At 74.2% G+C, this 55,740-nt stretch carries 54 protein-coding genes (2 of these 54 only partly in view); 29 read left to right on the top strand and 25 right to left on the bottom strand.

What is annotated here, in order from left to right; genetic code table 11:
- The 3 genes in view from ACFPCY_RS22810 to ACFPCY_RS22800 are tightly spaced (at most 8 nt apart) and all read right to left on the bottom strand, a layout consistent with a single transcriptional unit that may run on beyond the window.
- Positions 1-607: the beginning of a class I SAM-dependent methyltransferase gene (locus tag ACFPCY_RS22810; RefSeq protein ID WP_378258243.1), read on the bottom strand. The gene continues 632 nt to the left of window position 1, outside the view; 607 of the gene's 1,239 nt are visible here — the first part of the coding sequence; it begins with the start codon at positions 605-607; the stop codon falls past the left edge of the window.
- 8 nt (positions 608-615) lie between these two features.
- Positions 616-1,389, bottom strand: a complete 774-nt coding sequence (locus tag ACFPCY_RS22805; RefSeq protein WP_378258242.1) for an ABC transporter permease — start codon at positions 1,387-1,389, stop codon at positions 616-618.
- A complete protein-coding gene (locus ACFPCY_RS22800; protein WP_378258240.1) occupies positions 1,386-2,414 on the bottom strand; it encodes an ATP-binding cassette domain-containing protein in 1,029 nt (342 codons plus the stop codon). Before ACFPCY_RS22800 ends, ACFPCY_RS22805 begins: the two co-directional genes overlap by 4 nt.
- 209 nt (positions 2,415-2,623) lie before the next feature.
- Between ACFPCY_RS22800 and ACFPCY_RS22795 the strand changes: the two genes are divergently transcribed.
- Complete coding sequence (locus ACFPCY_RS22795; protein ID WP_378258239.1) at positions 2,624-3,811, top strand: nucleotide disphospho-sugar-binding domain-containing protein; 1,188 nt, start codon at positions 2,624-2,626, stop codon at positions 3,809-3,811.
- A gap of 64 nt (positions 3,812-3,875) precedes the next feature.
- On the opposite strand, the gene ACFPCY_RS22790 is transcribed toward ACFPCY_RS22795, so the two are convergent.
- The 4 genes from ACFPCY_RS22790 to ACFPCY_RS22775 are packed head-to-tail and all read right to left on the bottom strand — an operon-like array spanning position 3,876 to position 6,821.
- Positions 3,876-4,355, bottom strand: a complete 480-nt coding sequence (locus ACFPCY_RS22790; RefSeq protein WP_378258237.1) for a MarR family winged helix-turn-helix transcriptional regulator — start codon at positions 4,353-4,355, stop codon at positions 3,876-3,878.
- Positions 4,356-4,393: 38 nt separating this feature from the next.
- Entirely contained in the window at positions 4,394-4,807 is a 414-nt protein-coding gene (locus tag ACFPCY_RS22785; protein WP_378258235.1) for an ester cyclase, read from the bottom strand.
- 28 nt (positions 4,808-4,835) lie between these two features.
- A complete protein-coding gene (locus tag ACFPCY_RS22780; RefSeq protein ID WP_378258233.1) occupies positions 4,836-5,939 on the bottom strand; it encodes a cobalamin-independent methionine synthase II family protein in 1,104 nt (367 codons plus the stop codon).
- 21 nt (positions 5,940-5,960) lie between these two features.
- The gene (locus ACFPCY_RS22775; RefSeq protein WP_378258231.1) at positions 5,961-6,821 is read right to left on the bottom strand and encodes a class I SAM-dependent methyltransferase; all 861 of its coding nucleotides are present in this window, start codon (positions 6,819-6,821) and stop codon (positions 5,961-5,963) included.
- A 183-nt stretch (positions 6,822-7,004) separates the two neighbouring features.
- On the opposite strand from ACFPCY_RS22775, the gene ACFPCY_RS22770 reads away from it, so the two are divergent.
- The 3 genes from ACFPCY_RS22770 to ACFPCY_RS22760 are packed head-to-tail and all read left to right on the top strand — an operon-like array spanning position 7,005 to position 9,804.
- Positions 7,005-8,276, top strand: coding sequence for a beta-ketoacyl-[acyl-carrier-protein] synthase family protein (locus ACFPCY_RS22770; RefSeq protein ID WP_378258229.1), 1,272 nt, complete (start codon positions 7,005-7,007; stop codon positions 8,274-8,276).
- Positions 8,273-9,517, top strand: a complete 1,245-nt coding sequence (locus tag ACFPCY_RS22765; RefSeq protein WP_378258227.1) for a ketosynthase chain-length factor — start codon at positions 8,273-8,275, stop codon at positions 9,515-9,517. Before ACFPCY_RS22770 ends, ACFPCY_RS22765 begins: the two co-directional genes overlap by 4 nt.
- A complete protein-coding gene (locus ACFPCY_RS22760) occupies positions 9,514-9,804 on the top strand; it encodes an antibiotic biosynthesis monooxygenase family protein (RefSeq protein ID WP_378258225.1) in 291 nt (96 codons plus the stop codon). The genes ACFPCY_RS22765 and ACFPCY_RS22760 overlap by 4 nt, the downstream gene beginning before the upstream one ends.
- Positions 9,805-9,865: 61 nt before the next feature.
- Here the strand turns inward: ACFPCY_RS22760 and ACFPCY_RS22755 are convergent, their stop codons facing one another.
- Positions 9,866-10,801, bottom strand: a complete 936-nt coding sequence (locus ACFPCY_RS22755) for an aromatase/cyclase (protein ID WP_378258223.1) — start codon at positions 10,799-10,801, stop codon at positions 9,866-9,868.
- Positions 10,802-10,936: 135 nt separating this feature from the next.
- On the opposite strand from ACFPCY_RS22755, the gene ACFPCY_RS22750 reads away from it, so the two are divergent.
- Positions 10,937-11,350: a nuclear transport factor 2 family protein gene (locus ACFPCY_RS22750; protein WP_378258222.1), complete on the top strand. Its 414-nt coding sequence runs from the start codon at positions 10,937-10,939 to the stop codon at positions 11,348-11,350.
- A 1-nt stretch (position 11,351) separates the two neighbouring features.
- Positions 11,352-12,131 (top strand): SDR family NAD(P)-dependent oxidoreductase, encoded by a 780-nt coding sequence (locus tag ACFPCY_RS22745; RefSeq protein WP_378258220.1) that lies wholly within the window; start codon positions 11,352-11,354, stop codon positions 12,129-12,131.
- 7 nt (positions 12,132-12,138) lie between these two features.
- Here ACFPCY_RS22745 and ACFPCY_RS22740 read toward each other — a convergent pair whose 3' ends face one another.
- The 5 genes from ACFPCY_RS22740 to ACFPCY_RS22720 form a co-directional block, all read right to left on the bottom strand.
- Entirely contained in the window at positions 12,139-12,291 is a 153-nt protein-coding gene (locus tag ACFPCY_RS22740; RefSeq protein WP_378258450.1) for a hypothetical protein, read from the bottom strand.
- A gap of 50 nt (positions 12,292-12,341) precedes the next feature.
- Complete coding sequence (locus ACFPCY_RS22735) at positions 12,342-13,886, bottom strand: acyl-CoA carboxylase subunit beta (protein WP_378258448.1); 1,545 nt, start codon at positions 13,884-13,886, stop codon at positions 12,342-12,344.
- A 165-nt stretch (positions 13,887-14,051) separates the two neighbouring features.
- A complete protein-coding gene (locus ACFPCY_RS22730; protein WP_378258218.1) occupies positions 14,052-14,312 on the bottom strand; it encodes an acyl carrier protein in 261 nt (86 codons plus the stop codon).
- A gap of 56 nt (positions 14,313-14,368) precedes the next feature.
- Positions 14,369-20,227, bottom strand: a complete 5,859-nt coding sequence (locus ACFPCY_RS22725) for a type I polyketide synthase (protein WP_378258216.1) — start codon at positions 20,225-20,227, stop codon at positions 14,369-14,371.
- Positions 20,224-21,192, bottom strand: a complete 969-nt coding sequence (locus tag ACFPCY_RS22720) for an acyltransferase domain-containing protein (protein WP_378258214.1) — start codon at positions 21,190-21,192, stop codon at positions 20,224-20,226. Before ACFPCY_RS22720 ends, ACFPCY_RS22725 begins: the two co-directional genes overlap by 4 nt.
- A 194-nt stretch (positions 21,193-21,386) precedes the next feature.
- On the opposite strand from ACFPCY_RS22720, the gene ACFPCY_RS22715 reads away from it, so the two are divergent.
- The 9 genes from ACFPCY_RS22715 (at position 21,387) to ACFPCY_RS22680 (ending at position 29,625) form a co-directional block, all read left to right on the top strand.
- A complete protein-coding gene (locus ACFPCY_RS22715) occupies positions 21,387-22,433 on the top strand; it encodes a ketoacyl-ACP synthase III family protein (protein ID WP_378258213.1) in 1,047 nt (348 codons plus the stop codon).
- Between the two features lie 24 nt (positions 22,434-22,457).
- Positions 22,458-22,655: a hypothetical protein gene (locus ACFPCY_RS22710; protein WP_378258211.1), complete on the top strand. Its 198-nt coding sequence runs from the start codon at positions 22,458-22,460 to the stop codon at positions 22,653-22,655.
- 300 nt (positions 22,656-22,955) lie between these two features.
- Positions 22,956-24,341, top strand: coding sequence for an amino acid permease (locus tag ACFPCY_RS22705; RefSeq protein WP_378258209.1), 1,386 nt, complete (start codon positions 22,956-22,958; stop codon positions 24,339-24,341).
- Positions 24,342-24,356: 15 nt separating this feature from the next.
- Positions 24,357-25,001 carry an arginine deiminase family protein gene (locus ACFPCY_RS43135; protein WP_465251231.1) on the top strand — a complete coding sequence of 215 codons (645 nt, stop codon included), beginning with the start codon at positions 24,357-24,359 and terminating at the stop codon, positions 24,999-25,001.
- Positions 24,910-25,581: an arginine deiminase family protein gene (locus ACFPCY_RS43130; RefSeq protein ID WP_465251234.1), complete on the top strand. Its 672-nt coding sequence runs from the start codon at positions 24,910-24,912 to the stop codon at positions 25,579-25,581. Before ACFPCY_RS43135 ends, ACFPCY_RS43130 begins: the two co-directional genes overlap by 92 nt.
- A complete protein-coding gene (gene argF, locus ACFPCY_RS22695; RefSeq protein ID WP_378258207.1) occupies positions 25,578-26,513 on the top strand; it encodes an ornithine carbamoyltransferase in 936 nt (311 codons plus the stop codon). The genes ACFPCY_RS43130 and argF overlap by 4 nt, the downstream gene beginning before the upstream one ends.
- Positions 26,510-27,409, top strand: coding sequence for a carbamate kinase (locus ACFPCY_RS22690; protein ID WP_378258205.1), 900 nt, complete (start codon positions 26,510-26,512; stop codon positions 27,407-27,409). Before argF ends, ACFPCY_RS22690 begins: the two co-directional genes overlap by 4 nt.
- 167 nt (positions 27,410-27,576) lie before the next feature.
- On the top strand, positions 27,577-28,089 hold the full coding sequence (locus tag ACFPCY_RS22685) for a universal stress protein (protein ID WP_378258203.1): 513 nt from the start codon (positions 27,577-27,579) through the stop codon (positions 28,087-28,089).
- An 81-nt stretch (positions 28,090-28,170) separates the two neighbouring features.
- Positions 28,171-29,625 carry a bifunctional aminoglycoside phosphotransferase/ATP-binding protein gene (locus tag ACFPCY_RS22680; RefSeq protein WP_378258201.1) on the top strand — a complete coding sequence of 485 codons (1,455 nt, stop codon included), beginning with the start codon at positions 28,171-28,173 and terminating at the stop codon, positions 29,623-29,625.
- Between the two features lie 149 nt (positions 29,626-29,774).
- On the opposite strand, the gene ACFPCY_RS22675 is transcribed toward ACFPCY_RS22680, so the two are convergent.
- Positions 29,775-30,011: a hypothetical protein gene (locus ACFPCY_RS22675; RefSeq protein ID WP_378258200.1), complete on the bottom strand. Its 237-nt coding sequence runs from the start codon at positions 30,009-30,011 to the stop codon at positions 29,775-29,777.
- Positions 30,012-30,537: 526 nt separating this feature from the next.
- On the bottom strand, positions 30,538-30,918 hold the full coding sequence (locus ACFPCY_RS22670) for a hypothetical protein (protein ID WP_378258199.1): 381 nt from the start codon (positions 30,916-30,918) through the stop codon (positions 30,538-30,540).
- Between the two features lie 454 nt (positions 30,919-31,372).
- On the opposite strand from ACFPCY_RS22670, the gene ACFPCY_RS22665 reads away from it, so the two are divergent.
- Both ACFPCY_RS22665 and ACFPCY_RS22660 read left to right on the top strand, forming a co-directional pair.
- Complete coding sequence (locus ACFPCY_RS22665) at positions 31,373-31,879, top strand: DinB family protein (protein ID WP_378258197.1); 507 nt, start codon at positions 31,373-31,375, stop codon at positions 31,877-31,879.
- 371 nt (positions 31,880-32,250) lie between these two features.
- Positions 32,251-32,649, top strand: a complete 399-nt coding sequence (locus ACFPCY_RS22660; RefSeq protein WP_378258195.1) for a hypothetical protein — start codon at positions 32,251-32,253, stop codon at positions 32,647-32,649.
- Positions 32,650-32,677: 28 nt separating this feature from the next.
- Here the strand turns inward: ACFPCY_RS22660 and ACFPCY_RS22655 are convergent, their stop codons facing one another.
- Together ACFPCY_RS22655 and ACFPCY_RS22650 are read right to left on the bottom strand one after the other, a co-directional pair.
- Entirely contained in the window at positions 32,678-32,818 is a 141-nt protein-coding gene (locus ACFPCY_RS22655; protein ID WP_378258193.1) for a hypothetical protein, read from the bottom strand.
- A 203-nt stretch (positions 32,819-33,021) separates the two neighbouring features.
- Positions 33,022-33,894, bottom strand: coding sequence for a dienelactone hydrolase family protein (locus ACFPCY_RS22650; protein WP_378258190.1), 873 nt, complete (start codon positions 33,892-33,894; stop codon positions 33,022-33,024).
- 305 nt (positions 33,895-34,199) lie between these two features.
- Between ACFPCY_RS22650 and ACFPCY_RS22645 the strand changes: the two genes are divergently transcribed.
- Positions 34,200-34,946, top strand: a complete 747-nt coding sequence (locus ACFPCY_RS22645) for a hypothetical protein (RefSeq protein WP_378258188.1) — start codon at positions 34,200-34,202, stop codon at positions 34,944-34,946.
- 75 nt (positions 34,947-35,021) lie between these two features.
- Here the strand turns inward: ACFPCY_RS22645 and ACFPCY_RS22640 are convergent, their stop codons facing one another.
- Together ACFPCY_RS22640 and ACFPCY_RS22635 are read right to left on the bottom strand one after the other, a co-directional pair.
- On the bottom strand, positions 35,022-35,561 hold the full coding sequence (locus ACFPCY_RS22640) for a hypothetical protein (protein WP_378258186.1): 540 nt from the start codon (positions 35,559-35,561) through the stop codon (positions 35,022-35,024).
- A 219-nt stretch (positions 35,562-35,780) separates the two neighbouring features.
- Positions 35,781-36,434, bottom strand: coding sequence for a maleylpyruvate isomerase family mycothiol-dependent enzyme (locus ACFPCY_RS22635; RefSeq protein WP_378258184.1), 654 nt, complete (start codon positions 36,432-36,434; stop codon positions 35,781-35,783).
- Positions 36,435-36,512: 78 nt separating this feature from the next.
- Here ACFPCY_RS22635 and ACFPCY_RS22630 point away from each other — a divergent pair, with 78 nt between their 5' ends.
- Positions 36,513-36,953 (top strand): MarR family winged helix-turn-helix transcriptional regulator, encoded by a 441-nt coding sequence (locus ACFPCY_RS22630; RefSeq protein WP_378258182.1) that lies wholly within the window; start codon positions 36,513-36,515, stop codon positions 36,951-36,953.
- Positions 36,954-37,046: 93 nt separating this feature from the next.
- On the opposite strand, the gene ACFPCY_RS22625 is transcribed toward ACFPCY_RS22630, so the two are convergent.
- The 5 genes from ACFPCY_RS22625 to ACFPCY_RS22605 form a co-directional block, all read right to left on the bottom strand.
- The gene (locus ACFPCY_RS22625) at positions 37,047-37,265 is read right to left on the bottom strand and encodes a hypothetical protein (RefSeq protein ID WP_378258180.1); all 219 of its coding nucleotides are present in this window, start codon (positions 37,263-37,265) and stop codon (positions 37,047-37,049) included.
- A 237-nt stretch (positions 37,266-37,502) separates the two neighbouring features.
- On the bottom strand, positions 37,503-38,504 hold the full coding sequence (locus tag ACFPCY_RS22620) for a CU044_5270 family protein (protein WP_378258178.1): 1,002 nt from the start codon (positions 38,502-38,504) through the stop codon (positions 37,503-37,505).
- Positions 38,501-39,121: an RNA polymerase sigma factor gene (locus ACFPCY_RS22615; RefSeq protein ID WP_378258176.1), complete on the bottom strand. Its 621-nt coding sequence runs from the start codon at positions 39,119-39,121 to the stop codon at positions 38,501-38,503. The genes ACFPCY_RS22620 and ACFPCY_RS22615 overlap by 4 nt, the downstream gene beginning before the upstream one ends.
- 110 nt (positions 39,122-39,231) lie before the next feature.
- Entirely contained in the window at positions 39,232-39,963 is a 732-nt protein-coding gene (locus ACFPCY_RS22610) for a peptidylprolyl isomerase (protein ID WP_378258174.1), read from the bottom strand.
- Positions 39,964-40,081: 118 nt separating this feature from the next.
- The gene (locus ACFPCY_RS22605) at positions 40,082-42,016 is read right to left on the bottom strand and encodes a protein-arginine deiminase family protein (protein WP_378258173.1); all 1,935 of its coding nucleotides are present in this window, start codon (positions 42,014-42,016) and stop codon (positions 40,082-40,084) included.
- Positions 42,017-42,151: 135 nt separating this feature from the next.
- Here ACFPCY_RS22605 and ACFPCY_RS22600 point away from each other — a divergent pair, with 135 nt between their 5' ends.
- From ACFPCY_RS22600 to ACFPCY_RS22580, 5 genes are all read left to right on the top strand, one after another.
- Positions 42,152-43,318: a sensor histidine kinase gene (locus tag ACFPCY_RS22600; protein ID WP_378258171.1), complete on the top strand. Its 1,167-nt coding sequence runs from the start codon at positions 42,152-42,154 to the stop codon at positions 43,316-43,318.
- The gene (locus tag ACFPCY_RS22595; RefSeq protein WP_378258169.1) at positions 43,315-43,971 is read left to right on the top strand and encodes a response regulator; all 657 of its coding nucleotides are present in this window, start codon (positions 43,315-43,317) and stop codon (positions 43,969-43,971) included. Before ACFPCY_RS22600 ends, ACFPCY_RS22595 begins: the two co-directional genes overlap by 4 nt.
- Positions 43,972-43,995: 24 nt before the next feature.
- The gene (locus ACFPCY_RS22590; protein WP_378258167.1) at positions 43,996-44,604 is read left to right on the top strand and encodes a TetR/AcrR family transcriptional regulator; all 609 of its coding nucleotides are present in this window, start codon (positions 43,996-43,998) and stop codon (positions 44,602-44,604) included.
- 43 nt (positions 44,605-44,647) lie between these two features.
- The gene (locus tag ACFPCY_RS22585; protein ID WP_378258166.1) at positions 44,648-45,490 is read left to right on the top strand and encodes an MBL fold metallo-hydrolase; all 843 of its coding nucleotides are present in this window, start codon (positions 44,648-44,650) and stop codon (positions 45,488-45,490) included.
- Positions 45,491-45,893: 403 nt separating this feature from the next.
- Complete coding sequence (locus ACFPCY_RS22580; protein WP_378258165.1) at positions 45,894-46,649, top strand: dioxygenase family protein; 756 nt, start codon at positions 45,894-45,896, stop codon at positions 46,647-46,649.
- Between the two features lie 343 nt (positions 46,650-46,992).
- Here ACFPCY_RS22580 and ACFPCY_RS22575 read toward each other — a convergent pair whose 3' ends face one another.
- Complete coding sequence (locus tag ACFPCY_RS22575) at positions 46,993-49,404, bottom strand: ATP-binding protein (protein ID WP_378258164.1); 2,412 nt, start codon at positions 49,402-49,404, stop codon at positions 46,993-46,995.
- A 192-nt stretch (positions 49,405-49,596) separates the two neighbouring features.
- Between ACFPCY_RS22575 and ACFPCY_RS22570 the strand changes: the two genes are divergently transcribed.
- From ACFPCY_RS22570 to ACFPCY_RS22550, 5 genes are all read left to right on the top strand, one after another.
- Positions 49,597-52,476, top strand: a complete 2,880-nt coding sequence (locus ACFPCY_RS22570) for an AAA family ATPase (protein ID WP_378258163.1) — start codon at positions 49,597-49,599, stop codon at positions 52,474-52,476.
- A gap of 79 nt (positions 52,477-52,555) precedes the next feature.
- On the top strand, positions 52,556-53,509 hold the full coding sequence (locus ACFPCY_RS22565; RefSeq protein WP_378258162.1) for an alpha/beta hydrolase: 954 nt from the start codon (positions 52,556-52,558) through the stop codon (positions 53,507-53,509).
- 99 nt (positions 53,510-53,608) lie between these two features.
- Positions 53,609-54,565, top strand: a complete 957-nt coding sequence (locus tag ACFPCY_RS22560; protein ID WP_378258161.1) for an alpha/beta hydrolase — start codon at positions 53,609-53,611, stop codon at positions 54,563-54,565.
- 111 nt (positions 54,566-54,676) lie between these two features.
- Positions 54,677-55,387, top strand: a complete 711-nt coding sequence (locus ACFPCY_RS22555; protein ID WP_378258160.1) for an alpha/beta fold hydrolase — start codon at positions 54,677-54,679, stop codon at positions 55,385-55,387.
- Positions 55,388-55,520: 133 nt separating this feature from the next.
- Positions 55,521-55,740, top strand: partial view of a DUF6968 family protein gene (locus ACFPCY_RS22550; protein ID WP_378258158.1) — the 5' portion only. The gene runs 65 nt beyond the window's last position; only the first 220 of its 285 coding nucleotides appear in the window; the start codon lies at positions 55,521-55,523; its stop codon lies beyond the right edge, outside the window.

Genomic DNA, 55,740 nt, shown 5'->3' with positions numbered 1-55,740 from the left:
GCAGGTAACTCTGCTCCAGCATCCAGACGCCCTCGGGGGCGAGGACATCGCGCACGTCCCGCATGAACGCCATCGGGTCGGGCAGGTCGTAGAACATCGCGATGGAGGTCACCGCCGCCGCCCGCCGCGTCCCGAACCGGGCCGTGAACGCCTCGGCCGTGAAGAAGTCGGGGATCAGCTCGGCGCCGCGCGGGTAGCCGTCGGCGAAGCGTTCGCCGACCGGGTCGGCGCCGACCAGCAGGGGTCCCTCGGGGTAGGCGCGGAGCAGCGTGCCATCGTTGCTCCCGATGTCGAGCACCAGGTCGCCGGGGCCCGGCGCGACGTGCCGGAGCAGCGCCCGGACCTTTCCCGCCAGGTGGTCCACCATGAACGGCCGGATCCCGGAGCGGTAGCCGTAGCCGTCGTGGTACATCCACGCAAGGTCGGCGGTGTGCAGGAGCTGGACCAGGCCGCATCCGGAGGGCGAGCACATCACCAGTTCCAGCGGCACCTCCGGGACGGGCGTCGCCGGGGTCCTCGGGAAGACCCCGGTGAGCGCCTGCGTCCCCAGGTCCAGCAGCGGCAGCAGTTCGCGGTTGCCGCAGACGCGGCAGGCCTCTGTCTTCATCGGTCCTCCTAGACCGAGCGGCGATAGGCGCCGAAGGCGGCGTTGCCGAGTAGCGTCGCCAGTACGGCGAAGGCGACGGTGAGTCCGAGGTGAAGGAACACCCTCCCCCAGTCGGGGGCGCCCATCAACGCCTCCCGGCCCGCCGTGACCGCCCAGTTCACCGGGTTCACGTGAGCGATGTCCCGGATCCAGGGCGGCACGAGGCTGAGCTTCATGAAGGCCGCGGACAGGTAGGTCAGCGGCATCAGCAGCAGCTGCACGACCCCGATGACCGACTCCCGGCGGCGGGTGGTGAGGGCGACGGCGTTGGACAGCCCGGCGATGGCGATCCCGAGCGCGACCGCCGCGACGAGCAGGACCAGCGCCCCGAGCGGTCCGCCCTCGTACCGGGCGCCCAGTGCGAGGCCGAGCAGCAGGACGATCGTGCACTGCACGAACACCACCGCCGCCTGCTCCACCAGCAGCCCGCCGAGGATCGCGCCGCGCCGGATGGGCGAGACCAGCATCCGGTCGACGACGCCGGATTCCAGGTCGGCCAGCACCGTCATGCCGCACAGGCCCGCCGAGAACATGGCGGTCATCACCACGATCGCGGGGGTGAGGAAGCCGATGTAGGAGCCGCCGAAGCCGGGGATGTCGACGATCCGGCGGAACAGCGCGCCGAAGAGCACCAGCCAGATGACGGGCTGCAGCAGCGCGCTGAGCACCCAGACCGGCTGGCGGACGACGGACTGCCCGTAGCGCTGCGTGACATACCAGGTATGGGCGAGCGCGGTCGTCATCGCGCCTCCCCTTCGTCGAGGCCCGACCGGTCATAGACGTGGCCGACGTACTGGAGGTAGACGTCGTCCAGCGAGGGCCGGGAGACCGTCGCCGAGACGACCGGCACCCGGTACCCCTCCAGCACCGAGAGGATCGCGGGCAGCGCCGTCGCGCCGTGTTCGACCTGCGCCCTGAACCGGTCGCCGGCGGCGGTGAACGTCCGCACGGCGTCGAGCTGCTCCAGCTCGGCCGGGAGCAGCTCGGGCAGGGACTCGGTGCCGAGCTCGATCTGGACGGTGTCGCCCTGCAGCCCGGCCTTCAGTTCCTCCGGGGCGCCCTCCACCACCAGCCGGCCGCGGTCGATGAGCGCGAGCCGGTCGGCGAGCCGGTCGGCCTCCTCCAGGTAGTGGGTGGTCAGCAGCACCGTCAGCGCGTCCTGTTCGGACAGGGCCTGGATCTCCCGCCACAGGTCGGCCCGGGCCTCGGGGTCGAGCCCGGTCGTCGGCTCGTCCAGGAACAGCACCCGGGGCCGGTGGACGAGGCCGATCGCGATGTCCAGCTTGCGGCGCATCCCGCCGGAGTAGGTGCGCGCGGGCCGGTTCGCGGCGTCGGTCAGGCGGAACCGCTCCAGCAGCTCGGCGGTGCGGACACTGGTCCGTTTCGCGCCGAGGCCGTGCACGCGGCCCTGCAGCCGCAGGTTCTCGACGGCCGTCGCGGCGCCGTCCACGCCGGAGCGCTGCCCCACGACGCCGATCATCCGCCGGACCTCGCCGGGCTCGCGGAGCACGTCGAAACCGGCGATGAAGGCGTCGCCGGCGGTCGGCCGGCTCAGCGTGGTGAGGATCTTCACCGTGGTCGACTTGCCCGCGCCGTTCGGGCCGAGCAGCGCGAAGATCGAGCCGGCCGCGACGGTGAAGCCGAAGCCGTCCAGCGCCCTGACCCCGCCCTTATAGATCTTCACCAGCCCGTCCGCGGCGATGGCCGCGCCGCCGGCCCTCTGCCGGGCCGCGGCGCCCTGGCCGAGGAGCGTCCGCCCGCCGGTCACGGCCGTTCTCCGTCCGGGCGCCGAGGGGTGGCCGTTCTCATGTGGGAGCTCATGGCTGAGCGCTCCTCGCGATGGGGGATGGAATGACAGACAGGCTGTCATCTTATCGGCTCTCTGGCAACTTGACAGACGCTCTGCTAAAGGCGCCTTCGAGTGCCCCTTGAGACTCCCTGCGGAGACTCCGAGCGTCACCGAACCGAGGGAGAACCGTGAACGCAACCGGTCTGGACCTGCCCGCGGGCGGCCGCGCCCTGCGCATCCTGGTCACCACGGCGCCCGGCGCCGGACACCTGTTCCCGATGGTGCCGCTGGCCTGGGCGCTGCGGGCGGCGGGCCACGAGGTGCTGGTCGCGACGCCCGACTCCTTCGTCGGCGAGGTGCTCGCCACCGGGCTGCCCGCGATCGCCAGCAGCGGGCCCGTCCGCATGGGCGAGATGATGTCGCCGGACCGGACCCGGCCCCCGGTCCGGCACCGGGGGCCGGGTCCGGAGCACGTCGGGCGCGGCTTCGCCCGGCTGGCGGCGGTCACCCTGCCGGGCACCGAGGAGCTCGTGGACGGCTGGCGGCCCGACCTGGTGATCAGCGAGACCAGTGAGTACGCCGGGCCGCTGGCGGCGGCGGCGCGCGGGATCCCGGTCGTCCGGCACGGCTGGGGGCTCGCGATCACCCCCGAGGCGGACGGCTTCGCCGCCGACCAGCTCGCCGGCGAACTGGCGCGTCTCGGGCTCTCCGGCCTCCCCCGGCCCGTCGGGGAGATCGACGTCTGGCCGGCGAGCCTGCAACTGCCGGCCTGCACCGCCACGGACCGCGTGCGCTACGTGCCCTACAACGGTGCGCGGACGACGTCGGCACGGCTGCTACGCCGCGGGACGCGGCGCCGGATCTGCCTGACGCTCGGCACGACGGTGCCCCGGGTGCACGGCCCGGACCTGCTGCTCGACCTGCAGCGCGCGCTCGCGGGCCGGGACGTGGAGCTGGTCATCGCGATCTCCGACGACCTGGCGGCCCGGCTGGACCCGCCGGGCGGCAACACGCTCGCGGTGTCCTGGCAGCCGCTCGCCCTCGTGCTGCCGCACTGCGACCTGCTCGTCCACCAGGGCGGCGCCGGAACGACGCTGACCGCGCTGGCCGGGGGCCTGGCCCAGGTGATCCTGCCGCACATGGGAGACCAGTTCGACAACGCCGACCGGGTCGCGGGCTCCGGCGCGGCGATCCGCGTCCCGCGCGCCGAGGTCTCGGCCGAAACGGTCATGGCGGCGATGGACGCCGTTCTCGACGATCCGGGCTTCACCGCCCGCGCCCGCGCCCTGCGGGACGAGATGCGGCGGGAGGCGTCCCCGATGGCGCTGGTCCCCCGGATCGAGCGGCTGGCGCGGCGCGCCCTCGCCGACCGGTAGCCACCGGACGCCGGCCGGGCGTCGTCATCCCCGGCCGGGCGTCGTCATCCCCGGCCGGGCGTCGTCATCCGGTGAGGTCGGGCTCACCGGCGGCGCGCCGGACGGCCTCGAACCGCTCGGCGCGGAACCGGATGCGCCGCAGGCTCACCAGCAGCTCGGCGCGGGCGGCGGGCGGCAGCTCGTCCATCAGCTCACCCTCGACCCGCGCCGAGAGCCGCCAGGCCTCGGCGATCAACTCCTGGCCGTGCCCGGTCAGGAACAGCTGCATGACCCGGCCGTGCACGGGGTGCGGCGACCGGTAGACCATGCCGAGCTGTTCGAGCCGGGCCACGGCGTGCGCGGAGCTCTGCGGCTTGACCCGGGCCCGCCGGGCGAGGTCGGCGGCCGACAGGCCCGGCTCCATCGCGATGAACGTCAACGCCCCGAACAGGGTCATCGACAGCCCGAGCGAGGAGAGCTGCGTGTCGAGCGCCCGTTCGACCGCGTGCTGCGTCTCCCAGAGCGCCCGGGAAATGAGCGACTCCGGCGGCTCGGTCTCCTCCACAAGCAGAGGCTAGCAAGCCGACCGGGGCGAACGCGCGATCATGCCGCCTTCGGGAAGCCCAGCTGGCGCAGGACGCCCAGATCGTCGCGCCAGTCCCGGTGGTACTCCACCTTGCCGTCCACGATCCTGCACAGGTGGAGCTGCTCGGCGTAGAAGGCGCGACCGGTCGGGGGGAAGCCGACCAGGTCGCCGGTGTGCCGGCCGCTCATCACCACCCGGACGAACAGCACCGGGCCGTTGTCGATCACCTCCAGCTCCTCGAAGTGCAGCTCGGAGAAGGCGTTGTGCAGCCAGGCGACGCAGTCGGCGAAGTGGTCGGGCCCGCGGGTGTCGGTCCGCTCCAGCGCGTCGGGGTTGAAGTAGCCGGGGTGGATGTAGTCGGCGGCGTCGTCGATCTTGCCGGTCTTGTAGCCCTCGAACATGCGGCGCACGGAGGTCAGGCCATCGGTCATCGGACGGTTCCCTTCGGGTCGGTGCGGCTCAGCCGCGGGTCCAGTAGTGGGCGCTCGCGAGCCTCGCCCCCTCGGCGACGACCGCGAGCTTGGCCCAGGCGATCCGGGCGTCGATCAGCTCCACGGCGGCGAAGGTCGCGAAGCCGCAGTCGGTCCCGGCGATGACCCGCTCGGGGCCGACCGCGTCGGCGTACCGCCGGATGCGCTGCGAGACGAGCTCGGGATGCTCGATGTAGTTGGTGGTGGTGTCCACGACACCGGGGATGAGGATCTTGTCGTCGGGCAGCGCGACGCGGGTGAAGATCTCCCACTCGTGCTCGTGCCGGGGGTTGGCCGCCTCGACGCACAGCGCGGTCGGCCGGGCCATCAGCACCAGGTCGACGATGTCGGCGAACGGGATGTCGTGGTGGTGCGGCCCCTCGAAGTTGCCCCAGCACACGTGCATCCGCAGCCGGTCGGCCGGGACGTCGCGGGTGGCGTGGTCGATCAGCTCGATCCGGCGGGCGACCCGGTCCCGGAACTCCTGCAGCGTCGTGCCGGGCGGGCTCTGCTCCCAGCCCGCGGCCAGGTCGGGGCAGTCGAGCTGGAGGATGAAGCCCGCCGCCGAGATCGCGTCGTACTCCTCCTTCATCGCGTCGGCCACCGCCTCCAGGTACTCGTCCTCGGACGGGTAGTACCGGTTCGGCATGAACATCCCGATCACGCCGGGCGAGGCGGCCGTCACGAAGACCCCGGCCGGGTCGCGGCCGGCCGTCGCCTCCTTCAGCGCGGCCAGGTCGCGGTCGAGCACGGCCCGTCCCGCGTAGGCCACCGGGCCGTCGCAGGACGGCTGGGCGAGCGTGCGGGCCAGCTCCGGGTCGCTGAACCGGCGGCGGGCGTACTCGGGGAACTCCTCGACGGCGCGCCGGGTCCGGCGCAGCGGCGGACCGCCGAACCCGGTCAGCCGGCCGGTCACGTAGCCCACGTAGCTGGGCTTGGCCACCTCCCCGTCGTTGACCACGTCCAGGCCCGCGTCGAGCTGCGCCTGGACCATCTCGGCCATCGCCTTCGCGGGGTCCTCGTCCCCGGCCGGGACGGGGCGGGGCAGGCTGCCCACGTGGGTGGCCAGGAACCTGCCTCGGCTCGTCAACATCTCGACTCCTCCGCCGCTCGTTCAGTCCGACGTACGCTCGGCGAGCACGTACCGGACGGGCATGTCGACGCGGATGCGGCCGTCCGCGTCCCGGGCGGCCTCGACCGCCGCGACCATCCGGCCGGTCAGCTCGCGCGCCCGCCCGGGCGGCAGCCACTGCCAGAAGAGCCGCATCCCCTGCGTGTGCGACCAGGCCACGTAGTCGCGGCCGGACGCGATCTCCATCGGCGCGGCCTCGTCCACCACGCGGACCCGGCCGAACCCGGCCGCGCGGAGCGTCCGGGCGATGTCGGCCTCCTCGTACAGCCAGCCGCACATCCGGCGGGCGGCCTGCCTCGGCCGCCACTCCTCGGGGACGGCGGCCACGATGTCGTCGGTGAGGACGTCCTCGAGCGCCGGCGGCATGAACGGGACGACGTCCTCGGTGAACAGGGGGCTGCTGAACGCCAGCCGCCCGCCGGGGACCAGCAGCCGGGCGTAGCGCGGCAGGACCTCGGCCGCCGCCAGGAAGATGATGCTGAAGCTGCCGACGACCAGGTCGAACGCCCGCTCGTCGAACTCCGGATGCTCGGCGTCCATCAGCGCGGCCTCGACCTGCGCCAGCCCGCGCTCGGCGGCCTCCCTCCGGACGGCGTCGACCATCGCCGGGGCGATGTCGATGCCGACCGCCCGGCCGGACCCGCCGACGGCCTCGGCGGCCGGGAACAGGCACGCGCCCCGGCCGCAGCCGACGTCCAGGACCCGTTCGCCCTCGCGGGGCGCGGCCAGCGCGGCCAGCCGGCGTCCCATCGGGGTGAAGAACTCCACCCCCGCGCGGTCGTAGGTCGGCGCGGCCGAGTGGAAGGCCTCCGCCACCCTGCCCTTGTAGTCACTGGCGTCCACGGCCCCTCCTCGGCTCCTGGCGCCGACGCTAGGAGCCGGGGCTCAAGCCCGCCTGGAGTCCCGCAACAGGTAGCGGTTCTCGAGAGAACCTCGACCCGCCGCTCCGAGACTCGTGAGGTCCGCAGGAAGTCGTCCTCGGCGTGCCGGCGCCCGCCGCCGCCGGGTAAGGGGCTCTGAGAGTCGATGCCTGTCCCGTCCGATCGCCGCGTCGCCCTCACCGGGATGGGCGTGCGCGCGCCCGGCGGCGCGAACACCAAGTCGTTCTGGCGGCTGATGACCTCCGGCACGACCGCCACGCGCACGATCACCCTCTTCGACGCCTCGGCCTTCCGGTCCCGGATCGCCGCCGAGTGCGACTTCGACCCGGTCGCCGAGGGGCTGAGCGCGCAGGAGATCCGCCGGATGGACCGGACCGCGCAGCTCGCCGTCGCCGCGACCCGCGAGGCCCTCGCCGACAGCGGCCTGAGCACGGCCGAACTCGACCCGGCACGCACCGGGGTCGCCCTCGGCAGCGCGATCGGCGCGACGATGACCCTCGACCGGGAGTACGCGGTCGCCAGCGACGGCGGCCGCAGGTGGCTGGTGGACCACGCGTACGCCGTCCCCCACCTGTTCGGCTCGTTCGTGCCGACCGCGCTGGCCGCCGAGGTCGCCTGGGCGGTCGGCGCGGAGGGGCCGACGGCACTGGTCTCCACCGGCTGCACGTCCGGGATCGAGTCGGTCGCGCACGCGGCCCGGCTGATCCGGGAGGGCTCGGCGGATGTGCTGGTGACCGGCGCGACCGACGCGCCCATCTCCCCGATCACGGTGGCCTGCTTCGACGCGATCAAGGCCACCTCTCCGCGCAACGACGACCCCGCGACCGCCAGCCGCCCGTTCGACCTGACCCGCGACGGATTCGTGCTCGGCGAGGGCAGCGCCATGTTCGTGCTGGAGGAGCTCGGCCGGGCGCGGGCGCGCGGCGCGCACGTCTACGCCGAGATCACCGGCTGGGCGGTGCGGTCGAACGCCCACCACATGACCGGGCTGCGCGCGCAGGGCACCGAGATGGCGGAGGCGATCACCGCCGCGCTCGGCATGTCCGGCCTGCCGCCCGAGCGGATCGGCTACGTCAACGCGCACGGCTCGGGCACCAGGCAGAACGACCGGCACGAGACCGACGCGTTCAAGCGGAGCCTGGGCGAGCACGCCCGGCGGGTGCCGATCAGCTCGATCAAGTCGATGGTCGGGCACTCGCTCGGCGCGATCGGCTCCATCGAGATCGCCGCCTGCGCGCTGGCGCTGGAGTACGGCGTGGTGCCGCCGACCGCGAACCTGCACGAGCCGGACCCCACCTGCGACCTGGACTACGTGCCGCTGACCGCGCGCGAGGTGGACGCGGACGCCGTGCTGACGGTGGGCAGCGGCTTCGGCGGCTTCCAGAGCGCGATGGTGCTCGCGAAGGCGGACTCGTGACGGCGGCGCGGGCGGTGGTCACCGGCCTCGGCGTCGCCGCGCCCGGCGGTCTCGGCACCGGCCCCTACTGGAGGGCGACGCTGGACGGCGCGACCGCGATCGGCCGGATCACCCGCTTCGACCCGTCCGGCTACCCGGCGACGCTGGCGGGCGAGGTCCCGCCATTCGACCCCGGCGAGCATCTGCCGAGCCGGCTCGTCCCGCAGACCGACACCGTGACCCGGCTCGCGCTGATGGCCGCCGGGTGGGCGATCGACGACGCGGGCCTCGACCTCGCCGCGCTGCCGGACTCCGGCGTCGGCGTGGTCACGGCCAGCACGTCCGGCGGCTACGAGTTCAGCCAGCGGGAGCTGCAGAAGCTGTGGGGCGGAGAGGGCAAGGTGAGCGCCTACCTGTCGTTCGCCTGGTTCTACGCCGTCAACACCGGCCAGATCTCCATCCGGCACAACCTGCGCGGCCCGAGCGGGGTGCTGGTCAACGGCCAGGCGGGCGGGCTGGACGCGCTGGCGCACGCCCGGCGGTACGTCCGCGACGGGCTGCCGGCCGTGGTGTCGGGCGGCATGGAGAGCGCGCTGTGCCCGTGGGGCTGGGTCGGGCACCTCTCCCACCGGGACATCAGCCGCGGCACGGACCCGGCCCGGTCCTACCTGCCGTTCGACGCCTCGGCGAGCGGGTTCGTGCCCGGCGAGGGCGGCGCCATCCTGATCGTGGAGGACGCCGCGGCGGCGCGCGGGCGCGGGGCCGAGCCGTACGGCGAGATCGCCGGCTACGGCTCGACGTTCGACCCGCCGCCCGCCTCCGGGCGCGGTCCGAACCTGGAGCGGGCGATCCGGCTCGCGCTGGACGACGCCGCGCTGGCGCCGGGCGACATCGACGTGGTGTTCGCGGACGCGGCGGGCGTCGCGGCGCAGGACCGCGCCGAGGCCGCCGCGCTGGCCGCCGTGTTCGGCCCGCACGGGGTGCCGGTCACCGCGCCGAAGACCATGACGGGCCGCCTGTACGCCGGGGGCGCGGCGGTCGACGTCGCCGCGGCGCTGCTGGCGATGCGCGACGGCGTCGTGCCCGCGACGGTCAATGTGACCGATCCGGTGCCCGGGTACCGGCTCGACCTGGTCCTCGGCGAGCCCCGGAGGATGCCGGTGCGCACCGCCCTGGTGGTCGCGCGGGGCTTCGACGGTTTCAACTCGGCACTGATCCTGGCCGCGCCCGGTGCGGCCGGGCGGGAGGGAGCGGGCCAGTGATCGTCTTCGTGAACACCTTCGTGGTCGCGGGCACGGCGGAGGAGTTCGAGCGGGTCTTCACCGAGACCTCGGACTTCCTGTGCGGGCAGCCGGGGTTCCTCTCGCACCGGCTGGTCCGCTCCACCAGCGAACCGTCCCGGTACGTGAACGTGGCCACGTGGAAGGACGAGGCCGCGCTGCGGGCGGCGACGCGGCAGCCCGGTTTCGCCGACCACGCGCGGCGGCTGCGGGCGCTGGCGACCTCGGACCCGCACTTCTACGAGCCCGTCATGGAACGCGGCTTCTGAGCCCCCGCGGTGGAGCGGCGGCCGCCTGCCGGGCGGCCGCCGCTCTGGCGTTTCGGGCGTTCTAGCCGTTGTCGGCGTTCTCGGCGAACTCCTTGGCGAGCGCGAGCGTAGCCCGGCTGTTGCCGCCGATCGCCGCCCGGACGGCCTCCCGCGCCGAGGCGGGCGTGTCGCCCGTGCCGGGGACGGCGCCGATCATGTCCTCGTCCAGCGACACCGTGTGCCTGGACCGCACCAGGACGCCGCCGCCGGACTTCTCCAGCACCCACTCGCCGGTGTGCCCCGCGATCAGCTTCGGGGTGACGAGCTGCTTGTAGACGATCCGCTCGCCCGGGAAGCACACCCGGACCGACTCGGTGAGATGCGTCGAGCCGTCCTTGCCCCTGGTGCGCATCGCGAGCCTCTGGACACCGTCCGGCGTCTCCTCGAAGTCCATCCGGGCGACGTGCGGAAGGCGCTCCTCCCACCTGCCCGCGTCGTGCAGGAAGGCGTAGACGGTGTCCGGCGCGGCGTCGATCCGGATCTCGTCCTCGAAGGAGAACAGCAGGTCGTCGAGGCGGTCCCAGCTCTCGGCGATCCGCTTGAGGTTGCCGAGCTCCTGACGGCTGTTGCCGTCGGTGGCGCTCCTGATCCACGCGACGCCCGCAGGCTCGCCGTCCACGGCCTCGAACTCGTGCTCCAGCACCAGGCGCACGCCGCCGCCGTCGCGGTCGCGGACCGTCCAGAGCCCGCTCATCGACCGGACGGGCGGCGCGGACACCTCCTGGTGGAACTCCACGGTGCGGCGGACGGGATCGACGGTCCGGAGCGAGGTCCAGGTGCGCACCTCGCCGTTGCCCGTGGCCCAGATCCGGATCCGCTCCCGGCCCTCGCCCAGCCCGGTGCGCTCGACGTGCACGGTCGGCGCGAAGAAACGGGGCCAGCGGACCGGATCGGCGATGACACCGAAGACGACGCCGGCCGGGGCGTCGATGTCGATCTCGTTCCGGGTGCGGTGCATGGCTGTCGCCCTTCCTCGCGCGTGCGGCTTCGGCCCTCAGCGTCGTCGGCCGGGCTCGACGCCGGGCCGAGGAACGCTCGAGCGGGCGGGGCGACGCTGGGGTTCCAGCCGAACCGAGGCGATCCGGAGGTCCCGGTGTACCAGCAGATCCAGCACTTCTACGCCCGGCAGCTGCGGCTGCTCGACGAGGGCAGGACCGCCGAGTGGGCGGCCACCTTCGAACCCGGCGGGGTGTTCGACGCCGACGGCCTGCCGGAGCCGGTGCGCGGCCGGGAGGCGATCGAGTCGGCGTCGCGCGCGGCGGCCGAGAAGCTGGCGGCGGACGGCATCAGGCGGCGGCACTGGCTCGGCATGCTCGAGGTCGGCGAGCGGCCCGACGGCACGCTGCTCGCGCGGACCTACGCGCTCATCATCTCCACCCCGCGCGGCGGCCCGGCCGGGCTGCACATGAGCACCACCTGCGACGACGTGCTGGTCCGCGACGGCGCGGACCTGCTCGTCCGGCATCGCCGGGTGCGGCGGGACGACCTGGACGGACGGGAGGACTGACATGGCCGGGAACCGGACCGCGCTGGTCACCGGCGCGACGGCGGGCATCGGGCTGGCGGTCGCGCGGGCCCTCGCCGAGCAGGGCATGCGCGTCTTCGTCTGCGCGCGCGACGCCGGCACGCTCACCGCCACCGTGGAGAAGCTGCGCGCCGAGGGCCTGGAGGTCGACGGGACGCCGTGCGACGTGCGGTCGCTGCCCGACATCCGGCGGTTCGTCGCCGCCGCCGTCGCCCGCTACGGCCCGGTCGACGTGCTGGTCAACAACGCCGGGCGCAGCGGCGGCGGCGTCACCGCCCAGATCGACGACGCGACCTGGGACGACGTCGTGGAGACCAACCTCAACAGCGTCTTCCGGGTCACCCGCGAGGTGCTGACGGCGGGCGGCATGGCCGACCGCCCGGCCGGCCGGATCATCAACATCGCCTCGACCGGCGGCAAGCAGGGCGTGGTGCTCGGCGCGCCGTACTCGGCGTCCAAGCACGGCGTCGTCGGGTTCACCAAGGCGCTGGGGCTGGAGCTGGCCAAGACGGGCGTCACCGTCAACGCCGTCTGCCCCGGCTACGTCGAGACGCCGATGGCCGAGCGGGTCCGCGCGGGCTACGCCGACATCTGGGGCGTCACGCCGGACGAGGTGCTCGACCAGTTCAACGCCAAGATCCCGCTCGGCCGGTACACCAGCCCGGAGGAGGTCGCGGGGCTCGTCTGCTACCTGGTGTCCGACCTGGCCGCGCCGATCACCGCCCAGGCGATCAACGTCTGCGGTGGCCTCGGCAACTACTGACGCCGCGTCACCGGGCGGGCCAGGACCCCGGGGCGAGGTACCCGTCGCCCTCCCAGTCCCCCCGCCCCCGCCGGATCCGCGGACCCGTCCGCGGGTCCGTCCGCGGGTCCGTCCGCGGGTCCGGCGGTTCGGTGGGGCGCACTGCGACCGCGCGCAGCACGACGATGACCGCCGCGAGTTCCTCCGGCGTCGGACGGCCGCGCACGACCCTCACTGCGGCTGGTTCCCGTGCTTGCGCATGGGCAGCGGACGGTGCTTGTGGCGCAGCATCGCCAGCGCCTCGATCAGCGCCGCCCTGGTCTCGGCGGGGTCGATCACGTCGTCCACCAGGCCGCGTTCGGCCGCGTAGTAGGGGTGCATCAGCTCCTCGCGGTACTCGGCGACGCGCAGCTCGCGGACCGCCTCCGGGTCGGCGGACGCCGCGATCTCGCGCCGGTGCACGACGTCCACGGCGGCCTCCGCGCCCATCACCGCGATCTCGTTGGTCGGCCAGGCGAGCGAGATGTCCGCGCCGACCGAGCGGGAGTCCATGACGATGTAGGCGCCACCGTAGGCCTTGCGCAGGATGAGCTGGACGCGCGGGACGGTCGCGTTGCAGTACGCGTACAGCAGCTTGGCCCCGTGCCGGATGATCCCCTGGTGCTCCTGCTCGACGCCCGGCAGGAACCCCGGCACGTCCACCAGCGTCACCAGCGGGACGTTGAAAGCGTCGCACCACTGCACGAACCGGGCGGCCTTCTCGGACGCCTCGATGTCCAGCGCGCCCGCGAGCCGGAGCGGCTGGTTCGCCACGACGCCGGTCACGTGCCCGTCGAGCCGGGCGAGCGCGCACACCACGTTCGGCGCCCAGTGCTCGTGCACCTCCAGGTAGTCGCCGTGGTCGACGACCTCCTCGAGCACCGCGCGGACGTCGTAGGAGCGGCCGGGCTCGGCGGGCACCAGGTCCAGCAGCGCGGGCGTCCGCCGGTCCGCGGGGTCGTCGCCGTCCGCCACCGGGGCCGTCTCCCGGTTGTTGCCCGGCAGCATCGACAGCAGGTAGCGGACCTCCTCCAGGCAGGTCTCCTCGTCGTCGTGGACGAAGGACGCCACCCCGGACGAGCTCGCGTGCACGGCGGCCCCGCCGAGCGCGTCGTGCGTGATGACCTCGCCGGTCACCGCGCGGACCACGTCGGGCCCGGTGACGAACAGCTGCGCGATGTCGCGCACCATGAACACGAAGTCGGTGAGCGCGGGTGAGTAGGCCGCGCCGCCCGCGCACGGCCCGAGCATCACGCTGATCTGCGGGATGACGCCGGACGCCCGGACGTTGCGCTGGAAGATCCCGCCGTATCCGGCGAGCGCGGTCACGCCCTCCTGGATCCGCGCGCCCGCGCCGTCGCAGAGCCCGACGCAGGGCGCGCCCGCGGCCTCCGCCAGATCCATCACCTTGTGGATCTTCTCGGCGTGCGCCTCGCCCAGCGATCCCCCGAAGATCCGGAAGTCGTGCGCGTAGGCGAACACCCGGCGGCCGTGCACCCGCCCCCAGCCGGTGACCACCCCGTCGGTGGACGGCCGCCGCCCCTCGATCCCGAAGCCCCGGGCCCGGTGCCTGCGCAGCGCCTCGATCTCGGTGAAGGTGCCGGGGTCGAAGAGCAGGTCCAGGCGCTCGCGCACGGTCAGCTTGCCGCGCGACCGCTGCGCCTCGGTCGCCCGCGCGGACGGCCCCTCGCGGGCCCCGTGCTTCCGCTCCGCCAGCCCGGCGGCGCGCCCGCGCATGTCCGCCGCCGGCTGGGCGGCGGACCGTTCGTCGACGGTGCTCACTGGCGCACCATCCTCTTGTCGGTGGTCGTGAGGCCGCTGATGCGGCCGAGGTGCCGCCGGGTCACCGCCCCGCTGGCTCGACGCGTTGACGTCCCACATGGGTTCTGCGCGATCCGGCGGTCAGCGCGCCGCAGCGGCCATCCGGACGTTGACGAGGTCGACGAACGCGCGCGGGGTCAGCACGTCGGCCATGTCGTCCTCCGACAGCTCGACGCCGAACTCCCGCTCGACCGCGGCCGCGGTCTCCATCAGCGCCAGCGAGTCGTAGCCGAGCTCTTCGAACTCCAGGTCGAGGATGTCCCCGTCCAGGTCGATCGCGTCGTCCTCGCCCGCCGCCGCGCGCAGCGCGCGGACCAGGTCGGCCACCGTGAACCGTGCCATCTTCCCTGCCCCTCTCTCGTGCCGGACGTCCCCGCGTTCCACGATGCGGGGAGGCTCTAAACGACCGTTGGAGACCCGCTGGAGGCGATGCCGCCGAGCTCGTCGCGCAGCCGTCCGACGAGGTCGGACGGCGTCGGGGCCTCGGCCAGGAGCGCGGCGGGCAGAGCCAGCCCGGTCACCGCGCTCAGCCGGTTCCGCAGGTCCATGCCGCTGAGGGAGTCGAACCCCAGCTCCCGGAACTCCAGGTCCGGCGGCAACTCCTCGGGATCGGACCGGCCGAGGACGAACGCCGCGTTCCTACGCACCAGGTCGAGCAGCACCCCGTCCAGCTCGGCCCTGGGCAGCGCGGCCAGGTCCGGGACCCGCGCGTCCCGCCCGGCCTCCGCCGCCTCGGCGTCCGGCTCGGGCGCCGCTTCGGCGTCCGCCTCGGTGTCCGCCTCGGTGTCCGCCTCGGACACCGCCTCGGGCGCCGAGGGCGCGAGCCAGTACCGCTCGCGGGCGAACGGGTAGGTCGGCAGGTCGATGTGCTCGCCGGTCCCGATCACCGCCCGCCAGTCCACCGGCCGGCCCGCCACGTGCAGCGCGGCGGCCGACGCGAGGAGCTGGTCGAGGCCGCCGCGGCCCCGCCGCAGCGTGCCGGTCGCGACCACCGACCCGTCGGCGGTCGCCTGCACTGAAGACGTCAGCACCGGATGCGGGCCGACCTCCACGAAGACCGCGTGGCCCGCCTCGACCAGGGCCCGCGTCGCGTCCTGGAACCGGACGGTTCCGCGCAGCGTGGCGTACCAGTGCTCCGGGCCCATCCGCCGGGTGTCGAAGGGACCGCCCGTGAGGGTCGAGTACAGCGGCACGTGCCCGGCGCGGGGCTCGATCCCGTCCAGCACCTCGAGCAGTTCGCCGCGCAGCGGCTCCATGCCGGCGGTGTGCGAGGCGTAGTCCACGTCGATCCGCCGCACCTCGATCCCGCTCGCGGCGCACTCGGCCGCCAGCTCGTCCAGCGCCGCCGGCGGCCCCGCCACGGTCGTGGACGCGGGCCCGTTGACGGCCGCGACCTCCAGCCGCCCCCGCCAGGCCGCGAGCATCGGCCCGACCCGCTCGGCGGGCAGCGGCACCGAGGCCATCCCGCCCGTCCCGGCGACCCGGACCAGCGCCCGGCTCCGCCGGACCACGACCCGCATGGCGTCGTCCAGCGACAGCGCCCCCGCGACGTACGCCGCCGCGATCTCGCCCTGCGAATGCCCCACCACGGCGTCCGGCCGCACGCCGAGCGCCCGCCAGGCGGCGGCCAGCGAGGCCATGACGGCGAACAGCGCGGGCTGGACGACGTCCACGCGCCCCGGCGACGCCGCGCCGGGGGCCGCCGTGACCACGTCCGTCAGCGACCAGTCGGCCCACCGCGCCAGCGCCGCGTCGCACGCCGCCAGCTCCTCGCGGAAGGCGGGGCAGCTCCGCACGAGGTCACCGGCCATCCCCGGCCACTGCGCCCCCTGGCCGGGGAACACGAACACCGTCCCACCGCGCACGACCCGCCCCTCGACCACGCCGGGGCCGCCCGTCCCGTCCGCCAGCCTGGCCAGCCCGTCGCGGGGGTCCCCCAGCAGCACCGCCCGGCAGCCGTGCGCGGGCCGTCCCGCCAGCGTGAACGCGACGTCCGCGTCGGGCTCGTCCCGGACGAAGTCGCGCAGCTCGCGCGCCACCCGCCGCAGCCCCGCGCGGTCCGGCGCCGACAGCACCCACGGCACCGGCCCGTCCGCGACCGGTCGGCGCGGGGGCGCCTCAGGCTCGTCCTCCGGCTCGTCCTCCTGGAGGATGAGGTGGGCATTGGTCCCGCTGATGCCGAAGGACGACACGGCGGCGCGCCGGGGGCGGGGGCCGCGCGGCCACGGGACCGGGTCGGTGAGCAGGGCGACGGCGCCGTCCGACCAGTCCACGTGCGGGGACGGTTCGCGGACGTGGAGGGTGCGGGGCAGCCGCTCCGCGCGCAGGGCCTCGACCATCTTGATCACGCCGCCCACGCCCGCCGCGGCCTGCGCATGGCCGATGTTGGACTTGAGGGAGCCGAGGCGGAGCGGGCTTCCGGCCGGGCGCCCGGCGCCGTAGGCCGCGCGGACGGCGTTCGCCTCGATGGGGTCGCCGAGGACCGTGCCGGTGCCGTGCGCCTCGACCGCGTCGATGTCCCGGGCTGCGAGTCCCGCGTCGGCGAGCGCCCGCGCGATGACGGCCTCCTGCGCCCGGCCGCTCGGCGCGGTGAGGCCGTTGCTCGTGCCGTCCTGGTTGGTCGCGCTGCCGGCGACGAGCGCCAGCACGCGGTGCCCCTCGCGGCGGGCGTCCGACAGGCGCTCCAGGACGAGCACCCCGGCGCCCTCGGCCCAGCCGGTGCCGTCGGCGTCCGCCGAGAACGCCTTGCACCGGCCGTCCGGGGCCAGGCCGTGCTGGCGGGAGAACTCCAGGAACATGCCGGGCGTCGCCATCACGGCGACGCCGCCCGCCACCGCCAGCTCGCACTCGCCGGCGCGCAGCGCCCGGACGGCGAGGTGCACCGCCACCAGCGAGGACGAGCACGCGGTGTCCACCGTGAGGGCGGGCCCGGTGAAGCCGAACACGTACGAGACCCGGCCGGAGACCACGCTCGGCGAGCTCCCGGTCAGCAGGTGCCCGCCTTCGGCCGCGCGCGTGTGCATGCGGGGGCCGTAGTCCTGGTGGGTCGCGCCGAGGTAGACGCCGACGTCCCGGCCGCGCAGCGTTGCCGGGTCCAGGCCGTGGCGTTCGAACGCCTCCCAGACGACCTCCAGGACGACCCGCTGCTGCGGGTCCATCGCCAGGGCCTCGCGGGGGCTGATGCCGAAGAAGGCGGGGTCGAACCGGTCCGCGTCGTGCAGGAAGCCGCCGCCGCCCGGCACGGCCCCGCCGTCCCCGAGGTCCCAGCCCCGGTCCGCCGGGAAGGCCGACACCGCGTCGGTCCCGGTGTCCACCAGCCGCCACAGGTCCGCGGGCGACCGCACGCCACCGGGATACCGGCACCCCATGGCCACGATCGCGACCGGATCCCCCGCTTCGGGCGGTGTCGCGGTCCCCCGTCCGGGCACCGGACGCGGGGCGGTCGTCAGCGCCGACTCCAGGTGGGCGGTGAGGGCGTCCGGGGTCGGATGGTCGAACAGCAGCGTCGCGGGCAGGTCCAGGCCGGTCGCCGCGGACAGCCGGTCCCGCAGTTCCAGCGACATGCGCGAGTCCATGCCCTGCTCGTTGAACGGGACGGCCCCGTCCACCGGCGCGTCCTCGCGGTGGCCGAGCACGGCGGCGGTGTGCCGGGCGACCAGCCGGGCGGCGTCCTCCCCCAACGGCTCGGCTTCCTCACCCAACGGCTCGGGTTCCTCGTCCCGGTGCAGGGTGTCCACCCAGTGGCGGCGGCGCTGGAACGGATAGGTCGGGAGATCGACCGCGCGCCCCGTGCCCAGCACGCCCCGCCAGTCGGGTTCGCGGCCGTGCGCGTGCAGCGCGGCCAGCAGGGTGACGAGTTCGCGCTCGTCGTCCGCCCCGGCGAGGAAGGCCGAGCCCCGGCCCGGAACGTTCTGCGCGGCCAGCCGGACCAGCGTGGCGCCCGGCCCGCACTCGGCGAAGATCCGCGCCCCGGCCGCGTGCAACGCCGTCACCGAGTCGGCGAACCTGACGGTGTCGCGGGCGTGCCTCGCCCAGTAGTCGGACGACCCGTCCATGCCGCCGACCAGCGCGACGTCTCCGGCGGGCCGGAAGGCCAGCCGCCCGGCGGCCGCGCGCAGCCGGGGGATCACCGGGTCCATCAGCGGCGAGTGGAAGGCGTGGCTCACCTCCAGCGGCCGGACGCGCCGCCCCCGGGCACGGAACCACGCGCCGATCCGGGCGAGCTCCGCGTCCTCCCCGGACACCACCACCGACGCCGGGCCGTTCACGGCGGCGAGGTCCACCGGGCCGTCCCGCAGCAGCGGGCGGACCTCCGCCTCGGTCGCCTCCAGCGCCAGCATGCCGCCGCCCGGCGGGAGCGCCTGCATCAGCGCGCCGCGCGCCACGACGAACTCCACCGCGTCGGGCAGCGACAGGACACCGGCGGCATGGGCGGCGGCGATCTCTCCCACCGAGTGGCCCGCCACCAGGTCCGGGCGGACGCCGCAGGACTCCAGCAGCCGGTGGGTCGCGACCTCCACGGCGAACAGCGCGGGCTGCGCGTGCCGCGTCTGGTTCACCAGCCCGGCGTCCCCCTCCCACATGACGTCGCGCAACGACCGCCCGAGCACCCGGTCTGCTCGCGCGCACACCTCGTCGAACGCCTCCGCGAACGCGGGGAAGGCCTCGTACAGCGCCCGTCCCATCCCGGGCCGCTGCACGCCCTGCCCGGGGAACAGCAGCGCGAGCCCGCCTGTCCCCGCCCGCCCCCGCACGGCCCCCGGCGCTCCGTCCCGTCCATCGGCGATCGCGCGGAGCGCGGCGGCCAGCTCCCCGGTCCGCTCGCCGATCACGGCGGCGCGGTGGGCGAACGGCTTCCTGGTGGTGAGCAGCGAGTGCGCCACGTCCGCCGGGGCCGGTCTCCCGGTGGTCACCGAGGCGGCCAGGCGGGCCGCCTGATCGCGGAGCGCGGCGGGAGTGGCGGCGGAGATCAGCCAGGGGACGGTGGCGGCGGGCGGCGCCGCCTCGACCGGGCGGGACGGTCCCGCGGTCAGCACCAGGTGGCAGTTCGACCCGCCCATCCCGAACGCGGACACGCCCGCGAGCGGGACGTCCGAGTGCGGCCAGGTCCGCGGTTCGCGCACGACGCGCAGGCCCAGGTCGTCCAGCGGGATGGCGGGGTTCGGGCGCTCGAAGTTCAGGCTCGGCGGGATGCTCCGGTGGGCGAGGCTCAGGCAGGTCTTGAGGAGACCCGCGATGCCCGCCGCGCCGCCGAGGTGGCCCAGGTTCGTCTTCACCGAGCCGACCAGCAGCGGGCGGCCGGGCGGCCGGCCCTCGCCCAGGACCGCGCCCAGCGCCGCGGCCTCCACCGGGTCCCCGGCGCGGGTCGCCGTCCCGTGCAGCTCGACGTAGTCCACGCGGGACGGGTCGAGGCGGGCGTAGGCGCGGCGCAGGACGTCCTGCTGGGCGTCCCGGCTCGGCGCGGTCAGCGTCCCGCCCGAGCCGCGCCCGGCCTCGGCGGCGACGATCACCGCGTACACCCGGTCGCGGTCGGCGAGGGCGCGCGCGAGCGGCTTCAGGACGACCGCGCCGCCGCCCTCCCCGCGCGCGTAGCCGTTGGCGCGCGCGTCGAAGGTGAAGCACCGCCCGTCCGGGGACAGCGCGCCGAACGCCGCCTCGTCCGCCGCCGAGCCGGCCGACAGGTGCAGGTGGACCCCGGCCGCGACGGCGAGCTCGCACTCCCCGTGCAGCAGGCTCCGCACCGCCGTGTGGACGGCGACCAGCGACGAGGACTGCCCGGTGTCGACGGTGAGGCTGGGGCCGCGCAGGTCCAGGAAGCCGGCGAGGCGGTCGGCGATGACGGCGCGGCTGAGGCCGGTGAGCGCGTGCGGACTGCCGCCGCCCGGATCATGCGCGCGGACGATCTCCGCGTAGTCGGTCGCCATCGCCCCCACGAAGACGCCGGTCCGGCTGCCCGCGAGCCGGTCGGCCGCGATCCGCGCGTCCTCGACGGCCTCCCAGCCGAGTTCCAGCATCAGCCGCTGCTGCGGGTCCATCAGTGCGGCCTCACGCGGGGAGATCCCGAAGAACGCGGCGTCGAAGCCCGCGACGTCGGGCAGGAAGCCGCCGGGCGGACCGCCGAGGCCGCGTTCGGCGGGCGGCTCGGCGACGGCGTCCCGGCCGCCGGACAGCAGCCGCCAGAACGCGCCCGGGTCCGGGGCCGCCGGGAAGCGGCAGGACATGCCGATGACGGCGACATCGGTCGCGGGGCCCGTCACCGCGGCGGGCCGATCCGGTCGGCCGCCCGCCGCACCGCCTCGCGGTCCGCCTCCGGTGGACCGGGACGCGGCGGCGACAGCGGCACCACCCGGTTCCGGCCCGACCGCACCGACGGATGCCTGCGCGCGATGGAACTCAGGCCCTGCCCCGGACCGGCCTCCAGCAGCACCAGGCCGTCCTCGTCGAGCATCGAGCGCAGCGCCTGCCAGAACCACACGGTCGCGGCGGGCTGGCGCGCCCAGAACAGCGGGTCGACGGCGTGCTCCGGCGAAAGTTCCGCCCCGAGCTGGGACGAGTAGACGGTGCGTCGCGGCCGGCGCAGGTCCACCGACCGCCAGGCGGCGGCCGAGCTCTCCACCGCGCCGTCCACCACCGGGCTGTGGAAGCCCTGGCGGGCCCGCACGTCCCTGCAGGTGAAGCCCTTGTCCCGCAGCGTCCGCGCGACCTCGTCCAGCTCCGCGCGCGGGCCGGCGACCAGCGTCTGCCTCGGCGCGTTGACCGCGGCGACGGTCACCCGCCCGACCAGGTGCGGCGCGAGGTCCGCGGCGGACGCCGCGACCGCCAGCATCCCGCCCGGCTCCGTCCTCGCGTAGTGCTCCGTCCGGTCGCGCATCAGCCGCATGCCCTCATCCAGGCCGAACACTCCGGCCAGCGTCGCGGCCGCCATCTCGCCGACGCTGTGTCCGAGCAGCGCGACCGGCTCGACGCCCCAGTCCAGCACGACCTCGCCCAGCGCGCAGTCCACCGCGTACAGCAGCGGCTGGGCGCGCGTGACGTCGTCGAACAGCTCGGCGGGCGCGCCGGACAGCCATTCGCCGCGCAGCCCGTCGCCCCCCGGCCCGAGCGCGGCGAAGGCCCGGTCCATGGTCGCTGTGAAGGGCGCGGAGTGCCCGTAGAGCCCGGCCGCCATCCGGGGGTACTGGGCCCCCTGGCCGGGGAAGAGAAGCGCGACCTTCGCCATCATCGTCCCTCGCTCGTCGTTCCGACTCTGCCGGTTCGAGGTCTAGTCGGCGCGACTTGAGGAACGGCTGAACCGGACTCGCCCGCACCGGCTCGCCCGCGCCCGCTCGCCCGCGCCCGCTCGCCCGCACCGGCTCGCCCGCGTCGGCTCGTCCGGGGCTTGAGCAGCCTTCCGACGGACGCGCGGAGACTGCGAGCGTGAAGGATCTCTACATAGCGGGCACCGGAACCTGGTTGCCGGACCCCATGACCGTGGACGAGGCGGAGCGCGCGGGCCTGTGCGAGCGGCGGCGCGTCTGGAACACGGGCGCGGTCTCCGTCTGCGTCGCGACGAAGGAGTCACCCCCGGACATGGCGGTGATGGCGGCCCGTTCCGCCCTCGACCAGGCGGGGTGCCCGCCGTCCGACGTCACGCTGGTCCTGCACGCCTGCACCTACCATCAGGGCCACGACATGTGGGCGCCGGCGTCCTATGTCCAGCGCTTCGCGCTCGGCAACCGGTGCCCGGCGATGGAGATCCGGCAGCTGTCCAACGGGGGGATGGCCGCGCTGCAGACGGCGTCGGCCCACCTGCGGTCCTCCGCCGCTCCGGCGTCCGTCCTCATCACCACGGCCGACCGGTTCTGCCCGCCCGGATACGACCGGTGGCGCACCGACCCGGGCACGGTCTGCGGGGACGGCGGGACGGCCGTCCTGCTCTCGTCGTCGGGCGGCCATGCCCTGCTGCGGTCGCTGTCGACGGTCTCCGACCCCGGCCTGGAGACGGCCGGACGCGGCGAGGACGCGTTCTCCTCCGCTCCGCTGGGCGCGCGGACGCCGATCGACCTGGCCAGGCACGGCGCGGTCCTCGCCCGCGAGCTCGGCCTGGAGGCGCTGGTGCGGCGGATCGAGGAGGGGCAGCGCCTGGCGTTCGAGGCGGCGACGGCCGAGGCCGGGGTCGCGCTCTCCGACATCGACTGGTTCGTCCTGCCGAACATGGGACGCAGCCGGCTGAAGGCGCACTTCTACGACCCGTTCGGCATCGACCCCGACCGCACCACGCGTTCGTTCGGCGGTCGGACCGGGCATCTGGGCGCGGGCGACCAGATCGCCGGGCTGGACCACCTCATCGGCAGCGGACGGCTCGAGCCCGGGCAGACCTGCCTGCTCGCGGGGGTCGGCTCGGGGTTCACCTGGTCCGCGGCGGTGGTCGAGATGACCGGACGGCCCGCCCGCCCCTCCCGAGGAACGGGCTGGACACCTTGATCCCGGGGGGCCGCGGCACCCGGTATGGGTCGACCGGACTACGCCGCCGCCAACGACATCTACTGCGAGTCGGACCCGAACCTGCCGGTCGACGTTCCCTGGCCCTACGGCCCGGGCTTCGACGCGATCGGCCACTTCGCCCACTGCTTCTTCAAGCCCTACGACATCACCCTCGACTTCACCGGCATGAACCTCTCCATCGCCCGCGGCAAAGCAGCCTGATCTGGTGCGTGATGCGGCCCGTCCCGCCCGGGGAGTCCGGGCGGGAGGTGCTCATCGCCTGCGTCCTGTGAACCCGCGGTCCGCGTCCGCTGGGACGGTGATCCCCCGCTGCCGCGGGTTGCCGCAACGGACCTGGCCGCGATCTTCGGGGCCTTGTTCTGCCTGCTCCGGGACGGAGGACGGGCCGCGGGTCTCGGGACCTTGGTCCGTCCGCCCCGGGACGGACGACCGGCGCCCCGCACCGGGCCGCGGTGATCAGCTGAAGGCGCGGCGATCACGCCGCTCGTGAAGGAGGCACTCATGAGGGCGCAACCGGCCCGCCGGAAGCTGGGGTTGTGGATGGCCACGGCCCTGGTGGTGGGCAACATGATCGGGTCGGGGGTGTTCCTGCTGCCCAGCTCGCTCGCCGAGTACGGGCCGATCAGCCTGGTCGCCTGGGGGTTCACCGCGGCGGGCGCGATCCTGCTGGCGCTGGTGTTCGCGCGGATGGCGCGGGCCTACCCGCGTACCGGCGGCCCGTACGCCTATGCGCGGCGGGCGTTCGGCGACTTCGTCGGGTTCCAGACCGCCTGGGGCTACTGGATCGCGGTGTGGGCCGGGAACGCGGCGATCGCCGTGGCGTTCGTCGGGTACCTGGCGCACTTCTGGCCCGCGCTGGGGCACGACAAGGTCCTCGCCGCGGGGGTGGGGCTGGCGGCGATCTGGCTGCTGACCGCGGTCAACGCCTATGGCGTCCGGCAGGGCGGCGCCGTGCAGGTCGTCACCACGGTGGTCAAGCTGGTGCCGCTGCTGATGATCGCGGTGGGCGGGCTGTTCTTCGTCGAGGCCGGGAACTTCGGGAAGTTCAACGCGAGCGGCGGCAGCGCGTTCGGCGCGGTGACCGCGGCGGCGGCGCTGACGCTGTGGTCGTTCATCGGGCTGGAGTCGGCGACCGTCCCGGCCGAGGACGTCCAGGACCCGGAGAGGACGATCCCGCGCGCCACCATCGCCGGGACCGCGGTCACCGCGCTGGTCTACATCCTGGGCACCGTCGCCGTCCTCGGGCTGGTGCCGGCGGCGGCGCTGGCGACCTCGACCGCGCCGTTCGCCGACGCCGCCGACGCGGCGTTCGGCGGGTGGGCGGCCGATCTGGTCGCCGCGGGCGCCGCGATCAGCGCGTTCGGCGCGCTGAACGGCTGGATCCTGCTTCAGGGGCAGATCCCGTTCGCCGCCGCGCGCGACGGGCTGTTCCCCAAGGCGTTCGCCCGCACCGGACGCGGCGGAACCCCGGTGGTCGGGCTGGTGGTGTCCAGCGTGCTGGCGACCGGGCTGATGCTGATGAACTACAACGCCTCGCTGGTCGACCAGTTCACGTTCATCATCCTGCTGGCCACCCTCACCACCGTCATCCCCTACGCCTACGCCGCCGTGGCCGAGCTGGTGCTGCTGGCCACCGACCGTGCCGCGTTCTCCGGCGGGCGCCTCGTCCGGGACGCCGTCATCGCGCTGCTGGCGTTCGGCTACTCGGTCTGGGCGATCGCCGGCGCCGGCTACGAGGTCGTCTACAAGGGCACGCTGCTGATCTTCGCCGGGATGCCCGTCTACGCCTGGCTGAAGTACCGCGCCCAGCGCCCGCCGCTGCGGGCCGCCGACCCCGCGCCGGGCGACGGCACCGGCGACACCCGTCCGCCCGCCCAGGCCGCCTGAAAGGACCACCCCTCCGTGTTCACCGTTTCCTCCGAGGTCGGGCGGCTGCGGCAGGTGCTGCTGCACCGCCCCGACCTGGAACTGCTCCGCCTGACCCCCGCCAACAAGGACGACCTGCTGTTCGACGAGGTGCTGTGGGCCAGGCGCGCCCGCCAGGAGCACGACGTGTTCGCCGACACGCTCCGCGAACGCGGCGTCCAGGTGCACTACCTCGCCGAGCTGCTCGCCGAGACCGTCAAGATCGACGAGGCGCGGGCCGAGGTGCTGGACCGCACCGCGTCCGAGACCGCGCTCGGCCCGACCCTGGCCGGCCCGGTCCGCGCCGCGCTGGACGACCTGGATCCCGAGACCCTGGCCCGGCACCTGATCGGCGGGCTCACCAAGGACGAGCTCGGCCTCGCCGCCCACAGCCTGCTGCTGGCGTCCCTGGACGGCGGCGACTTCGTCCTGCCGCCGCTGCCCAACCACCTGTTCACCCGCGACCCGTCCGCGTGGCTGCACGGCGGGGTGACGCTGCACCCCGATGGCCAGGCCCGCGCGGCGCCGCGAGACCGTCCACCTCGCCGCGATCTACCGGCACCACCCGCTGTTCGCCGACCAGGACTTCCCCGTCTGGTACCCCGGCACCGACGCCGGGCTGCCGACCCTGGAAGGCGGTGACGTGCACGTCCCCGGCGACGGCCTGGTGCTGGTCGGGATGAGCGAGCGCACCACGCCCCAGGCCGTCGAGCTGCTCGCGCGACGGCTGTTCACCGCCGGCGCCGCCCGGAGCGTCATCGCCGTGCAGCTGCCGCGGCGCCGCGCGTTCATGCACCTGGACACGGTCATGACCATGGTCGACCGGGACGTCTTCACCGCCTACCCGGGACTGCCGTCGCTGCGGTCCCACACCCTCACCCCCGGCCGCGACACCGGCCGCGAGGTGCTCGTCGGGGAGAACGAAGCGCTGTTCCCCGCGATCGCCCGCGCCCTCGGCCTGCCCCGCGTGCGCGTGCTGTCCGCCGAGCAGGACGTCCGGGCCGCCGAGCGCGAGCAGTGGGACGACGGCGACAACGTCCTCGCCGTCGAACCCGGTGTCGTCGTCGCCTACGAGCGCAACGTCACCACCAACACCATGCTCCGCCGCCACGGCGTCGAGGTCGTCACCATCCCCGGCGGTGAGCTCGGCCGCGGACGCGGCGGCCCCCGCTGCATGAGCTGCCCCCTCCACCGCGACCCCCTGAAAGAGGTGACCTCGTGAAGGACCTGCTGCGCATCGCCGACCTGTCCGGCGACGACCTGACCCTGCTGCTGCGACTCGCCGCCGGTTTCCAGGACGACCCCGGATCGGCGCCCGACGCGCTCGCCCGCCGGATCGTGCCGATGTACTTCGCCAAGCCGTCCACCCGCACCCGCCTGTCGACCGCGGCGGCGGTGACCGGGCTCGGCGGGACGCCCGTCGCCATCGGCCCCGACGAGCTGCAGCTCCGCCGCGGCGAGACCCTCGCCGACACCGCCCGCGTGATGGGCTCCTACGCCGCCGCCATCGTGATCCGCACCTTCGCCGACGCCGACGTCGCCGAGCTGGCCGCCACCGCCCCCGTCCCGGTGATCAACGCGCTCACCGACGGGCATCACCCGCTGCAGGCCGTCGCCGACCTGCTCACCATCGGCGGGCGCTTCGGCGACCTGCGCGGCCACCGCGTCGCCTACCTCGGGGACGGCGGCAACGTCGCCCGCAGCCTGATGGAGGCCGCCGCCCTCACCGGCATGGACATCGCGCTCGCGACCCCGCCGGGCTACGGCCCGGCGGACGAGGCGCTCGCGTTCGCCACCGCGGAGGCCGAACGGCGCGGCGGCACCGTCCTGCTCACCCGCGACCCCGCCGAGGCGGTCAAGGGCGCCGACGTGGTGTACACCGACGTCTGGCTGTCCATGGGCGACCCCGAGGACGAGCGCGAGCGCCGCACCCGGGCACTCGCCCCCTACCAGGTGAACGAGCAGCTCATGGGGCACGCCGCCGAGGACGCGGTGTTCCTGCACTGCCTGCCCGCCCACCGCGGCCGGGAGGTCACCGCCGAGGTCATCGACGGCCCGCGCTCGCTGGTCTTCCAGCAGGCCGCCAACCGGCTGCCCGCCACCCAGGCCGTCCTGTACGCCCTGCTCACCGGACGCCTGGAAGGACGCCGATGAGGATCGTCGCCGCCCTCGGCGGCAACGCGCTGCTGCGCCGCGGCGAGGCACTGGACGCCGCGGTGCAGATCGCCCACGTCCGCCAGGCCGCCCGCGGCCTCGCCGCGCTGGCCCGCGACCACGAGCTGGTCGTCACGCACGGCAACGGCCCGCAGGTCGGGCTGCTGGCCCTCGAGAGCGCCGCCGATCCGGCGCTCTCGGTCCCCTACCCGCTCGACGTGCTCGGCGCCGAGACGCAGGGCATGATCGGCTACTGGCTCGCCCGCGAGCTGCGCCGCGTCCTGCCCGGCCGGGAGATCGTCGCCGTCCTCACCGAGACCGTGGTCGACTCCCGCGACCCCGCGTTCGCCGCCCCGGCCAAGTTCGTCGGCCGCGCCTACGGCACCGCCGAGGCGGACCGGATGCGCGTCGAGCACGGCTGGGCCATGCGCCGCGACGGCGACGCCTGGCGCCGGGTCGTCCCGTCCCCCGAACCGCGCGACATCGTGGAGCTGCCGACCCTCGCCCGCCTCACCGAGGTCGGCTGCCTGGTCATCGCGGCGGGCGGTGGCGGCGTGCCCACCGACGGCGGCCATCACGGCGTCGAGGCCGTCGTCGACAAGGACCTGACCGCGGCGCTGCTGGCGACCCGGCTCAAGGCCGACGCGCTGCTGCTGCTCACCGACGTCCCCGCCGTCATGCGCGACCACGGGACGCCGCGGGCCCGGCCCGTCCGCCAGGCCACCCCGGACGAGCTGCGCCGCATCCCGCTGCCGGCCGGCTCCATGGGCCCCAAGGCCGAGGCGGCCTGCCGCTTCGCCGACCAGCGCCCCGGCGCCGTCGCCGCGATCGGCTCGCTCACCGACGCGCCCGCGCTCCTGGCCGGAACCGCCGGAACCCGGGTCGAGGCGCCATGACCAGTTCTCCGAAACCTTAGAAACCCGCCGGTGCCGCCGGGCCGGCTCGTGCCGTCCGCCGCGCCGCTCGAGCACCTCGGGCCGAAGGTCCCGGTCCGCCGGGACGCTGGGCACTCCTGCCCCGCCGTCCTGAACGGAAGAGTGAGAAGTGAGCCAAGGAGGCACAGATGCGGGTCATCCCCGAACAGCGTTGCGTCGTCGTCGGCGTGGACGGATCACCGAACTCGATGGCGGCCCTTCACCGTGCCGCCCGCGAGGCCGCCGAGCGCCACGCCCGGCTGGACGTCATCCACGTCCTGGACACCGAGACCGACGCCGTCACCGGTGCAGGCGCAGGCGCAGGCACAGGCGCAGCCGCAGGCACAGGCGCAGGCACAGGCGCCGACCGCGGTCCGCGCCCGCTGCGCACGGCCCGCGAATGGTTGCGGCTTCGCGACCTGGTCGCCGGAGCGGTCCCCCGCGCGCAGCACCTCACCACCCGCCTGCGCATCCTCCACGGAACGCCGGAAGCGGTCCTGCCGGACGCGGCCGAGCACGCCGAGCTGCTGGTCGTCGGCGCCCGGGCGCACTCCGAGCACGGCAACCCGTTCGGCGGCGACACCGTGCCCGCCGTCCGGGAGCGGGCGCGCTGCCCGGTCGTGATCTGCGCCGACCACGGCGCGGTCGCCGAACGCGTCTGAGGCGTCCCCGTCCGCTCGGCTCCCGGCCCGGCCGCGGGCACGACGCCACCGGCCCGCCGACTACCCGAGGGTGTGATCGCCATGACCGGTGCCGCCGTCAGCGAGACCCACTGCGGGATCGTCTTCTTCGCCGGCGATCGCGCCTACAAGCTGAAGAAGCCGGTGGACCTCGGCTTCCTCGACTTCAGCAGCCGGGAGCTGCGCGAGCGGGCGTGCCACCGGGAGGTCGAGCTCAACCGGCGCTTCGCCCCCGACGTGTACCTGGGCGTCGCCGACGTGAGCGGTCCCGACGGCCGGCCCTGCGACCACCTGGTCGTGATGCGGCGCATGCCTTCCGAGCGGCGCCTGTCGGCCCTGGTGAGGGACCACGCGCCGGTGGACGACGCGCTCCGCGGCATCGCCCGGATCCTCGCCGCCTGGCACGCCCGCGCACCGCGCGGGCCGCACATCTCGGCCCAGGGCGCCCGCGACGCGCTGCGCGCCCGCTGGCGGCAGAGCTTCGACCAGGTGCGTCCCTTCCACGGCCGGGCGATCGACGCGGCGCGGGCCACCGAGATCGAGAATCTCGCCCTGGCCTTCCTCGCCGGCCGCGAGCCCCTCTTCGACGCCCGCATCACCGCGGGCCACGTCGCCGACGGGCACGGTGATCTGCTGGCCACCGACATCTTCTGCCTCGACGACGGCCCCCGCATCCTGGACTGCCTGGAGTTCGACGACCGGCTGCGCTTCCTCGACGGCCTCGACGACGCCGCGTTCCTGGCCATGGACCTCGAACGCCTCGGCGCCCCCGACTCGGCCGACCGGTTCCTCGACTGGTACGTCGAGTACGCCGCCGACCCGGCGCCGCGCTCGCTGCGGCACCACTACATCGCCTACCGCGCGTTCGTCCGCGCCAAGATCGCCTGCCTGCGCCACGCCCAGGGCGACCCGGACGCGGCCGCCGAAGCCGACACCCTCGCCCGGGTCGCGCTGCGGCACCTGCGCGCAGGCAAGGTGCGCCTGCTCATGGTCGGCGGGCTCCCCGGCACCGGCAAGACCACCCTGGCCGGGGCCTTGGCCGACCGCCTCGGCTGCGCCCTGCTCTGCAGCGACCGCGTCCGCAAGGAACTCGCGGGGCTCGCCCCGTCCGCTCCCGCGGCCGCCCCCTACGGAACCGGCCTCTACTCCCCCGAGTGGACGCGGCGCACCTACCGCGAGCTGGCCGCCCGCGCCGATCGGCTCCTTCGCCTGGGCGAGACCGTCGTCCTGGACGCCTCCTGCACGTCCGCGCCCGACCGCGCCGTGTTCGTCGGGCTCGCTGACGAAGCGCACGCCGAGCTCCTCGCCTTCCGCTGCGAAACGCCTCCGGACATCGCGGCCGCGCGCATCCGCACCCGCCCTCACGGGCCGTCCGACGCCGACGCCGGAATCGCCACCGCCATGTCCGCCCACGCCGCGCCATGGCCCGAAGCCGCCCCGATCGACACCAGCGGCCCGCTCGGCAAGGCCCTCGAACAGGCCCTCGCCCTCCTCACCCCGGCCCCGCCCCGGCCCTGACCAACCGGCAGATCGGCGAGCGCCTCCTCCTGGCGGAGAAGACCGCCTCGTGTTCCGCGGCTCGCACCTGCGCCGTGACGTGCCAGTGGTGCGGGTGCGGCCGACAGTCGGAGGCTGGATTTCCGGTCGGGCATCCCGGTGACGCGTGGCTAGGCAGGCTCGACCACGTTGGTCTCGGGCGTTTCGGTCTCCGTTTCGGGCTCGGGGGCTTCGGTGGGGACGTCTCGGGGGATCTCGCCCCTGGTGTTGGTGGCCCGCAGGGCGATCACCGCCGCGGCGACGATGAACACGGCCGCGCCGAGCAGGGCGCGCTGGAAGCCCACGGTGAGCGCGACCTGCGGCCGGGCGCCCGAGGCGAGCACGTCGTCGGTGCGGGAGGTGGCCATCGCTGAGAAGATCGCCAGGCCGAGCGCGCCCCCGACCTGGGACGTTCACGATGGACACGTCGATCAGGTCGATGAAGGCGACCAGGCACAGCAGGGCCGGGACGACCTTGCCGCGGCCGGTCCCGAGGAGTCCCGGCCGGCCGGGGCCGGCGGGGTCGTTCGCGAGTTGCGTCGGCGCGCTCCAGCAGGGCCTGCTCGTCGCCGGTGGCGTCCTGCTCGACACCTTGGTCGTCCGCAGCCTCCTCATCCCGCTCTCGCCCTGGACGTGGGCAAACGCGTCTGGTGGCCCACGAGGCCGGCCGACTGACGCCCCCGTGCCCCGGCCGCGATCGGCCGGGGCACGGTCTGTCGGCCGTCTGCGTTCTCGCGATGGGGCGCGGCTCCCGGCGGGAGGAACGACGTACGCCCTCAGCACCGGACGCCGCTACGCCCTGCCGGGCGTCACCTCGGTCCGCCCCGCTGAGGGACGGGCCGACCGGATCGGCCTGACCCTCAAGGTCTGGTACCCCGCCGCAACATCTTCGGTCTAGGCGCGGGTTGCGCGGTGTTCGGTGGTGGCGCTGACCGAGCCCGGGTCGGTCTGGGCGTAGACGAAGTCGTTCCCGGACGGTGCCACGTACAGGTCGAAGTGGAGGGTGGTGCCGATGGTGAGGGTTCCCGTGCAGTTGGAGGCGACCGTGTAGGTGCCGGTGAAGGCCGAATTGCGGGTGATGGTGCCGTTGAAGCTGCTGGTGGAGATGCCGGTGACCGCTCCGGCGCCGTTGAAGCGTTCGGAGCCGGCGAAGGCCAGCGGTGCGGTGGTGCTGCCGGACACCGAGACGCCGTCGCCGGCGAACAGGTAGGTGCCCTGGAGGGTGGCCGCCGAGCAGCCTTGCTGGGCGCGTGCGCGGGCGAAGTACTGGGTCACGCCGAGGACGGTGGCCAGTGCGGCGGCGAGAGCGAGCGCGAGCAGCGGTTTGACGTGCGCAGACCAGTCATGATCCTGCCTTCTTGGGGGAGGGACGGGCCGTTGCCTCCGGCCCGTGATCACTCAGAGGGTGCGCGCGATTCCCCTCGGCAACTGTCACGGTGACATCCGGGTTACGCACCGGCAATACCGGCCGACGGCCGGAAACCGCCAGCCCGGTTCCGTCCTCGATGCGGCCCACGGCCTCTCGGGGAGAGGTCCTTGCAGGTCGTCCGGGCGGTGAGGGGCGCTGAGCGGAGGGGTGGCACGGATTGCCGGATCCGGTCAGTGAGGCACGGCCGCCATCTCGTCGCGTCCGCCCTGTTCGACTCGGAGGTCGGGCCTGTGCCTCTTGCGCTCGGGTCCGCCGGTAATCACCTCGACATCGGTCGTAGTGATCGGGGAAGCTCGGGCGATGAGCAGAATCACCGATATGCCGCCGGCGTGGGACGAACGCACACAGCTCGTCACGTTTCTCGACTACGCGCGGGACACCGCTCGCGCCAAGTGCGAGGGCGTCTCCGCGGAGAACGCCCGCAAGGCGCTCCTGCCCGGCTCACCGCTGATGACCATGAGCGGAGTGATCAACCACCTCCGCTGGGTCGAGTACCACTGGTTCCAGGTGGTCTTCCTCGGCGAGGAGGACCGGGGACCCTGGACCGACGAGGACCCCGACCGCGAGATGCGCATCGCCGTCGACTTCCCGCTCACGCAGCTGCTCGACGAATACGCCGAGCAGAGCGCCCGCTACCGCGAACTGGTCGCCGTGACCGACCTGGACACGCGGGCCAAGGGAACCGTCCGCGACGGTCTCCACGTCGACCTGCGCTGGATCCTCCTCCACCTCACCGAAGAGACGGCCCGCCACAACGGCCACCTGGACATCCTGCGCGAGATGCTCGACGGCACGACCGGCAGCTAGCGCCCATCGCTCCGATCGTGATCGAAGGCCGATGAGGCGCGGCGGCGACGGCGGGTCGCCGCACATCGTCCGCAGCGGCTTGCGCGGGTCGTCGCGAGGTCGTGCAGCGGCCGTCGGACCTCATCGGGGCTGCGGCTCCTCCATCGCGCGGGTGAGCGTGGCCGCGTCCGGACAGCGGGCGCGATGAACTCGGCCTGACCGGCTTCCGTGAATTCCTGGGAAGGGGCGAGCTCCGTCGGGCCCGTCCGTTGTCCTTTTGGAAAGGGGGCGCACTCATGCGTCCTGGAATCCGCGCGCGGCTTCGGCCGCCAGTTTCACGACACAAGGCCGCCATCGCCGCGGCTTCCGCCGGGATCACGGCTGTCGCCGCCGTGCTGGCCCTCGACACCGCCTCCTCGGCCGCCACCGGCTCGGACGCCGCCAGCGCCCAGGGCACGGTCACGCGCGGCGCCACCGTGTGCGCCGGACCGCTCAACGTCCATCTGTCGAGCGGGTCGTTCCTGGCGGCCAACGGCTTCGCGTTCAACAGCGCCAACCCGAACGGGGTCGCCATTGACTGGACCCTGCGCCGCGGCGAGGTCATCACCTCTCAGGGTGGGACCACCTTCTTCACCGCCGCCAAAGTCATCCGCTCCGAGCACACCGCCCGGTTCCAGGTCACTCTGCAGGCGGGCGACGCCAACCTGCCCGGCTCCATCTGGGTCTGCGGCACGTCCTCGCTCAGCCAGTCCGCCCTCGTGGACATGTCTCTGAACCCCACCGGAGCCTGATCGCGCCGACGCCCCGCTTCGCCGAGGTCTACACGGTGAAGCGGACAATGGCGGGCGCGTCCTTGTAGAACTGCCCGAAGGTGAACTCCTCGGCGGCCAGGTGCGCGCACAGCACCGGGCCGCCGAGCCGTGCGGCGAGGTGGCGGGCGGCTTCGCCAGCGATCAGCAAGCTGGGGGCAACGGCGGCGATAAGCGGCGTCCCGGTCAGCGGCCAGGCAACCCTGCCAGGGAACCGCCCGGGGCGGCCGGACTCCAGGGGCGCTTCGACGCTGCTGTCCGGTTCTTCGGACGGCCCATCGCCAGGAAGGCGTCGAGGTCACTGGGGCCCGGCTTCTCGCGCACGGCTGCTGCCCGCCCTCATACGGTCATGCGTTATTTGAGGGGGCAGGTGTCCAGGAACTGGGTGATGGCCGGGTTCCCGGTGGGAGTCGGGCACAGGAACTGGTCATAGCGAGTGTCGTTGTCGACGAACCGCTTCATCCACGAGATGACGTACTTGGCGATGGTGTCGTTCGGTGTGGTGAAGGTGAAGTGATCGGCGTTCTTGAGCTCGAAGAAGGCCTTGTCCCTGGCCTTGCTCATGCCGTCGTAGAACGGTTTGGCCATGAGCCCGGTCGGGGCGAGGACGTCGGTGTCGTCGGCGATGAGCATCGTGGGGGTGGTGACGCTGCCGAGGGGCGGAGAGATGTCCCAGGGAGCCAGGCCGACGGCGGCCTTGAGCGCGGGGCGCTGCGCGGCGGCCTCGATGGTCCCGCCGCCGCCCATCGACCAGCCCATGACCGCCAGACGGCTCGGGTCGATGCGGTCCTTCATCGGGCTCTTGGTGATCAGGTAGTCGAGCGAGGCCAGCAACTGGTCCTTCCGGGCGCCCGGCAGGTCGAACGGGTTGTCGCTGTCCAGAGTGAGGACGACGAAGCCCTGGGAGGCCAGGCGCTGGCCGTACCATTCGATCGCCCCTTCCGGCGACACGAATCCGGGCATCACCGCGATCGCGCCGAAGGTGCCCTGGCTCTGGTCGGTGGGGTAGGTGATGACGCCGTCGTTGAATCCCCGGCCGCCGCCCGCCGGCACCGTGACCGTCGCGGTCGCGAAAGGTCCCTTCGCGTCGGTGACGCTGGCTTCGGTCGGGTCCGGCCCGCGCTGGTACGGGTTGGCGTCCGCCTGGGCCGGAGCCGCGACGACCGTCGATCCGGCCAGCGCGAGGGCGGCGGCGAGCAGTTTTGTTCTACCGAGATGGCTGCGCACGAAACTGTCCTTGCTCGGGGGCGGAGGCGGGCTCAGCGATAGTGTGACGGGTGATCGGCGACTGGCTTTGGCACTGAAGGACCATTCGCAAACGATCATTTGTCATCTGCTGCTCGACCAGCGGAATACGCGATTCCGCGAAGAGGCGCCCATCTGGATTCCGCCGTCGCCGGCGCATGACGCGGTCGCCCTTCAGCGAGGCCTTGCCAAGCTGCCATGCCGGGGCGGGCGGGTGCGCTGACGGATGTAGCTCGTTCTCGACATAGGGGGCAGATCGTGTTCTTCCGGGGGATCCGGTCGCCACGTTGGAGGTCGCGCAGTCCACGGGGCCGGAGTTCGGCTTGGCGCTCGCGGTGTCCCCTCCTGCCGGACTCGCCGCAGGTTTCTGGCTCGGAGCCACGGCGGGCCGGGCCGTTCACCATGCGGTCCCGGGTGCGACCGGTGTGGGACTTGGAGCCGCCGCCGGACTGCTGGGCGGACTGGCCGTCGCAGCCATCGTCGGGGTGCTGGCCGGAGCCGTCTGCGTGCTGGTCTCGTCGTTGTTCTACGGGTTGGTCGAGGCACTCGGTCGGGTGCCCTGGCGGACGGCGGCCGTCCGCGGCGCCGACAGGACGTCGCGCACGCTGGTGTCGGTGGCGGTGCTGCTCGGCGGACGGAAACGGTCCTGGCGGGATGAGGAGTTCCTCGCCGACCTGGCGGCGCCGACCGCGGCGGGGACCCCGCCGAGTGGTCGCCGCCGGGTGGCCCACGCCCTGGGCGTGCTTCGCGCGATGGCGGTGCTGAGGGCCGGGGACGCGTGGGAGGCGCTGATGCGTCCGGTGGACCGTGTGCTGGCGTCCTCCTGGACGGTCGAGCGGGCGTCGCTGTTGGCGTTGCTGGTCAGCGCGGTCGCTCACGTGCGCGCCGTGGGGCTGGCGACGGTGCTGGCACAGCGTGTCGGCGAGGTGGGCGGCGCCGGGGCGCTCGTCTACCTGGTGGGCAGTTGCCTGCGCGCCATCCGCGGCATCCCGCTTTCGCCCCGCCGTCGCCGGCGCAGTCGACGTCGCCGCTAGCTGGACAGAATGAGACAGCTCTTTGTTCGCCGCGGGTGGAGCCGGCTTTCTGCTGCGGCGCTGCCTAGGGGGCTGTCAGAGCTTTGCTTTCACGCTGGCTTTCATCAGGGGGTCCTCTTTGGCCATGCGGAGGCCGGGCAGGGCCAGCACCACGCCGGGGAGGGCCACGAGCGCGCAGGCGATCAGCCCGTGGATCACGGTCTGGCCGGAGGTCTCCTGGCCGCCCTGATCGAGCGCGCGCAGGATGAACCGGCTCAGGACGTAGAGAGCGACCGCGACGTCGGCGTAGCCGAAGATGACCATGAGGCGGCCGAGCCGGTCGCGCCAGCCGCGACGGCGGGCGCCCCGCCAGAGGTAGCGGCCCGCCGTCATGATCGTGCACCCGATGACGAGGGCGGTGAAGCCGTCCACCAGCGGTTCGAGGTCGTGACGCGCGTGCGGTCCGGAGCCCAGGTCGCCCTGGTGAAGGCCGGCTTGCGTGAAGGTGCGCAGGGCGGTGAGGAGGCCGATCAGCATGATCCCCGTCCCGGCCAGGATCAGGACGAGGCCGGAGATCAGCAGTAGGGGGTTCGGTCGGTGTCCGGCCGGGGCGGCTTCGCGGTGGTAGTAGGACACGTGAGTTCTCCGATCAACGACGCGGAGGCGGTCGGGGCGGACGGCAGGGCGGACGATCGTGGCGTGATCACGGGTCCGCCGCTCGTCCTGGCGTGGGCCGGTGTGCGGTGGGCTCGGCGGGTGGGCGCCCGGCGCGGGGTGGGGTCGAGGATTCGCGCCGTGCGCAGGGTCGTTGGAGGGGAGGGCCTGTCGTCGGCGGCCACGGGCCCCTCCGAGGTGTCAGGAAACCGGACGCGGGAGGGCGTCGAGCCCTGGTCCCTCGAGTCGGGGCAGAGCGGCGTCGGTGCGGCCGGTGAGCAGCAGGAGCAGCGCGGCGATCGGTCCGGCGACCCGCGGTCCTTCGCCGGTGGACCAGTCGACGTCGGTCGCCGTCAACCGGAGGCCGCCGAGGCGCCTGCGGGCGTGGAAGGGAAAACCTCGTCGCAGGACATGGTCGGCCGACAGGCGCGCGGGCTCCGGCGGCATCGGACGCTCGACGCCGAGCGGGACGGCGATGTCCTGGCCGTGGACCAGCACGTCCAGCATCGCGTCGGCGAGGCTCTGGCCGGGCGCGAGATGGCGAGAGGTGGACGCCCGGCGCAGTTCGGCGCAGATCTGCCCGACCGGGCGGCGGGCCTCGCGCCGGGCTGTGCCGTCGACCATGCGGTCGAAGTCGCCCCGCGCGCGGACGAACTCGATCAGCGCCGCGCGGACGCCCATCCGCGGACCGAGGGTGAGATGGGCCGCCACCTCGCGCACGGTCCACCCGGCGCACAGCGACGGGCACGCCCACTGCCGGTCGTCCAACGAGCTCAGCAGGTCGGCCAGGCCGGACCGCTCGCGCTCCACGACCGTCCACATCGCCGTCCGGTCCATCCGCGACCTCGCGATCATCGGTACGATGGTCTGACTTTTTTTAATCAGCCTCTCTGTCTAAAGTAGACAGAAGTTCTGACTAATTCAAGGGGGGTCGTGGCGGAGGACGTCAGCCTCGGCGTGCTGCTGCACATCGCGCACCGGGCCATGGAGACCAAGGTGTTCGCCGCCCTCGCGGCGGCCGGCATCGACGACATCACGCCCGCGCAGGCCAAGCTGCTCGCGCGCGTCCAGCAGGACGGCACCCGGCTCACCGAGCTGGCCGAGGCCGCCCAGGTGACCAAGCAGACCGCCGGGTACCTGGTGGACCAGCTGGAACGCGCGGGATACGTGGAACGCGCCCGCGACCCCCGTGACGCGCGCGCCAGGCTCGTCCGGCTCACCGACCGCGCCCTCGCGCTGGTCCCCGTCGCCCGCAAGGCCGAGGCCGAGACCGAGGCGGAATGGACGGCCCATCTCGGCAAGCGCCGCATGGACCAGCTCCGCGACAACCTGACCCGGCTACGCGAGATCACCGACCCCTACATCGACCACTGACCGGTCAGGCAGTGCCGAGGACGGGGCCGAGGACGGGGCCGAGGACGGGGGCGCCGCTCATGCGCCGGGAAGCAGAGCGCCTCCCGTGGCCGCTCAGCGGTTCCAGTCGCTCCAGCGTCGGACCGTGTACCGGATGTCCGGCATGGCCGTGGCGTTCGCCTCCGCCGCACGTTGGCGCGCGTCCGCCAGAAACAGCGGTGGCGTGACGCGGGCTTGAGTGGGCTGGCACACGTCGGCGGTCATCTCACGCACGACGACGTACAGCTCATCGGACTCGTCCCCGGTCCCGGCTGGTTCCTCTTCCTCGGCCATGATCTGAGACATTCCCAGATCACCGCTCCACATGGCCGTGCTTGGCGGTGGGTTCACGCGTCGGAGCTCCTACCCTGTCACGTGACCACGGGAGCACGGCCCGGCCGCTGTCGTTCGGGCAATGGCTGGGCCGTGACTCCTGGAGGTTCCTTCCGCCGGACTGGGGAGCGTCCTCATCGAGGCGATGAACGGGGTGGGGTGTCAGGGCGTGGCGGGGTGTCAGGGCGTGGCGGGGTGTCAGGGCTTGGCGGGGTGTTCGCCGGGCTTGTCCACTACGCCGCGCTGGAGGATCGCGGTGGTGGCGGTGGTCATTCCCTTCCTGGCCAGCTTGGTGTCCTCCACCATGTAGCCGCGTTCGCCCAGGTAGGTCAGCGTCCTGGTGTCGAAGATCCATTCGCGGCGCTCGCCGTAGGCGACCAGCGCGACGGCCACGCCGTGCCGGCCCGCCGCGTCCACCGAGTCGGGCACCACCACCACGCCGGGGATCTTCGCGGCGGCGCGGTAGACGGCGGTGGCGAGCTTGGGCGGAAGGATCTGCTCGGCCAGCAGCCGGCCGAGCTCGTCGAAGGCGGCGGCGTCGCGGGCGGCCGGGGCGGCGGTCTTGCCGGACTTCGGGATCTTCGCGTAGACGCCGTCCAGCAGGGCGCCGGGCTCGGTCGGCAGGGCGGCGAGCCTGCGGTAGGTCAGGTCCCGGTCCGTGCCGACCAGCACCATCGTCTTCCCCTCGGCGTTCCCCTCGCGGAGCAGGCCGCGTTTCCCGGGGCTCTGCGGCAGCCAGACCTCCCGCTCTCGCAGCGGCTGCAGGACCCGCGGCCCGTCGTCGGTCTGCGTGGTCCAGGCGACCTTGCTCTTGATGTAGACGAACTGGTCCGGACGCACCGGCGGGACGGGCCGGTGCGCGGCGGCGAGCGAGATGCGGTCCAGCAGCACTGCGGCGCTGCCGTCCGCGCCGGCCGCGCCGGCCGCGGACGGACGCGGGGACGGGCCGTCGCCGCCGTGCGGGAGGACGAACAGGCCCGCGGCCACCGCCGCGGCGGCGAGCGGGGCCGCCAGCAGGACCCACCGGCGGCGCCTGGGGCGTCGCGGGGCGCTCGCGGGCTCTCGGATCTGCAGCATCAGGTGCTCCTTGAGGAGGAGGTGCCGGCCGGCGGAGAGCTCCGGGTCGCCCGGAGGCGGCAGGAGCCGGACGAGCTCGGGCAGCTCGTCGGATTCGGGTCCGCGCCGTGGGGTGCCGTTCATGAGTGCCTCTCCTGCTTCGACCGGACCGCGGGCGCGCGGTCGTCACCGATGAGCTGTCCGCGGCCGGACGGGAGTTCCCGTTCGGTCTCGGTGAGCTTGCGCAGCCGCGTCCGGGCCCGCGACAGCCGCGAACGGACGGTGCCTTCGGCGACGCCGAGCGCCTCGGCGGCCTCCGCGTAGTTCAGGCCCGCCCACACGCACAGCGTGAAGACCTCGCGTTCGGCCTTCCGTAACCGGCCGAGCGCGACGCGCGCGGCGGCCAGCTCCTCGGCGTCGGCGAGACGTCCCACCAGCTCGTCGGAGAAGTCGGGCACCACCTCCCGTCCGGGCATCCGCTTCATCGCCGCCTCGTGCCGCCGGGCGGACCGGGCCGCGTTCCGCAGGACGTTCGTTGCGATCCCCAGCAGCCACGGCCGCAGCGACTCGCCCTCCGGGCGGATCCTCGCCCGCACCCGCCACGCTTCCAGGAAGGTCAGCGACACGATGTCCTCGGCCGCCGTCCAATCCCCGGTGACGCGGACCGCGTAGCGGTACACCACCCGTGCGTGCTCATCGAAAAGGTCCCCGAACGCGACGGGGTCACCTGCCCGTATCCGGGCGCGCGCTGACAGCTCCACACCCGGGTCCTGTCCGGAGCCGCCGCCGGGTTCCATGTGATCACGACCACCACGGGAACGGCGATGTGATCGAGGACGGCGGCACGGACGGAGCGGCGGGGCGGCGCAGATCAGTGGCGGGTGATCCGGACCTTGTGGAACTCGGTGTAGCGGCGGGGGTAGCCGTCGCCCGGGTTGTTCTGCTCGTCGTTGCCCGCCTCGCCGATGCGGCGCAGGACGTCCAGGCCCTCGGTGACGCGGCCGAAGGGGGTGTAGGCGGGCGAGAGCTTGGTGTCCTTCCAGGCGAAGAAGAACTGGCTGCCGTTGGTGCCGGGTCCGGCGTTGGCCATCGCCACCGTGCCGGCCGGGTAGGTGGCGCCGGCCAGGTTCTCGTCGGGGAACTGGTAGCCCGGCGCTCCGCTGCCGGTGCCGGTGGGGTCGCCGCACTGGAGGACGAAGATCCGCTGGGTGGTGGAGCGGTGGCAGTGCGTCCGGTCGAAGTAGCCGCGCTCGGCCAGGAAGCGGAACGAGTAGGTCGTGCAGGGCGCCTTGTCGGTCAGCGCCTCGAACTCGATCGTGCCCTGGGTGGTGCGCAGGCGCGCGGTGTAGGGCCTGGCCGCCTTGGCGGGGTCGAAGACGGGCAGGCCCACCCACTTGCTGACCGGCTTCACCTGCGTGTAGGCGCACGCCTGGGCCTTGACCGGGGCGGCGGGGGTGTCCGCCGCGACCGTGGGGCCCGCGATGCGGGTGCGGGGCGCGGTGCCGCCCCCGGGGGTGGCCGAGACCGACGCGGTGGCGTACACCGACCCGGTGACGGCGACGGCGGCGACCGAGACGGCGATGATCCGGACGGGCTGAAGCATGGGGGGATGCCTCTCTGCTGATCTTCAGGGAGCCACACACTAGGGGGCATCCGTCCGGCCGGACAGGGGGCGTCCGCAGGTTCGTCAGATGTCCATAGCGTCCAGCCGCAGCCTTCGGTCAGGGCCTCGGGGACCTCCACCAGGCGGTCGTGCCGCGCAGGTCGCGGTCCACGTTGGTGACGCAGTGGACGTCGCCGCCGGCGGTGCCGACGTGGTGGGCGTAGTCCCAGTCCTCGATCCAGCGGACGTGGACGCCGACCTTCCCCAGTGCTCGTTCGGTGGCCTGCTCGAACACGTCCTTGCCGGCGCGCTTCGGCGCGTGCTGGACGGGGGCGAGGTAGCCGCGGGCGGTGGTGCCCGTGGCGATGCCGTTGGCGGCGTCCGGCAGGTAGGCGACCGTCAGATCGGTGCGCGGGTAGCCGGCGGGCAGGGCGAGCTTGGTGAACAGCACCGGGACGCGGACGATGTCCTCACCGGTGATTCCCGCCTGTTCGCGCAGTTGCCGCAGGGCCTTGTCGACGCCTCGGCCTGCGATGCGAGTGCCGTCGAGCAGGGACGGATCGTGCAAGGCCTGCGCGACGGTCATTCCCGGCTTGTCGGTCTTTGACGGATCGACTCCGTCGACGAGCCGCTGAGAGCCGCCGCCGGTGCGGGCGAGGTCCTTCAGGAGCTTCAGACCCAGGCGCGGGTCGGCGACCACCATGGCCCAGCCTCGGGCGCTGCGGGCGGGGACGAAATGCATGAACTCGTCGATGTGCCCGACTCCGAGCCAGCTGGTGTCCACGACGACCGGATCCTGATAGCCCTGCGCGGCCAGCATCCGGGTGAACGTCGGGTCGGGGGTGAACTTGCCTTCGCCGCCGTACACGATGCGTCCGGTGGGGTATGCGCCGTAGGGCGGGATCGTGCCGAAATTGCCCGTGGAGCCGGCCGAACCGTAGTAGAGGTTGTCGTCCGGTCGGTCCACGCGGGTGGCGTCGAACTGCTGGACTCCGGCCACGTCCGGGCCGCGCAGCTTGGTGAAGACCGGGCGGGACGCGTCGCGCAACGGACGGTCGCGAGCGGGAAAGTCCGGCGTGACGGCGGGCGCCCTCAGGTTCACCACGATGCGGTGTTCGGCGCCGCCCGGCCCCGGCATCGACGCGTAGGCGGTCTTGTACATGTCGCCCATCCAGCGGTCGCCGCCCGAGGGCGACTCGTCGAACGGCTGGCGAAGACCTTCCGCGTCGAGGGCTCTGCGCAGGTCACGACGGTAGCCGGCCGCTCCGGGGATGGGTGTGCTCGGGGCCTTGCGCCCTTCGAGGGTCTCGGGTGCCCGCGGGTCTGCCACGACCGCCCGCTTCAGCGGCATCAGGTCGTTCTGGAAGAGCACCGGCGCGACGCGCAGCCGCACGCGGTCGGATCGCGAGACGCCCCTGTCGGCTCGCGCGGCGTCCCGGTCGGCTCGCGAGACGCCCCTGTCGGTGACGGTCAGGGTGAGGTCGGTGAAGCCCGTCCAGACGGCGGGGTCGCGGACGATGTCGCGCGCCTCGATCGCTAGCCGGACCCCATGACGCAGCTCGTCCGGGCGGAGAGTGCCGTCCGCGCCCAGCGCGACGAACCTGCCCTGGCGCTCGATGAAGAGACGGATCTCGTCGCGCGAAGCGGCGTCCGGGAGCAGCGTCGCGTGCGCGGCGGCGGAGAGGTTCCGCATCGCCGGGATCTCCAGTCGCGCAAGGTCCGCGAAATCGGACGGGCCGTTCACCACGTCGTCGGACGCGTCGCCGCACGCGGCCAGAGCGGCGTCGGTGAGCCGCGCGCCGTCCGGGGCGGCCTTGGGACAGCGGGACCGGTCGTCGTCCAGGTTCGGCAGCATGATCGCGCCGCGCGCGGCGGTCCAGGTGCCGCGTCCGGCGTCGTCGGCGGACGTCAGGCGCCCGTCGCGGTCGGTGTCGGCACGCAGGACGACGCGGGAAGGGACGCTCGCCACCGCGGGGACGGCCAGGCCGGCGAAAAGCGCGGCCGTGGCGAGCGGCACCAGGCCGATGTTTACGATGCGTGAGTGATCGTTCATGAGGACAGTCTCGGGAGCGGGGATGCCGCCGGACATCGACCGTCCGGCAGGTCTTCCGGACGGTCGCCTCGTCCTTTCGGCATGGTCCGGATGCCAAGCCGCCGGGTTCGGTGGTGCGGCGCGGGCCTCGCCGTGATGGCGGTCCCGGTTGTCGCCGATGTCTCGCGCGTAGGGCCGCTGATCACCGCGGCGGCGTGGCTCGCGTGTGCGGCGGTGCTGGTACTGCTCGCGTTCCCGCGCGTCCGGCAGGGCACGGTCGCGTGCGCCGCCGCTGTGGCGTCGCTGGCGGTGACGCTGCTGTACGGCGGTCCCGCGGACAACCGGACGGCGCTGTGGTGGATGGCCGAACTGATCGCCTCGGCCCTGACGCTCAGGCTGACGGTTCGGCGGGCGCCGGGCCGCGCCGCCGCGCTCGGCGGAGCCGCGATGGTCGTCGCGATCGCCGTCCTTCCGCTGCGGTTGACCCTGCACGTCGTCCCGCCTGCGACGGCGCGCGGCGCGGTGCTCGGCTGCGTGCTGTGCGGAACCGTCGCGATCGTGACGGCCGCCACCGCCCTGTACCCGCGGTTGCTGGACGCGCGACGGTCCCGCGCGGTGGCCGCGGCCCGCCGCGCGCAGCGCCTCGATCTGGCCCGCGACCTGCACGACTTCGTCGCGCACGACGTCAGCGGGATGGTCGTCCAGGCGCAGGCGGCGCAGATCAGTCCGGATCCCGAGGTGGCGCGCGCCGCGCTCAAGCGCATCGAGGACGCCGGTCTGCGCGCGCTGGCCTCCATGGACCGCACCGTCCACATGCTTCACGAAACGGACGACGACACCCCGCGGCCACGGCCGTACGGCCTGGACGACCTCCCGGGCCTCACGCAGCGGTTCGCCGAGTCGTGCGACGCGCGGATCAGCATCGACATCGACGTCCACGACCCGCCCCGCGAGGTGGCGGCGACGGCATACCGCCTGGTCGTGGAGGCGTTGACGAACGTGCGGCGGCACGCACCGGACGCGACCGCGATCACCGTCACCGTCACGGAAGTGGCCGGACCCGCCGTCCGCGTGCACGTCGCCGACAACGCCCCTGCTCGGACGCGCCGGCACCGCACATTCGGCGGACGCGGGCTCGGCGGGCTCGGTGGTGGCGGGCTCGGCGGACGCTGGCTCGACGGGCTCGGCGGACGCGGGCTCGACGGCCTGGCCGAACGTGTCAGAGCGTCGGGCGGGGAGTTCGCGGCGGGTCCGGCGCCCGGCGGCCGGGGCTGGGAGGTCACGGCCGTGCTGCCGCTCGGCCGGGTACGCTCCCGGCCATGACCATCCGGATCGTCGTCGCCGACGACCAGGACGACGTCCGCGGTGGTTTCCGGTTCATCCTGGACGCGCAGCCCGACATGCGGGTCGTCGGGGAGGCCGCGGACGGCGTCGCCGCCGTGGACCTGGCCCGCCGGCTGCGTCCCGACGTGGTGCTCACCGACGTCCGGATGCCCGGCCGGGACGGCGTGGAGGTCACCCGCCTCCTGGCCGGCCCGCACCTGCCGGACCCGCTGCGCGTCGTGGTCGTCACCACCTTCGACCTGGACGAGTACGTCCACGCCGCCCTGGGCGCCGGGGCCTGCGGCTTCCTGCTGAAGCGGTCCGGGCCCGCGCTGCTCGTCGAGGGCGTCCGCGCCGCGGCGTCCGGCGACGCGCTCCTCAGCCCGGCGATCACCGCCCGCCTCCTCGCCCATTTCAAGGACGCCGCCCCGGCGGACGAACCGGACCCGCACGACCTCACCGAACGGGAGCTCCAGGTCGCCGGGCTGGTCGCCCGGGGACGCACCAACGCGGAGATCGCCGCGGAGCTGTTCATCTCCCCCGGCACCGCCAAGAACCACGTGGCGGCCGTCCATCGCAAACTCGGCGCCCGCAACCGCGTCGAGATCGCCGCCTGGGCGTGGCGGACCGGCCACGTGGGCCCCGCCTCCTAGGGCACGGGCCGTACTCTGGTCGCCATGGAGGGGAAGGCCACGCGGCGGCGCGGAGCGGTCCTGGAGGAGGCGATCCTGCGGGCCGCGGTGGACGAGCTGACCGAGTCCGGATACGCCGGGCTGACCATGGACAAGGTCGCCGTCCGCGCCGGGACGAACAAGAACGCCATCTACCGGCGGTGGCCCAACCGGCTCGCGCTCGGCATCGCCGCGTACCGGCGGCTGGCCACGACCGTTCCGGTGCCGGACACCGGCACTCTGCGCGGCGACGTCCTCGAATTGCTGCGCGGGGCGAACCGGCATTGGAGTTCCCCGCTCGGCGCGATCCTGAAAGAGCTTTTCGCCGCGGCAGGCGGGGCCTCGGAACTCGTGGCGCAGTTGCAGGACCAGTCCGAGGACGCCGCCGCCGCGCCGTGGCTGACCGTGCTGGAGCGGGCGGTCGCACGCGGCGAAGCGGCGCCCGAAGCGCTCCATCCGCGCGTCGCCACGGTGGCCGTTTTTCTGCTGCGCAACGAGTTCGTCGTTCGCGGGGTGCCGACCGCGCCCGATGACGTCCTCATTGAGATCGTGGACGAGGTGTACCTGCCGTTGGTGCGGGGGCGCGGAACGTCCGCGAGCACGGTCGGTCGGTGACCCTGGGAAGCTCGTGGGCGGATTCTTGGAGAGGTGGGTTCCGGTGTCTTCTTCCCGTCGGGTCGTGTCGGAGACGGGTGCGCGGCTTCCGATCTGCAGCACCTGCGGCGTGCAGTACGGGGCGGCGCGCTCCGACTGTCCGATCTGCCTGGACGAGCGGCAGTACGTCGGCTGGGACGGCCAGCAGTGGACCACGCTCGCCGGCCTTCAGGCGGAGGGCCGGCGCGGACGGATCGCCGAGGAGGGACCCGGTGTGATCGGGATCGGCGCGGAGCCCGCGGTCTCCATCGGCCAGCGCGCGCTGCTGATCCGCTCGGCGTCCGGCAACGTCCTGTGGGACTGCGTCGGCTACCTCGACGACGACCTCGGCGCCGAGATCGAGAAGCTCGGCGGGATCAGCGCGATCGCCGTCAGCCATCCGCACTTCTACGGCGTCATGACCGAGTACGGGCGCGCCTTCGACGCCCCCGTGCACGTCCACGCCGCCGACCGCGAGTGGGTCGGACGGCCCGACCCGGTGATCGAGTACTGGACGGGCGACACCCACCGGCTCGCCCCCGGCCTGACGCTGATCAACGCGGGCACGCACTTCGCCGGGGGCACCGTCCTGCACTGGTCCGACGACCCGGACGGGCGGGGCGCGCTGTTCAGCGGCGACATCTTCCTGGTCGTGATGGACCGCCGGTGGGTCAGCTTCATGTACAGCATCCCCAACTTCATCCCGGAGCGCCCGAGCACCATCCGGCGCGCGCTGTCGCTGGTGGAGCCGCTCTCGTTCGAGCGCATCTACGGGGCGTTCTGGGGACGGGTGGTCACCTCCGACGGGGCGGCGGCGGTGCGGCGATCCGCGGACCGGTACCTGCGCTTCTCGCTCGACGAGGGCTGAGAACCAAGCCGAACTGCACCGCTCTCTGATGCCGGAGCGGGGCTGCGCCGCTCGGTGAGCACGGAACGGCCGGGAACCGAGAGCGGCCGGGGACCGAGAGACCGGAGGTGGCCGAGAGGCCGGAGGTGGCGGAAATCGGCCTGACCGCGGCCTTGACTCCGAGTGCCCGATCATCGAATCTAATACGAGATCGTACATCATCGTGACAGTGATGACGTATCCGGTCACGACGCTCCCCGGGCCCGGCGACGTCGGCCGGGCGCCCGCCGTCACGACGTACGGCACCGTTTCCCTCGCGCGCGTGACCGCCGGTCCGATCCACCGGTCGCCGACCTGCGGAACCGCGCCGCCGTCACCTCCCCGCCATCGCCGATTCCGGCGGACGACCCCCCGGAGGAGCACGATGAACGACAAGCACGAGCGGATCGATCCCGCCGCCGACAGCCCGAACCCCGATGTCAGCAGCCCCGGCGACGCCCGTCCCGACCACGCCGGCCCCGCGCGCAGGCTCGTCATGAAGGCCGGGCTCGTCGGCGCCGCCGCCGCCGGCCTGGCCGCCACCGGCGTCGCCACCGGCAACGCCGCGACCGGGCGGCCCGGTCCCACGCCCGGTTCCGGCGCCGCGAAGCCGGGCAAGCTGGCCTGCACGCCCGGCTCGGTCACCGACGCCAACATCGAGGGACCGTACTTCGAGCCCGGCTCCCCGCAGCGGACGGACATCACCCCCGGCGTGAACGGCGTCCTGCTCACGCTCACCGGCACCGTCTACAACCGCCGGTGCCAGCCGCTGGCCGGCGCGCTGCTGGACTTCTGGCAGTGCGACAGCTCCGGCTACTACGACAACGAGGGCTACACCCTGCGCGGACACCAGTACACGTCCGGCACCGGGGCCTACGCCCTCTCGACGATCATTCCCTCCGACTACGAGGACGAGTACTCGCACCGCACGCCGCACATCCACGTCAAGGTGCAGGCGCGGGGCGGGCCGATCCTGACCACCCAGCTCTTCTTCCCCGACGACACCCAGGCCTACGGGCTGGACTTCGCCTGGCTCAACGCGCAGGACCAGCTCATCGACCCCAACTGCTCCATCACCTCACGGCGACGCGGGGACGGCAACTACGACGCGTCCTTCGACTTCGTCGTCAGAACGTACTGAGGTCACCCGTCCCGACCGGGGGTGGCGGACGGCCCCGTCTCCGACACCGGAACGGCGGCCGTCCGCGCCCCGTCGCCGACCCTCCACACCAGAGACCGACGGCTCGCCTCAGACAACGACGTCCCCGCGCAGGTACGGCGGCCCCGCGTCAAAGACGACGGCTCGCCCTAAAGACGACGACTCACGCCAGCGCGACGACTCCCGCCAGCGCGACAGCTCGCGTCAGCGCGACAGCTCGCGTCAGCGCGACAGCTCGCGTCAGCGCGTCAGCTCGCGTCAGCGCGCCAGCGGGCGGCGGCTCGCGTCAGCGCGGCGGCTCGCGTCGAGGGGCGGCGGGGGCGGGTCAGGAGGGGCGGGGTGGGAGCGGGAGGGCGGCGAGGTCTTTGGCGACTTCGGCGGCCTGGAGTTTCTCGCCGATCCGGGTGTAGCCCTCGATCGCCTGGCGGTAGGAGCTGCGGGCCTCCGGGATGCGGTTCAGCTCCCGGAAGGCCGTGCCCAGCAGGTGGGCGACGAGCGGGACGCCCGAGACGATGCCCTGGTTGCGCAGCGCCGGGATCGCCCGGGCGAAATGGTCGGCGGCCTCCCGCCAGCGGCCGAGGGCCGCGTAGTCCTCCCCCACCCGGCGCAGGGTCAGGCCGAGGCTGAACTCGCGGACGTCCGGTGAACCGCCGTAGGACGGGTCGCGCAGGTCGTCCAGCAGTTCCAGGTGCTCGCGGAGCGCCTCGTCCGGACGGCCCAGGTGGCGCAGCGCGTCGCCCAGCACGTTGCGGGCCTGCGGGTAGCCCTCCTTGTCGCCGATGGCGGCGAACAGGTCGGCGGCCCGGCGGGCGTGGTCGGCCGTCCGGGACCAGTCGGGGAGGCCGCGGCAGGCGTAGGCGGCGTAGGCCAGGGCCCACGCCTCCTGCGTCCGGTCGCCCGCGGCCCGGGCGAGTTCGAGGGCTTCGAGAGCGTGGTCCAGGCCGTCCTGGTGGCGTCCTTCGGCGGTGGACGCGGCCCAGGCCAGGTAGTTCAGGTGGGTGGCCTCGGCGCGGGTGTCGCCGAGCGCGCGGGCGGCCGAGCGGGCGAGGCAGAACACCTCCGACCAGCGTCCCCAGTGGACCCAGCGGTCGGAGAACCAGTGCATGGCCTCGGCGGTGTCCACGACGCTCGGGCGGCGGTCCACCGCGGCGGCGCGCAGCGCGGGCAGCCAGTGGACGCTCTCGGTCTCCAGCCACGCCTGCGCCTCGGCGGCGGTCGTCAGCGGCGCGAGCGGATCCTGGACGGCCGGGGCGCCGTAGCCGGGCTCGAACCACCGTCCCGCCCGGGTGGCGGTGTCCAGGAGCCAGCGTTCCATGGCCTCGCCGGCCGCCTCGCGCTCCTCGGCGGGCTCCTCCTCGACGAGGCGCTCGCGGGCGAACAGGCGGACCAGGTCGTGCAGGCGGTACCGGGACGGATAGGGCGACAGCAGGAGGCCGAGATCGACCAGCTCGTCCAGGGCGTCCTCGCTGTCGGGCAGGGACCGGCCGGTCAGGACGGCGGGCAGCGCCGCGCCGAAGTGCGGACCGGGGATCAGGGCGAGGCGCCGGAACGTGCGCCGGGCCTCCTCGCCGAGCTGCCGGTAGGAGAGCGTGAAGGCCGCCGCGATGTGCAGGTCCCCGGCGGACAGGGCCTGGAGGCGGCGCTCCTCGCCCGCGAGCCGGGACGCCAGCTGCCCGGCCGTCCAGCCGGGCCGGCTGAGCAGGCGGTTCGCGGCGATCCGCAGGGCGAGCGGCAGGTGGCCGCACAGGCGCGCGATGCGGTCCAGCTCGGCGCGGTCCCCGCCGGTGATCTTCCGGAGCAGCGCGACGGACTCGGCCGGGGCGAGTTCCGCGAGCGGCAGGTGGTGGACGCCCTCCAGGCCGGCGAGGGTGCGGCGGCTGGTGACCAGGACGAGGCCCGGGCCGTCCGCGGGGAGCAGCGGCCGGACCTGCGCCTCCGTGGCGGCGTTGTCCAGGACGACCAGCACGCGCCGCTCGCGCATCAGCTCGCGGAAGCGCGCGCCGCGCTCCAGCGCGTCCTGCGGGACGTGCCGGTCGGCGACGCCGAGGCCGCGCAGCAACCGGGTCAGCGCGTCGGCGGGATCGAGCGGTGTCTCGTCCATGCCGCGCAGGTCCACGAAGAGCACGCCGTCGGGGAAGGTCTCGGCGAGCAGTTCGGCGGCCCGGACGGCCAGCGCGGTCTTGCCCAGGCCAGGCCCGCCGGACACCGCGACGGTCACCGTCGGACCGGTCTCGGCGACGGCCTCGGCGACGGCGTCGCCCTTGGCCGACGCGGTCAGCTTGGCCGACGCGGTCAGCTTGGCCGACGCGGTCAGCTTGGCCGACGCGGTCAGTTCGGCCAGCGCGGTCAGCTTGGCCAGCTCGTCGATGCGTCCGGTGAAGTCGGGCACGCCGCGCGGCAATCCGTTCGGAGCGTGTGCCCGAGAGCGAGCCTCGGACGGGGCGGATTCTTGCGGCTCGCTGGCAGGCCCCTCGGCTCGGACGGTCCCTTCCGGGCCGCCGCGGCGGCGTCCGGCCCGGGCGGCCTCGTGCAGGGCTTCGCGTTCGCCCGGTGTCAGGGGCAGAGCGTCGGCCAGGGCAGCGACGCTGCGACGTTGCGGGGTGCGGCTGCGACCGCGCTCCATGTCGCCGATCGCCCGGACGCTGATGCCCGACGCCTCCGCCAGGTCCTCGATCGTGAGGCCGGCGGCCTGCCGGTGGTGGCGCAGCAGTTCGCCGAACGCGGCCGGTCGGCCCATCCCTTGTGCCTCGTCCCCCTGGTCGTCCGGCCTTACCCATATTTTCTACCGCCTGCCCCGGTCATCCCGCCCTGACCTGCTCTGACTGGTTGCTCACATTGGAGGTTCTGCCTGTTGTTCTGCCTGGTCCCCCGCGCGTCCCTCTGGTCGGATGGACGGCGCAAGGGGGCGACGACGGAAGGCATGGTCCTGATGCGGGACGGAGCGGGGGACGGAGCGGGGGCCTGCGCGGACAGGGCCGGAGACGGCGGCCCGGACGTCGGGGTGACGTCCCTGATCGGACGGGACGCCGAACTGGCGCGCGTGCTCGCCTCGTGCCGTCCTGACGGGGACGGCCCGCGCGAGCTGCTCGTGCTCGGTAAGGCCGGAGCGGGCAAGACGGCGCTGCTGGAGGCCGCCGCGCGCCGGCTGCGCGCCGAGGGGGCGCTGGTCCTGCGCGCGCAGGGCGACGAGGCCGAGTCGCGGTACTCCTTCGCCTGCCTGCACCAGTTGCTGCTGCCGTTGCTGCGCGACCTCGACGCGCTGCCCGCGCACCTTCGCGAGCCCCTCGACATCGCGTTCGGCATGGTCGCGGCCGAGCGTCCGCCCGACCCGCTGCCGCTGCGCATCGCGGTGCTGACGCTGCTGACGGGGGCGGCCCGGCGGCGGCCGGTCGTGCTGGTGGTGGACGACGTCCAGCATTTCGACCGGGACTCGGCGGACGTGCTCGGGTTCGTCACGCGCCGGCTGGCCGATCCGGGCATCGCGGTGCTGCTCGCGGCGCGCGGGGACGTCCCGCCGCCGCAGGTCACGGCGGAGACGCCGGTGCTGGCGCTGCCGCCGCTGCCGGAGCGGGCCGCCGCCGGGCTGCTGGACGCCCAGCCCCGCCCGCCCGCCGGACGCGCCCGGCTGGAGCTGCTGCGGCAGGCCGAGGGCAACCCGCTGGCGATCATCGAGCTGAGCCGGGCCGCCGCCGGTTCGCGCCGCTCGGCGCCGTCCGGGAACCGCCTTTCCCGCGTCCAGGAGACGTTCGCCGCCCGGTTGCGCACGCTGCCGGAGGCGACGCGGCGCGCGGTGCTGTACGCGGCGGCCGCCGAGGGCGGGGACCTGGCGACGGTGACGCGCGCGGCCGGGCACGACCCCGACCTCACGGTGTGGCGTCCCGCCGAGGACGCGGGACTGGTCACCGTCACCGGCGAGCGGGTCGTCTTCCGGCATCCTCTGGTGCGCGCGGCGGCCTACCGGATCGCCCCGGCCCACCTGCGGCGGCAGGCGCACCACGACCTGGCCGCGGCGCTGCGCGACGACGCCGACCGCTCGGCGTGGCACCGCGCGGCGGCGTGCGTGGGCGACGACGAGTCGGTGGCCGCCGAGCTGGAGGCGGCGGCCGGACGGGCCGCGGCGCGCGGCGGCTGGTTCGCCGCCGCGCGGGCGCTGGAGCGGGCCGCCGAGTGCACCCCCGGCGAGGCCGAGCGCGCCCGCCGCTACGGGCGCGCGCTCAGCGCCGCCGACCAGGTGGGCGACCCGGTGTGGGTGCGCGACCTGCACGAACGGCTCGCGCGGCTCACCGGCGACCCGGACGTCCTCGGCGCGGCGGCGCGCGGCACGGCGATGGCCCTGTCGCTGGCGGGCCGCCAGCGGGAGGCGGTCGAGCTGCTGACCGGCGTCCTGGACCGGCGGCCCCCGCGCGACGGCCGCACGGTCCTGTCGCTGACGTCGGTGCTGGGCGCGGTGGCGTTCCAGTCGGGCCTGCCGGAGGCCCGGCGGCGGCTGCCGGAGTTCCTGGCGAAGGTCCGCGTCGAGCCCGGCTCCCCGGCCCGCTTCGAGGACCTCAGCGACGACGCGTGCGCGCTGGTGGAGCTGCCGGTGCGCGCGAGCGCGTCCTCGGCGTCCGACGCGGCGCTGCTGCTGGATCCGTCGCGTCCGTCGCCGCTGCGGAAGCCGCTGGACGGCCCCGACGAGGTGATGCGCCTGCTCACGCTCGGCTCGGTCGCCTGGCACGCCGACGAGTCGGACCTGTGCGTGGAGTCCTTCCGCACCGCGTTCGCCGGGCTGCGCGCGGGCGGCGCGATGGGCCAGGGCGCGCCGTGCCTGGTGCCGATGGCCGCGTCCCTGCTGGACACGGGCCGCTGGGACGAGGCGGACGCGCTGCTCGCGGAGATCGCGACGCTCGCGGCCGTCCACCACCTCACCTACATCGCGGTCGATGCGGCGGCGCTGCGCGCGACCTTGGACGCGCTGCGCGGACGGCCCCGGCCGCTGGACGACCGCCTGTGGACGGCCGTCCCTCTCGCGGAGAACCGCGTCACGCACGCCTACCTGCTGCGCGCCGCGTCCGCGCAGGCCGAGGCCGCGGACGACCTCGAGGGCGCCTACCGGCACCTGCGCGGCCTCTACGCGGACGGCGAGTTCCTGCACCCGATGCTGTCGCCCCGGTCGATCGTGGACCTGGCCGACCTGGCGGTGCGGACCGGCCGTCCCGAGGACGCCGCGCCGCTGGTGGAGGCCGTCCGCGCGGACGCCGGTGAGCGGCCCACGGCCCGGATGGCCATGCTGCTGCACCACGCCACGGCGCTACTGGACGACTCGTCCGATGCCGAGCACCACTACCGGCTCGCGACCGTCAACCCGGCCGGGCAGCAGTGGCCGCTGCACCGGGCCCGCGCGCGGCTGCACTACGCGCGGTGGCTGCGGCGGCGTCGCCGCCCGTCCGAGGCCCGGCCGCTGCTGTCCGCCGCCCTGGACGCCTTCACCCGGCTCGGCGCCGTCCGGCCGGCCGAGGAGACTTCGGCCGAGCTGCGCGCGACCGGCCTCAGCGCGGCCGCGAGCGGCCGCACACGCAGCGGCGTCGGCGGGGGCGCGCGCGGCGGCGGGGGTGTCGTTTCGGACGCGCCGGCCGGCGACCCGCTGTCGGCGCTGACCGCGCAGCAGCAGCAGATCGTGCGGCTGGCGGCGCAGGGCCTGGCCAACCGGGAGATCGCCGAGCGGCTCATGCTGTCGCCGCGGACGGTCGGTTCGCACCTCTACCAGGCCTATCCGAAGCTGGGGGTGAGCCGCCGCCACCAGCTGCGCGAGATCGTCGAGCGCGGCTGAGGGCGCCCGCCGGGGCGGTCCGTCCCGGCATTACAGTGGTTCGTCCGTTCTCCCCTCCGACCAGGGCCAGGTGCCGCTGATGGACTTCGTTCCGGATCCGCTCGTGCGGCGGCTCCTCGAAGCCTCGGCCGAGCCGCCCTACCTGCACGAGATCGGCCCGGTGGACGGGCGGCTGGCGCTGGCGGAGGCCCAGGGCCACGCCCCGGAGGATCCGCGCGTGGTGGCCGCTTTCCACGCCGCGCCGGTCGGGCCGTCCGGATTGATCGGCTTCTGGGTGTTCCGTCCTGCTGAGGCGTCCGGGCCGCTGCCCGCCGTGCTGTACGTGCACGGCGGACGCTGGATGCTCGGCGACGCCTACACGCACTGGCGGCTGATCAGCGCGCTGGTGCTGGGCAGCGGCGCGGCGTTCGTCGTCCCCGAGTACAGCCGGACGCCCGAGGCCCGCTACCCCGTCGCCGTCGAGGAGTGCTACGCGGTGCTGGCCTGGGCCGTCGATCACGCCCCGGACCTGGGGCTGCGCGGTGACCGGGTCGCGGTCGCGGGCGACTGCGCGGGCGCGACGCTGGCGACCGTCCTCGCCCTGCTGGCGCGGCGGCGCGGCGGGCCCCGGCTGCGCGCCCAGCTGCTGTACTCGCCGATCACCGATCCGCGCGCCGACAGCCCGTCCCAGCACCGCTTCGCCGACGGGCACCTGCTGACGCGCGAGGCGGTGCGCTGGTACTGGCGGCAGTACGTCGAGGACGAGCGGGAGCTGGCCGATCCCGTCGCGGCCCCGCTCCGCGCGACCCGCGAGGACCTGGCCGGCCTGCCGCCCGCGATGATCATCACCGCCGAGGGCGACGTCGTGCGCGACGAGGCCGAGCAGTACGCGCGGCGGCTCCGCGAGGCCGGGGTCGCGGTCACGTGCGCGCGCTACCTGGGCATGGTGCACGACTTCGTGTCCCTGACCGCCCTCCAGCCGAGCCCGCCCGCGCGCGCCGCCATCCGCCAGGGCGCGGCGTTCCTGGCCGACGCGCTCGGCGACGACGGCTGAGGCACGCGGACGACTTAGTCCGGCGGACGGACGACTGAGTTCCCACAGACCCGTCGACTGACTGATGCCTCCGGACGAAACGGCCCCCAAGCTGGGCACATGACAAATCCACGCCCTGTTCTCGAACCCGCCGCGCAGGAGTTCGTCGAGGCCACCGCCAACCCGCCCTACCTGTACGACCTCGGCCCGGTCGAAGGACGCAAGGCCGTCGACGGCGTCCAGGACGGCGACGTTCCCGTCCCCGACGCCGACGTGCTCGACCTCGCGATCCCCGGCGGCCCCGGCGGGACGGTCCGGATCCGCCTGCTGCGTCCGGCGGGCGCCACCGGCGCGCTGCCGGTCGTGCTCTACATCCACGGCGCGGGCTGGGTGTTCGGCAACGCCCACACGCACGACCGGCTCGTCCGCGAGCTGACCGTCCGGGCGGACGCCGCGACGGTCTTCGTCGAGTACAGCCGCTCCCCCGAGGCCCGCTACCCGGTCGCGCTGGAGGAGATCTACGCCGCGCTGGAGTGGATCGCCGCGCACGGCGCCGAGCACGACCTGGACGCCTCGCGCATCGCCGTCGCGGGCGACTCGGTCGGCGGCAACATGGCCGCGGCGACCACGCTGCTGGCCAAGCGGCGCGGCGGCCCGTCCCTGGCCGCGCAGCTCCTGTTCTACCCGGTCACCGACGCGTCGTTCGACACCGCGTCCTACGACCAGTTCGAGTCCGGCTACTTCCTCAGCCGCGAGGGCATGCGCTGGTTCTGGGACCAGTACACGACCGACCCCGCCCAGCGCGCCGAGATCACCGCCTCGCCGCTGCGCGCGACCGCCGACGACCTCGCCGGGCTGCCGCCCGCGCTGGTCATCGTCGCCGAGGCGGACGTGCTGCGCGACGAGGGCGAGGCCTACGCCGCCAAGCTCCGCGCGGCCGGGGTGCCGGTCACGGCCGTCCGGTACCAGGGCATCATCCACGACTTCGTCATGCTCAACGCGCTGCGCGACACCCACGCCGCCAAGGCCGCCACGCGGCAGGCGGGCGAGTTCCTGCACGACGCCCTGCACTCCTGACCCGACCACCGAAGGCAGGCGCCCGCTGAAGACGCGGCCGACGGCGGCCTCGCGTCCCCGTTGCTCTCAGCGGGCTCCCGCCCCCTCAGCCATCACCCTGAAAGGTTTCGCATGACTTCACCCACCGTCGTCCTCGTGCACGGCGCGTTCGCCGACGCCTCCAGCTGGCGTCCGGTCATCGAGCGGCTGCGCGAGGCGGGGACCCCGGTCCGCGCCGTCGCGAACCCGCTGCGCGGGCTGTCCCACGACGGGGACTACGTCGCCTCGCTCGTCTCCCAGATCGACGGCCCGGTGGTGCTCGTCGGCCACTCCTACGGCGGCCCGGTCATCACGCACGCCTCGTCGGCCGCGGGCAACGTCGAGGGCCTGGTGTTCGTCGCCGCGTTCGGCCTGGACACCGGCATGAGCGCGCTCTCCTCGGTCGAGGGCTTCCCGCCCGCCGAGCTGGGCACGGCCCTCGTCCCGGCCGCCTACCCGGACGGCGCGGGCACCGCCACCGAGTTCACCATCGACGAGGCCCGCTTCCACTCGGTGTTCTGCGCCGACCTGCCCACCGACCGGGCGGCGCTGATGGGCGCGTCGCAGCGTCCGATCGCCGAGCGCGCCCTGTCCGAGCCCCTCGCCGTGGAGCCGGGCTGGAAGCGCCTGCCGTCCCGCTTCGTCATCGCCGGCGCCGACCACGCCATCGACCCCGACGCCCAGCGCGCCGCCGCCGCCCGTGTGGGAGCCGAGACGGTCGAGCTGGCGGGCGCCTCGCACGCCGTCGCCCTCTCCCACCCGGAAGCGGTGGCCCGCACCATCACCGCCGCCGTCCTTTCCTGACGCGCAGACACAGCGTCTCCTTCTGCCCGGTTTCGTCCGGCCCAGGGCCCGGCCGGACGAAACCACCTCGTCTCCGCGACAGAGACTTCGGGCAGGGCCATGATTCGCCGCTCGCGTGGGAAAGATCAGTCCCATGGAACTGGCGGCAACACGAACGCTGCTCCTCGACGAGCGCGGGAACCGCAGCGAGGTGACCGTCCTGCTGGGACGCCCGCAAAGGGACGAGCACGGCGACTTCGCCTGCCCCGTCGAAATCACCGGCTTGGGTGAGGAGCACCGCTACACGTCCCACGGAGTGGACGGCATCCAAGCCCTGCAACTCGCCCTCGAGACCGCCGGCGCCGCGCTCGACG

The sequence above is a fragment of the Actinomadura gamaensis genome (assembly GCF_042652125.1).
GTDB lineage: Bacteria > Actinomycetota > Actinomycetes > Streptosporangiales > Streptosporangiaceae > Spirillospora > Spirillospora gamaensis.
The sequence above is the reverse complement of the archived record's forward strand: the minus strand, read 5'-3'. Positions and strand labels throughout refer to the sequence as shown.

Bases quoted from the DNA above. Each gene is read 5' to 3' on its own strand.
- ACFPCY_RS22805 (WP_378258242.1), bottom strand. From the start codon at position 1,389: ATGACGACCGCGCTCGCCCATACCTGGTATGTCACGCAGCGCTACGGG.
- ACFPCY_RS22785 (WP_378258235.1), bottom strand. From the start codon at position 4,807: ATGACCGATGGCCTGACCTCCGTGCGCCGCATGTTCGAGGGCTACAAG.
- ACFPCY_RS22780 (WP_378258233.1), bottom strand. From the start codon at position 5,939: ATGTTGACGAGCCGAGGCAGGTTCCTGGCCACCCACGTGGGCAGCCTG.
- ACFPCY_RS22770 (WP_378258229.1), top strand. From the start codon at position 7,005: ATGCCTGTCCCGTCCGATCGCCGCGTCGCCCTCACCGGGATGGGCGTG.
- ACFPCY_RS22755 (WP_378258223.1), bottom strand. From the start codon at position 10,801: ATGCACCGCACCCGGAACGAGATCGACATCGACGCCCCGGCCGGCGTC.
- ACFPCY_RS22745 (WP_378258220.1), top strand. From the start codon at position 11,352: ATGGCCGGGAACCGGACCGCGCTGGTCACCGGCGCGACGGCGGGCATC.
- ACFPCY_RS22735 (WP_378258448.1), bottom strand. From the start codon at position 13,886: ATGCGCGGGCGCGCCGCCGGGCTGGCGGAGCGGAAGCACGGGGCCCGC.
- ACFPCY_RS22730 (WP_378258218.1), bottom strand. From the start codon at position 14,312: ATGGCACGGTTCACGGTGGCCGACCTGGTCCGCGCGCTGCGCGCGGCG.
- ACFPCY_RS22720 (WP_378258214.1), bottom strand. From the start codon at position 21,192: ATGATGGCGAAGGTCGCGCTTCTCTTCCCCGGCCAGGGGGCCCAGTAC.
- ACFPCY_RS22710 (WP_378258211.1), top strand. From the start codon at position 22,458: ATGGGTCGACCGGACTACGCCGCCGCCAACGACATCTACTGCGAGTCG.
- ACFPCY_RS22705 (WP_378258209.1), top strand. From the start codon at position 22,956: ATGAGGGCGCAACCGGCCCGCCGGAAGCTGGGGTTGTGGATGGCCACG.
- ACFPCY_RS22690 (WP_378258205.1), top strand. From the start codon at position 26,510: ATGAGGATCGTCGCCGCCCTCGGCGGCAACGCGCTGCTGCGCCGCGGC.
- ACFPCY_RS22685 (WP_378258203.1), top strand. From the start codon at position 27,577: ATGCGGGTCATCCCCGAACAGCGTTGCGTCGTCGTCGGCGTGGACGGA.
- ACFPCY_RS22680 (WP_378258201.1), top strand. From the start codon at position 28,171: ATGACCGGTGCCGCCGTCAGCGAGACCCACTGCGGGATCGTCTTCTTC.
- ACFPCY_RS22675 (WP_378258200.1), bottom strand. From the start codon at position 30,011: ATGGCCACCTCCCGCACCGACGACGTGCTCGCCTCGGGCGCCCGGCCG.
- ACFPCY_RS22665 (WP_378258197.1), top strand. From the start codon at position 31,373: ATGAGCAGAATCACCGATATGCCGCCGGCGTGGGACGAACGCACACAG.
- ACFPCY_RS22635 (WP_378258184.1), bottom strand. From the start codon at position 36,434: ATGATCGCGAGGTCGCGGATGGACCGGACGGCGATGTGGACGGTCGTG.
- ACFPCY_RS22625 (WP_378258180.1), bottom strand. From the start codon at position 37,265: ATGGCCGAGGAAGAGGAACCAGCCGGGACCGGGGACGAGTCCGATGAG.
- ACFPCY_RS22620 (WP_378258178.1), bottom strand. From the start codon at position 38,504: ATGAACGGCACCCCACGGCGCGGACCCGAATCCGACGAGCTGCCCGAG.
- ACFPCY_RS22610 (WP_378258174.1), bottom strand. From the start codon at position 39,963: ATGCTTCAGCCCGTCCGGATCATCGCCGTCTCGGTCGCCGCCGTCGCC.
- ACFPCY_RS22605 (WP_378258173.1), bottom strand. From the start codon at position 42,016: ATGAACGATCACTCACGCATCGTAAACATCGGCCTGGTGCCGCTCGCC.
- ACFPCY_RS22600 (WP_378258171.1), top strand. From the start codon at position 42,152: ATGGCGGTCCCGGTTGTCGCCGATGTCTCGCGCGTAGGGCCGCTGATC.
- ACFPCY_RS22595 (WP_378258169.1), top strand. From the start codon at position 43,315: ATGACCATCCGGATCGTCGTCGCCGACGACCAGGACGACGTCCGCGGT.
- ACFPCY_RS22590 (WP_378258167.1), top strand. From the start codon at position 43,996: ATGGAGGGGAAGGCCACGCGGCGGCGCGGAGCGGTCCTGGAGGAGGCG.
- ACFPCY_RS22580 (WP_378258165.1), top strand. From the start codon at position 45,894: ATGAACGACAAGCACGAGCGGATCGATCCCGCCGCCGACAGCCCGAAC.
- ACFPCY_RS22575 (WP_378258164.1), bottom strand. From the start codon at position 49,404: ATGGGCCGACCGGCCGCGTTCGGCGAACTGCTGCGCCACCACCGGCAG.
- ACFPCY_RS22570 (WP_378258163.1), top strand. From the start codon at position 49,597: ATGCGGGACGGAGCGGGGGACGGAGCGGGGGCCTGCGCGGACAGGGCC.
- ACFPCY_RS22565 (WP_378258162.1), top strand. From the start codon at position 52,556: ATGGACTTCGTTCCGGATCCGCTCGTGCGGCGGCTCCTCGAAGCCTCG.
- ACFPCY_RS22560 (WP_378258161.1), top strand. From the start codon at position 53,609: ATGACAAATCCACGCCCTGTTCTCGAACCCGCCGCGCAGGAGTTCGTC.
- ACFPCY_RS22555 (WP_378258160.1), top strand. From the start codon at position 54,677: ATGACTTCACCCACCGTCGTCCTCGTGCACGGCGCGTTCGCCGACGCC.